The organism is Streptomyces sp. NPDC001315 (assembly GCF_042896175.1).
Lineage (GTDB): Bacteria > Actinomycetota > Actinomycetes > Streptomycetales > Streptomycetaceae > Streptomyces.
In genome coordinates this window covers 285,144-341,771 of the sequence record NZ_JBIAWZ010000008.1, presented here as the reverse complement: position 1 = coordinate 341,771, position 56,628 = coordinate 285,144, and the positions used below count along the sequence as shown (strand labels likewise).

Genomic DNA, 56,628 nt, shown 5'->3' with positions numbered 1-56,628 from the left:
CTCGCGTACGAGATCTGCGAGCAGCTCGGCTGGCAGCTGCCCGACCAGCTGGTCGTCCCGATCGCCTCCGGCTCCCAGCTCACGAAGATCGACAAGGGCCTGCAGGAGCTGATCAAGCTCGGGCTGGTCGAGGACAAGCCGTACAAGATCTTCGGTGCGCAGGCGGAAGGCTGCTCGCCGGTGTCCGTGGCGTACAAGGCAGGCCACGACGTCGTACGTCCCCAGAAGCCGGACACCATCGCCAAGTCCCTCGCGATCGGCAACCCGGCCGACGGGCCGTACGTCCTGGACATCGCGCGCCGCACGGGCGGTGCGGTGGAGGATGTGACGGACGAGCAGATCGTGGACGCGATCAAGCTGTTGGCGCGGACCGAGGGCATCTTCGCCGAGACGGCCGGCGGGGTGACCGTGGGCGTGACGAAGAAGCTCATCGAGGCCGGCCTGCTCGACCCGACCAAGACGACCGTCGTACTGAACACCGGCGACGGACTGAAGACCCTGGACGCGGTGGCCGGCACCGGCCTGACCGCGACGATCCGCCCGAACCTGGACTCCTTCCGAGAGGCTGGCCTCGCATCATGAGCGTCAACGTCCGCATCCCCACCATCCTGCGCACCTACACCGGCGGCAAGGCCGAGGTGAGCGCCGAGGGCGCGACCCTCGCCGAGGTCATCTCCGACCTGGAGAAGAACCACACCGGCATCGCGGCCCGCGTCCTCGACGACCAGGGCAAGCTGCGCCGGTTCGTCAACGTGTACGTCAACGACGACGACGTCCGCTTCGAGCAGGGCCTGGAGACGGTGACCCCGGACGGCGCCGGTGTCTCCATCATTCCGGCGGTCGCCGGAGGCTGATCATTACCATTGGTAACCGCGGTTACCGGGAGTTCGTCGAATTGCCCCCTCCGTGAGAGAAGCGGAGGGGGCAATTCAGTGTGGTTGAGCGCGGTACAGTTGGGGAACCCGCTCCCGATTCCAGGGTTCGCGGCCCTCGCAACCTGCCGCACGGCCGATGAGAAGTAGCCAAAGTGCGCAGGCCTTTTGCGCCTTTCGCTCCTTATGCCTGGCCCAACTTGCCCTGAAACCAGGCGAATTGTGGGTAGATTCCGGACCCGTCGTGCCCGGATTTCTCGTCCGATTGACCTGTTGCAGACGGCAGTTGGACAGATACATTCAGCCGCGGTCGACGCGTTCCGGCGCACGCCCCCGGCTGCCATTGGGGGGTGAGGTCTGACCCGGGTCCGCGAAGTGTGGATCCGTGCAAGGGCCAGTAATAGGGGAGTTAGGCATGGCTCAGGGCACCGTCAAGTGGTTCAACGCGGAGAAGGGGTACGGCTTCATCGCGGTCGACGGTGGTGCGGACGTGTTCGTCCACTACAGCGCGATCCAGATGGACGGGTACCGCACCCTGGAAGAGGGCCAGCGGGTCGATTTCGAGATCTCGCAGGGTCAGAAGGGGCCGCAGGCGGACATGGTCCGCCTGGCGACCGGCTGAAGCACGCGCCGACTAACAGCAGCGACGTTCTTCTGTTCTTCTTCGAAGGGCTCGTACCTCACCGGGTACGAGCCCTTCGGCCTGCCCGGCCGCCGCCGCGCGGGCCCGTGGATCCCCGGCGGGCGTTCGCGCCCGCCCGTCACCCGACCGCCACCCCGCAACGAGCCCGCTGCGCGGGCGCACCTTGCACTCGGACGGGGCGAGTGCTAATCATTGGCGTTAGCACTCTGAAGGTGAGAGTGATAACGAAGGACCGGGTCGGTGAGGCCCGCAGGCCAGGTGGTGCAAGGAACCACGGGGCAGGCAGGCCGTCCGTCGCGGGCGCCAGCGCGGTCCGGAGCAATCCACCCCAGTCCGGGAGGACCACTTCACATGGCCAAGATCATCGCGTTCGACGAGGAGGCACGGCGCGGTCTCGAGCGCGGGATGAACCAGCTCGCCGACGCCGTCAAGGTCACCCTTGGCCCCAAGGGCCGCAACGTCGTCCTCGAGAAGAAGTGGGGCGCCCCCACGATCACCAACGATGGTGTGTCCATCGCCAAGGAGATCGAGCTCGAGGACCCGTACGAGAAGATCGGCGCCGAGCTGGTCAAGGAAGTCGCCAAGAAGACGGACGACGTCGCTGGTGACGGTACGACCACCGCGACCGTTCTCGCCCAGGCGCTCGTCCGCGAGGGTCTGCGCAACGTAGCCGCCGGCGCCAACCCGATGGCCCTCAAGCGCGGTATCGAGAAGGCCGTCGAGGCCGTCTCCGGTGCCCTGCTCGAGCAGGCCAAGGATGTCGAGACCAAGGAGCAGATCGCCTCCACGGCCTCCATCTCCGCCGCCGACACCCAGATCGGCGAGCTCATCGCCGAGGCGATGGACAAGGTCGGCAAGGAAGGCGTCATCACCGTCGAGGAGTCCCAGACCTTCGGTCTGGAGCTGGAGCTCACCGAGGGTATGCGCTTCGACAAGGGCTACATCTCGGCGTACTTCGCCACCGACATGGAGCGTATGGAGGCGTCGCTCGACGACCCGTACATCCTGATCGCCAACTCCAAGATCGGCTCCGTCAAGGACCTGCTGCCGCTCCTCGAGAAGGTCATGCAGTCGGGCAAGCCGCTGCTGATCATCGCCGAGGACGTCGAGGGCGAGGCCCTGTCGACCCTGGTCGTCAACAAGATCCGTGGCACCTTCAAGTCCGTCGCCGTCAAGGCCCCGGGCTTCGGTGACCGCCGCAAGGCCATGCTCGGCGACATCGCCATCCTCACGGGCGGCGAGGTCATCTCCGAGGAGGTCGGCCTCAAGCTGGAGAACGCGACCCTGGACCTCCTGGGCCGCGCCCGCAAGGTCGTCATCACCAAGGACGAGACCACGATCGTGGACGGCGCCGGCTCCGCCGACCAGGTCCAGGGCCGGGTCAACCAGATCCGCGCCGAGATCGAGAACTCGGACTCGGACTACGACCGCGAGAAGCTCCAGGAGCGCCTGGCGAAGCTGGCCGGCGGCGTGGCCGTCATCAAGGCCGGTGCCGCCACCGAGGTCGAGCTCAAGGAGCGCAAGCACCGCATCGAGGACGCCGTTCGCAACGCGAAGGCGGCCGTCGAGGAGGGCATCGTCGCCGGTGGTGGCGTGGCCCTGCTCCAGGCCTCCGCGGTGTTCGAGAAGCTCGAGCTCTCGGGTGACGAGGCGACCGGCGCCAACGCCGTGAAGCTCGCGCTCGAGGCCCCGCTGAAGCAGATCGCCGTCAACGGTGGTCTCGAGGGCGGCGTCGTGGTCGAGAAGGTCCGCAACCTGACCGTGGGCTGGGGTCTGAACGCGGCCACCGGCGACTACGTCGACATGATCGCCGAGGGCATCATCGACCCGGCGAAGGTGACCCGCTCTGCCCTGCAGAACGCCGCCTCCATCGCCGCGCTGTTCCTCACCACCGAGGCCGTCATCGCCGACAAGCCGGAGAAGGCCGCGGCCCCGGCCGGCGGCGGCATGCCGGGCGGTGACATGGACTTCTGATCGACCTCCGGTTGATCGCCTGTCCTGCGAACCGAGGGCGGTACTTCCTGTTCCGACAGGGGGTGCCGCCCTCGGGCGTTTCAGCCGGTGGCCTATTCCGCTTCCGCTGGTGACGCTTCCGGGGTGGCACAAACTGCCACCTCTGCACATGCTGCCCCGTGTCCTGGATCACAGCGGCAGGACCGGGGTTCCCGGAATGCGCTGACGGGGGTGGAGGTTGACGCTGTTGCGCATATTCGATGCATGCGCACATACCAACCGGTCAGCAGAAGCAGCGTCAGTAGGAGCCCCCCACGTGAGCGTCAACACGCCCCCCGCCTCCCGCGCGGCCGAGATCCTCTCCCGCCCCATCGCCCTGAACGGGCTCACGGTTCCGAACCGGATCGTGATGGCGCCGATGACCCGTCAGTTCTCGCCGGGCGGCATCCCGGGTGAGGACGTCGTGTCGTACTACTCCCGCCGGGCCGCCGCCGGTGTCGGTCTGATCGTCACCGAGGGGACGTACGTCGGGCACGACTCGGCCGGGCAGAGTGACAGCGTCCCGCGGTTCCACGGCGAGGAGCAGCTGGCCGGGTGGGCGAAGGTCGCCGAGGGCGTGCATGCGGCCGGCGGCACGATCGTCCCGCAGCTGTGGCACATCGGCATGGTGCGGGAGCAGGGACAGCCGCCGTTCGCCGAGGCCCCGGCCGTCGGCCCGTCCGGTCTGCGGGTCGGCGCCGACGAGCCCACCGGCAAGGCCATGGACCAGCGTGACCTGGACGACGTGATCGGCGCCTTCGTCGAGGCCGCGGCCGCCGCCGAGCGCATCGGCTTCGACGGGGTCGAGCTGCACGGCGCCCACGGCTATCTGCTCGACCAGTTCCTGTGGGCGGGGACGAATCGTCGTACGGACGCGTACGGCGGTGACCCGGTGGCCCGCACCAAGTTCGCGGCGGAGATCATCGCGGCCGTCCGCGAGACCGTGTCCGCCGACTTCCCGATCGTCTTCCGCTACTCGCAGTGGAAGCAGGAGGCCTACCGCGCCCGGCTCGCCGAGACCCCGGAGGAGCTGGAGGCCGTCCTGACCCCGCTGGCCGCCGCCGGCGTCGACGTCTTCCACGCCTCCACCCGCCGCTACTGGCTCCCTGAGTTCGAGGGCTCCGACCTCAACCTGGCCGGCTGGACCAAGAAGCTCACCGGCAAGCCGGTCATCACCGTCGGTTCGGTCGGCCTCGACGGCGACTTCATCAAGGGCTTCATGGGGGAGGGGTCGCCGGTCAAGGGGATCGACGATCTCCTCGAATCCCTGGAGCGGGACGAGTACGACATGGTCGCCGTCGGGCGCGCCCTGCTCCAGGACCCGGAGTGGGCGGCCAAGGTGCTCGCCGGTCGCTTCGACGAGCTGAAGCCGTACGACGCGGCGGCGCTCAAGACCCTCAGCTGAGGCGCCAGCCGGAATCACCGGCCCGCGGTCACACCCTGGCCGCGGGCCGTTCGTATTGAAACTGGCCTGACCTGGGGCTTCCTCTTTTCCCTTGCTTAAGTCAATCAATTCACTTATCGTTGCTTGAGGCAAGCACATCAGTTCAACCCGTACATCCACGGAGGCCCTCTCATGTCCGACGCTCCTGTCCGGCCCGCAGCGGCCGGAGGAACCGCCCCGCCGAGGTCGAACGCAGTGGTGGCGGTCCTGGCCTTCGCCGGAATCGTCGTCTCGCTGATGCAGACCCTGGTCATCCCGATCGTCCCGGAACTGCCGAAGTACCTGCACGCCTCCGCGTCCAACACCGCCTGGGCGGTCACCGCCACGCTGCTGGCCGGTGCCGTCGTCACGCCCGTCGCCGGCCGTCTCGGTGACATGTTCGGCAAGCGCAAGCTGCTGCTGGTCAGCATCGTGCTGCTGATCAGCGGTTCGGTGGTGTGCGCGCTCAGCGACTCCCTGGTCCCGATGATCGTCGGCCGCGCGCTGCAGGGCCTGGCCGCCGCCACCGTCCCGCTGGGCATCAGCATCATGCGCGACGAGCTGCCCGCGGAGAAGCTCGCCGGCTCCACCGCCCTGATGAGCGCCTCGCTCGGCGTCGGCGGCGCCCTCGGCCTGCCCGCCGCCGCCTTCATCGCCGACAACTTCGACTGGCACATCCTGTTCTGGACCTCCGCCACCCTCGGCGTCGTCGCCTTCGCGCTGGTCCTGAAGCTGGTGCCCGAGTCCAAGGTGCGTACCGGCGGCCGCTTCGACTTCGTCGGCTCGATCGGCATGGCGGTCGGCCTGGTCTCCCTGCTGCTCGCCGTCTCCAAGGGTGCCGACTGGGGCTGGGGCAGCGGCACCACGCTCGGCCTGTTCGCCGTCGCGGTCGTGGTGCTTCTCGCGTGGGGCTTCTTCGAACTGCGCACCTCGACGCCGCTGGTCGACCTGCGTACCACCGCCCGCCGCCAGGTCCTCTTCACCAACCTCGCCTCGGTCGCCTTCGGCTTCTCGATGTTCGCGATGTCGCTGGTCCTGCCGCAGCTGCTTCAGCTGCCCACGCAGACCGGCTACGGCCTGGGCAGGTCGATGCTGACCGTCGGCCTGGTCATGGCCCCGCAGGGCCTGGTCATGATGGCCTTCGCCCCGGTGTCCGCGGCCATCACCAAGGCCAAGGGCCCGAAGGTCACCCTGATGATCGGCGCCGTGATCGTCGCCGCCGGCTACGGCCTGAACATCGTGCTGATGTCCGAGGTCTGGCACCTGGTCCTGGTCTCCTGCATCATCGGCGCCGGTGTCGGTTTCGCCTACGGTGCGATGCCCGCGCTGATCATGGGCGCGGTGGACCCGTCCGAGACGGCCGCGGCCAACAGCCTCAACACGCTGATGCGGTCCATCGGTACGTCGGTCGCCAGCGCCGTCGCCGGTGTGGTCCTGGCGCAGATGACCATGAACCTCGGCGGCTACGCCCTGCCGTCCGAGAACGCCTTCAAGGTCGTCATGGCCATCGGTGCCGGCGCCGCCGTCCTGGCGTTCGTCCTCGCCGCCTTCCTCCCGGGCCGGAGCCGGGCCGCCGCCCAGGCCGCCCCCGCGGCCGGCGAGCCGGGCACGCGGTCCGGGGCCGACGAGGTTTCCGGAGCCAAGGCGTAGGACAGTCCGACCGAGGAGCCCGAGACGGCCGTCGCCCCGCACCGCGGGGTGGCGGCCGTCCGGCAGCTGCCGCCGGCCTCCGACCGGATCACAGGTTCCCGAGCGGTTCGATGTCGACCTTCACCGGCGTACCCCATACGCGCAGCACCTCGTAGTCGGTGAACTCGTGCACCAGCCGGTACGCCATCGCGGGCCGGGACCCGCGCCGCTGGGCGGCGATGAACAGCTCGGCCTCCCGGCGGTCCCGGCGCGGGGTGCCGCACAGCTGCCACTCCTGCCCGTTCCACAGCTCCGGCAGCCAGCGCTGCTGGGGCTGCGGCCGGTCGGCGCGTACGCCGTAGCGGGAGGGGGCGGTGGCGGTGGGCTGCGGGTCCGGGGCGGGACCGTTGAACTCGGAGCGGCGGGCGGTCCGGCGCCGCGTCTCGCACAGCAGGCACAGGTCGGGGGCGGAGGAGTCGACCGGCCCGTTCGGGTGCTCGGCGCACCGGGTGGTGGGCGCGGCCGTGCTGACGCTCTCCTCCGTCAGGTCCAGGGCACGCCGCAGATCCGCCCTGACCTCGTGCAGCCGGGCGTCGGGCGTGTCGGCGGTGAGGGCCTCGCCGTGCTCGCCGAGGAGGCGGAGGGCACGGCCGAGGGCGGTGAGCTGGGCGTGGTTCATGGGGGACCTGCTCCTTCGGGGCTTGGACCGACCGGCAGCTGTCCAGCGTAGGGCGCCGCGCGACCTCGCAAGGCGCTGCGAGGAGGCCGTGGGGCTCTGGCGGGGCCGCCGACCAGGGGGAGGATCGCGGCGGCGGTGGAGGCGGGATCAGTGCGCACCCGCCGAGCGTGCGGCTCAGGCCCCGGCCGCCGCCAGCGCGGCACGCAGATGACCGTCGGACTCCTCCAGAAGGCGGGCGGCCGTCGGCCCGTCCACCCCGGCCAGGATGCTCAGGATCGCGTGCTTCACCTCGCCGTCGGTGGCCGCCAGCGCCTCCTCGATCTCCTTGGCGCCCGCGCCGGTGGCGAGGGCGACGATACGGCGGGAGCGGGCGCGCAGCTTCTCGTTCGAGGCGCGTACGTCGACCATCAGGTTCCCGTACGTCTTGCCCAGCCGGATCATCGTGATCGTCGAGACCATGTTGAGCACCAGCTTCTGCGCCGTGCCCGCCTTCAGCCGGGTGGAACCGGTGAGCAGCTCGGGCCCGACGACGATCTCGATGCCGTGCTCGGCCGCGGCGGCCAGCGCGCTGTCCGCGTTGCAGGCCAGCCCGATGGTCAGCGCGCCGCGCGCCCGGGCGTGCTCCACCGCGCCGATCGCGTACGGGGTGCGCCCGGAGGCCGAGACGCCGACCACCGTGTCGTCGACGGTCAGGGCGAGGGCGTCCAGGTCGGCCCGCGCCAGCTCCTTGGAGTCCTCCGCGCCCTCGACCGAGGTGACCATGGCCTCAGGGCCGCCCGCGATCAGGCCGACGACCTGCCCGGGCCGGGTGTTGAAGGTGGGCGGGCACTCGGAGGCGTCCAGCACCCCGAGCCGCCCCGCCGTCCCCGCCCCGGCGTAGACCAGCCGGCCGCCCCGCGCCATCCGCTCGGCCACGGAGTCGATCGCGGCGGCGATCTCCGGCAGGCGCTCCGCGACCGCGGCGGGCACGGAGGTGTCCTCGCCGTTCATGAGCCGGGCGATGTCGAGGGTGGGGAGCCGGTCGATGTCGGCGAGTTCGGGGCGGAAGGCCTCGGTGGTGAGGGTCTCCAACTCGGTGAGGAGACCGCGGTCGTGGTGGTCGTGCGTGGGGGTCATGGCTGCGGCTCTTTCGGTGTCCTGCGGTCGACGATCAGTCCTACGGTCTACCGGTGCCGGTGCGCCAACGCCTCGTAGGACGCGGCCAGCGCCGGCCCGGCCGTGTCGTACGTCCGCTGCGCCACCCCCACGAACAGGCAGTCCACCACGAGCAGTTGACTGGTCCGGGAGGACATCGCGGCCGGCCGCAGCTCGCTCTCCCGGGACGTGGACGTCGTCAGCACATGATCGGCGTACTGGGTGACCGCGCTGTTCGGGCGCCCCGTGATCGCCACCGTCGTCGCCCCGCGCTCGAACGCGACCCGCAACGGCTCTATGACGTCCCCCGTGGACCCGGAGTGCGTGATGGCGATCGCCAAGTCCCCCGCGCGCAGCTGCACGGCGTTGGTGACGGCGAGGTGCGGGTCGCTGTGCCCGTGGGCTATCAGCCCTATGCGCAGCAGCTTCTGGGTGAGGTCCTGGGCGACCAGGCCGGACGCCCCGATGCCGTACACGTCGATACGGCGGGCGGCGGCCGCCGCGGTGACCGCCGCGCCGAGCTGGACGGTGTCGAGCCCGGCCGCGGTGTCGGCGAGGGTCTGCTGCTCGTCGTAGGCGAGTTTCGTCACGACGTCGGCGATCGGGTCGTCCACCGCGATGTCGGTGGTGATCGCCGGCGCCCGCCCCGACTGCTGCTGCGCGGCAAGCCCGGCGAGGGCGAGGCGCAGGTCGCGGTAGCCGGGGTAGCCGAGCAGGCGGGCGGTGCGGACGACAGTCGCCTCGCTGGTGCCGGTGAGTTCGGCGAGGCCGGTGACCGTGAGGGCCGCGCAGCCGGCCGGGTCGCCCGCGACGGCCTCGGCGACGCGCTGCATGGAGCGGGTCATCGACGGGGCGAGCGTGCGGACCTTGGCCGCGAGGGCGGCTGGCGCCGGCGGGGTGCCGCCTGGGGTTCCGAAAATTTCCTTCACATCCTGGGTCACTCATGAAAGATATTTTCGGCTCGGTGTCGGGGTCAAGAGTGCGCACAATGGGTGCATGGACCCCATCAGCCCCCTGGAACAGGCGCTGCACGCTGCGCGCGCCCTCGTGCTCGCCGATCTGGTCGCGGGCCAGGTGGCGGAGGCGGACGTCGTCTCGCTGGTCGAGGAGTCCGTGGCGCAGCGGCGCTGGTGGGTGGAGCAGTGGCCGGACGGCGTGAACTACCTGGCCGGGCTGGTCGCACAGGACGTACAGGACGCGCTGTTGGAGCGCTACGGCCGCTGGCCGCTGTGCCCGGTCTGCGGCTCCGGCGACCCGCACGCTCTCGACGTCGAGCCGGAACTGGGACCCGACCCGCACTGGGTGTGCCACCAGGCGGGCGTGAAGGTCGCGCCGGTGGGGACGTTGGGCTCGGCCACGGGCGGGACGCCGTCGTCGTGACGGTGTACATCGACCCGCCGACCTGGCCGGGGCACGGACGGATGTGGTCGCACCTCGTGAGCGACGTCTCGTACGAGGAACTGCACCTGTTCGCCCATGCGTTGGGGGTGCCCCCGCGGGCCTTCGAGCGCGATCACTACGACATCCCGTCGCACCGGTACCCGGACGCGGTCCGCGCCGGAGCCGTGGAGGTCGGCAGCCGCGAGGTGGTGCGGCTGCTGCACGCGTCGGGGCTGCGCAGGCGGAAGAGCCGCGCTCAGCCCCGCAGTTCGTAGGCGAACTCCTTGCCGTCCGCGCTGACCCGGGTGAACCCGGCCCTGGACACCACGGCCTGCGACCGGACGTTGTCCCGTTCGACGGTCGCGAACAGGGACCGTACCTCGTCGCGGGCCAGCGCCCATTCCGACAGTGCGCCCAGCGCCTCGGTCGCGTACCCCTGGCCGCGGGCGGCCTCGACGAGGTCGTAGCCGATCTCCACCCGGCCGTCGTCGTCGGGGGCGCCGTGGAAACCCATGCCGCCGACCGCGCGGCCGTCCTCGGTGCGGACGAGGGCGAACACGCCCCACTCGGGCCGGTGCACTCCGGCCTCGTACGCCTTCACCAGCATCCCGGCGGCCTCCCGCGTGCCCTCGAACGGGCCGCCGTCGATCCACGCGAACCCGCCGTCGCCGCCCAGCCGCAGATCGCGGGCGGCGGCGGGGCTGATGCCCTGGAGGGTGAGGCGTCCGGCGGGGATGACGAGGTTGTTGTTCCAGCGCCAGCCGGTGACGGGGGCGCGGCCGGGCAGGTCGCCGCGGCCGGTGGCCCACAGGAGGGTGGACCACGGGGTCGGGCCCGGCTGGACGTGCGGGAAGATCCGGGTGAGGACGCCGTCGGCCAGCTCCGCGGACGGCTCGTAGGCGAGCCCGAGGCCCTCGGTGATGTCGTGGGTGTGCAGCAGCACCTCGGCGATGCCCATCGCGGCGAAGCCCTCGCGGTTCGCGCTGCGGAACGGGTACGGGTGGAAGGCGCGGACCTCGCGCGGGGCGGTGCGGACGGCTGCGGCGAGCAGCGCGCCGGTCGTCTCGATGACCTCGAGGATGCCGGGGTTGTCGGCCGGGTCGAGGCCGTCGTCGGTGCCGTCGAGAGTGATCTCGAAGGGCACGTACGCCTGCTGCGCCCGTCCCGCCAACTGCCCCGCGTACGCGATGAGATCGCTCGCGATGTGCGCGGCCGTCTCCCGGCAGTTCCACTCCAGCCGGCCGGCCTTCACCCCGGCCCAGTCCGCGTCCACCGCCGGCCGCAGTGCCGCGACACAGCCCGCGACGGCCTCTTCCACCTGGTCCCCACCCATTTCACGCATGCGCGGCAGCCTAAGGGGGCGGATGTTCTCAGGTCGACAGCATTTCCAGCTCGGAGCGGAGGTTGTAGCGGGCCGTCGCCTCCCACTCGGCGGCTCCGTGCGGGGTGCGGAACAGTCTGGGCAGGTCGAGGAGTTGGCGCAGGATCGCCGAACGTCCCTCGCGGAACGCCTCGTCGGGGACGAAGTGGTACTCCTGGCGGACGGCGGCCGTGTACGTGGCGTACGCGGAGGGCGGCCCGGCGAGGACCGCGAGGTCGGCGTCGCACAGGACCTGGCCGTTGCGGTCGTCGTCGGCCGGGTCGTGGCCGACGGTGAGGCGGACCAGACGGGCCACCTCGGCCGTCCGCTCCTCGGAGACCCCGGCCTCGGGGAGCGCGCGTTCGGCGAGGTGCGCGGAGCGCTCCTCGTTCGTCGACCGCTCCGGCAGGTAGACCGCGTCGTGGAACCACGCCGCCAGCCGCACCGCGAGGGGGTCGTCCGCGTACTTCTCCAGTACGTCGACGTGGTCCAGGACCGCGGCCAGGTGCGTGACCGTGTGGTAGCGGCGCTGCGGCTCCGACCAGCGGCGCAACAGGTCGTCGGCGTAGCGGTGCGGGTCGGGCCCGAGGGTGCCCTCCCGCGCGGCGAGCAGGGTGTCGTGCCAGCGGGAACGCAGGGCGTCGAGATCGACGTGATCGGCCATGCCCTCATTCTGCCGCCGGCGGCGCGCTCGCTCCTGGCGTGGGGCCCACGCCCCCGGCCCCGGAGGCGTACCCTGAGATTGGACTAGACCTGTAGTCGCTCCAGGGGAACCAGGGAAACCAAGGGAAGGGGTCCTATGAGCACGCGTGCAGTCCTGGAGGTGATCGCCCTCGACGCCGGGGACGCGGTCGCCGCCCAGGCCGGAGGCGCGGACCGCCTCGAGGTGGTCACCGACATCGCCGCCGACGGGCTCACCCCGCCGACCGGGACCTTCACCGCGATCCGGGCCGCCGTCGACATCGACCTGCGCGTGATGCTGCGGCTCACGGACGGGTTCGCGGCCGGGGAGGTCGAGCGGCTGGTGCGCGCCGCCCGCGAGCTGCGGGCGGCCGGTGCCACCGAGTTCGTGCTCGGCTTCCTCGACGGGCACGGCGGCGTCGACCTGGCCGCGGTCGAGCGGATCGTCGCCGAACTGGAGGGCGCCCCCTGGACCTTCCACCGGGCCATCGACCGCGCCGCCGACCGGAACGCCCTGCGCAAGCAGCTCGACGGCCTGCCCGGGCTGGACACCTACCTCACCGCGGGCTCCGCGACCGGCGTCGACGACGGCCTCCCCACGCTGCTCGCCGAGGCGGCGCGACGCGGGGAGCCCGGCTACGAGCAGCGGCTCCTGGTAGGCGGTGGACTACGGCTCGATCATGTTCCGTCGCTGCTGGCCGCCGGCCTCGACGGCTTCCACATCGGCGGAGCGGCACGGCCGGACGGCTGGACGGGACCGGTGTCGACCGCCGCGGTCGCGGAGTGGCGGCGGGCGATCGACGGGGAATGAGCCCCGGCGTTCGACGGGGAGCGCCGCCGGCGTTGGGCGCGGGGTCCTCTGGCGGTTGACGGGGAGTGCCGCCGGTGTTCGGCCCGGAGTCTCCCGCCGTTCGACGGGGAGCGCCACCTGCGTTGGGCGCGGAGTCCCCCGGCGGTCGACGGGGGTCCCCCCTTACCGGGCCAGTTGCGGCGGCAGTGGAGCCGAGTGCGTCACGATCAGGCCCGACACCGCTCGGGTCAGCGCAACGTAAAGGCGGCGCAGGCCGGTGCGCTCGTCCGGTTCGCCGTCCACCACGGCCTGCGGCTCGTCCAGGACGACGTAGTCGTACTCCAGGCCCTTGGCGAGCGAGGCCGGGACCAGCGTCAGGCGGGTCTCCCGGGTCGTCTCCTCGCCGGGGGCCAGGTGGGCGATGCCGGCCGCCGCGAGCGCCTCGGTGAGCGCCGGGATACGGGCGTCGGCCGCGATCAGGCCGGTCGAGCCCTCGTTGCGCAGCAACTCCTCGCAGGCGGCGACCACTTCGGCGGTGCCGGCGGTCGGGCGGAGGTCGAAGAAGCCCGGGTTCTCACGCACCGACGCCACCGGGGTCAGGCCCGGCGCGATGTGGGGCAGCAGCCGGGAGGCGTACGTGATGACGTCCGTCGGTACGCGGAAACCGGCCGTCAGCTCCTCGATCACCCCGTCGGACTTCCCCAGGTGGGCCAGCGCCTCGTCCCAGCTCCGCGTCGCCCAGGGCGTGGTGCCCTGCGCCAGGTCGCCGAGCACGGTCGCGGAACCGGTGGTGCAGCGGCGGCCGACGGCCCGGTACTGCATGGGCGAGAGGTCCTGCGCCTCGTCCAGCACCACATGCCCGAGGGAGTGGGTGCGCTGGACCAGGTCGGTGGTCTCGTCGATCAGCACGGTGTCGGCCGGCGACCACTTGGCCGCCCTGACGCTCCGTACGGGCTTCGCCCACAGGATCGTCTTCTGCTCCTCCTCGGTGAGGATCCCCTCCGCGTGCACGGCGAGGAAGTCCGCGTCCGTCAGCAGGCGCAGCACGAGCTTCGCCGGGTCGACGGGCGGCCAGATCTCCTTCACGGCCGCCTTCACCGCGCTGTTGCGGGCCACCGCGTCCTGCACCCGGTCGTCCGGCGCCTCGCCCGACCGCTCCATCTGCACCAGCACGGCATGCGCGACACGCTGCGGCAGGGCCTCCCGGGCGGCGCCGTAGCGCATGTCGCGGTCCAGCAACTCACGGACGATGTCCTCCAGTTCGTACGCGGGGACGCGCCAGCGCCGGGACCCGCGCACGACCACGACGGGCTCGGTGGGCAGGGTGACGTGGGCGTACACGGCCCGCTTGAGCACCGCCGCCATCCGGGCGTCGCCCTTGACGACCGCGGCCGCCGCGTCGTCCGCGCCCCGGACCTCCACATGGGCCACCAGGTCGTCGACCGTGGCCTGCCGGACCGTCAGCTCGCCCAGGGCGGGCAGCACCTGCTCGATGTAGTGCAGGAAGGACCGGTTCGGCCCGATGACCAGGGTGCCGGTGCGGGCGAGCCGCTCGCGGTGGGCGTACAGGAGGTAGGCGACGCGGTGCAGGCCGACGGCCGTCTTCCCGGTCCCGGGACCCCCCTGCACACAGACCGTTCCGCCCAGCCCGCTTCGTACGATCTCGTCCTGCTCCGGCTGGATGGTGGCCACGATGTCCCGCATCGGGCCGACGCGCGGCCGCTCGATCTCCTGCTGGAGCAGCTTGCTGGTGCGCGCCGCCTCGGCCGGGTCGGAGAGGTGCTCGTCCTCGTACGCCGTGAGGTCGCCGCCCGTGTACCCGAAGCGGCGGCGCAGCCCGACGTCCATCGGGTCCTTCTTCGACGCCCGGTAGAACGGCTGCGAGACCGGCGCACGCCAGTCGATCACCATCGGGTCGCCGTCGCCGTCGTGCACATGCCGGCGCCCGATGTAGAAGCGCTCGCCCTCCGCTCCCTCCGCCTGGTCGGCGCCGGGGGCGTGCAGGTAGTCGAGGCGGCCGAAGAACAGCGGGGTGTCGCTGAGGTCGGCCAGCGCCTTGATGCGCTCGTCGATCTGGCGGGCGAGGACCTCGGCGTTCACCCAGTTCGCGGTGACGTTGCTGATGTCGAGCGCCTCGACGTCCTCGCGCATCGCGCGCAGCGCCGCACGGGACGAGGTGAGGTGGGAGCGCTCGCGGGAGAGGGGGTCGTCGGCGGGCGGAGTGGACAAGGGGGTGCCTCCGGGGAACCTGCTGCGGGGTCGGCTGCTGGTGCGGCGCGGTGTGCGGGCGGCCGCGGGGGTGCCGCCCGGTTTCCGTCCGGTCGGCTGCACTCCGTGAGGGAGGCGGGCAAGAGCGGAGATTGTAGGTGAGCGGGGGCGGCGGAGGCCAACGGATTTCTTTCGGCGGGTCATCGGCCGGTCATCGGCTGTCCATGGGCTGTCCTCCTCCCCCTAGGGGACGCCCCCCTGCCGTAGGGGGAGCGGGTCGGTCCGTGGGTGGACACGAGGGCGGCACGGATTCGGCCTCTGGACCTATGCCACTTTTGCGCCGGGAAAGCCACCATGGAGACATGAGCGCAGCAACCATCCACCCACACCAGTTCCGCCCCTCCGGCGCCACCCCGCTCACCGGAAGCCACCCCCACCGCCTCGGCGACGCCCTGCGCGCCCTGAAGGTGTTCGCGCGTGCAGCCTTCGACGTGATCATCCTGGGGGAGTACGGCGAGGAGGCGGGCGTCCGCCGCAAGTAACCCCCTAGGGTCACTCCGTGACCCGCCGATCACTCTCCGCGACAGCGCCCTTTCTCCTCCTGGCGGTCTCCCTCACCGCCTTCGCGGCCCTGTGTGTCGCGCGGCGCGCGCCGATGGCCGACGCGCTGGTCTACCGGGCCGAGGGCGAGGCCGTCCTCCACGGCGGCGACCTCTACGGCTTCACCGTCACCCAGTGGCACCTCCCGGCCACCTACCCGCCCTTCGCGGCCCTGCTGTTCACCCCGGCGGCCTGGCTCCCCGTCCCCGCCCTGAAGGCGGCGTTCCTCGCGGGCAACGCGCTGCTGCTGGCCTGCCTGGTCCGCCTCTCCGCCCGCCTCGCGGGCCGCCCGCTCCGGCTGCCGGCGCTGTGCACCGCCACGGCCCTGGCCCTCTGGCTGGAGCCGGTCTTCCAGACCCTGCTGTTCGGCCAGATCAACCTCGCCGTCACCTGCCTGGTGCTGTGGGATCTCACCCGCCCGCCGGGCACGCGGGGCAAGGGCATCGCCCTCGGGATCGCGGCCGGGATCAAACTCACCCCGGCGCTCTTCGTCGCGTACCTGCTGCTGCGCGGCAGACACCGGGAGGCGGCGACCGCGACGACCGCCTTCGCCGGCACCCTCCTGCTCGGCGCCCTCGCCCTGCCCGCCGCCAGTGCCGACTTCTGGACCCGCCGCCTCTACGAGACCGACCGCGTCGGCAAGGCGTGGATCGTCGACAACCAGTCCCTGAAGGGCCTGGCCGCCCGTGCCCTCGGCGATCCGGCACCCGGCGCCGCCTGGGCGCTCCCGGCGCTCGCCGTCGCCGCCGTCGGCCTCTGGCTCGCCGTGCGCGCCGCCGAGGAGCCGCACGGTGTCCTGCTGACCGCGTTCACCGCTCTGCTCGTGTCGCCGGTCAGCTGGTCCCACCACTGGGTGTGGTGCGTCCCGCTGATCGCCGTACTGCTGGCGGAGGGCCGCTTCCGTACGGCGGCCCTGACCGCCCTGCTGTGCACCGCCCGCACGATGTGGCTGCTGCCGCACGAGGGCGACCTCGACCTCCGGCTGCCCTGGTGGCAGCAGCCGTTGGCGGCGCCGTACCCGCTGCTGGGCTGCACGCTGCTGGTGGGCTCGGCGCTCTTCGGGCGACGGCAGCCGACCGCGGGACACCGCGTACCGCGTGCCGCTCAGCCCTCCGCCAGCAGCTCGTCCGCGTCCACGATCCGGTAGGCGTACCCCTGCTCCGCCAGGAACCGCTGCCGGTGCGCCGCGAAGTCCTGGTCGATCGTGTCGCGGGCGACGACCGAGTAGAAGTGGGCCTTGTGGCCGTCGGCCTTCGGCCGCAGGACGCGTCCCAGGCGCTGCGCCTCCTCCTGCCTCGACCCGAACGTCCCCGACACCTGGACGGCGACCGTCGCCTCCGGCAGGTCGATCGAGAAGTTGGCCACCTTCGACACCACCAGCACGCTGATCTCGCCCTCCCGGAAGGCGTCGAACAGCTTCTCGCGCTGGGCGTTCGACGTCTCGCCCTTGATCACGGGCGCGTTCAGGTGCTCGCCCAGTTCGTCGAGCTGGTCGATGTACTGGCCGATGACGAGGATCTGCTGCCCCGCGAAGCGCCGCACGATCGCCTCCGTCACCTTCCGCTTCGTCGCGGTCGTCGCGCAGAAGCGGTACTTCTCCTCCGTCTCGGCGGTCGCGTACGCCAGCCGCTCGGAGTCGGTGAGGTTCACCCGGACCTCGACACAGTCCGCGGGCGCGATGTAGCCCTGCGCCTCGATCTCCTTCCACGGCGCGTCGAACCGCTTGGGCCCGATGAGCGAGAAGACGTCCGACTCGCGGCCGTCCTCCCGGACGAGGGTCGCGGTGAGGCCCAGCCGCCGCCGGGCCTGGAGGTCGGCGGTGAACTTGAAGACGGGCGCGGGCAGCAGGTGCACCTCGTCGTAGACGATCAGCCCCCAGTCCCGCGAGTCGAACAGCTCCAGGTGCTGGTAGACGCCCTTCCGCCGGGTGGTGAGCACCTGGTACGTGGCGATGGTGACGGGCCGGATCTCCTTCTTCGTCCCGCTGTACTCGCCGATCTCGTCCTCGGTCAGCGAGGTCCGCTTCACCAGCTCGTGCTTCCACTGCCGGGCGGAGACGGTGTTGGTGACCAGAATGAGGGTGGTCGACTTGGCCTGGGCCATCGATCCGGCCCCGACCAGCGTCTTCCCGGCCCCGCAGGGCAGCACCACGACGCCGCTCCCGCCGTGCCAGAAGTTCTCCACGGCCTGCTTCTGGTACGGCCGCAGCGCCCATCCGTCCTCGGCCAGCTCGATCGGGTGCGCCTCGCCGTCGACGTACCCGGCGAGGTCCTCGGCCGGCCAGCCCAGCTTCAGCAGCGTCTGCTTGATCTGCCCGCGCTCGGACGGGTGCACGACGACGGTGTCGGGGTCGATGCGGTTGCCGACGAGGGGCGCTATCCGCTTGGAGCGGAGGACCTCCTCCAGCACGGGCCGGTCGGTGGTCGTCAGGACGAGCCCGTGCGCCGGGTGCTTGGAGAGTGTCAGCCTGCCGTACCGGTCCATCGTCTCCGCGATGTCGACGAGCAGCGCGTGCGGCACGGGGTAGCGGCTGTACTGCACGAGCGCGTCCACGACCTGCTCGGCGTCATGACCGGCCGCCCGCGCGTTCCACAGGCCGAGCGGTGTCACCCGGTAGGTGTGGATGTGCTCCGGAGCTCGTTCCAGCTCGGCGAACGGAGCGATGGCCCGGCGGCAGTCGTCGGCCTGCTCGTGGTCGACTTCGAGGAGCAGGGTCTTGTCGGACTGGACGATCAGCGGACCGTTCACTCGGGGCTGCCTTTCTGTATGGCGAGGCATGGCCAAACGTCCAGTGTGCCCTACTGGCGGTTGGAGTGGCCGGTCAGATCGCTGCGGTGGACCCGCGGACACGGCCCCCGGTCCTGACCTGAAGGATAGGTCGGCGCACGGCACGGAACCAGGGGCGAGCAGCTCACGGGCTGGTCACCCCTGCTCGTCCGCCAGCTCCGCCACCCCCGTGATCCGGTGCAGCGGAAAGGTGCGCACCTCGTCCGCCGTGTGGTCGTACGCCGTGACGAAGCCGCCCTCGACCCGGACCGGCGCGATCACGCGCTGGCTGGCCGCACCCTCGGCGTTGACGTAGCCGATCCACACGGCCTCGCCGGTGAGGACGGCGGCCTGCATGGTGGCGAGGGTCTCGGCGGAGCTGGTGCGGGGGAGTTCGCCACCGGTGGGCGGAGCGTCGGTGGACGTGGGTTTCCGGGGGGCCGTGGAGGCCAGGTCGCCCGCCCGGATCGCGCGGATCGCCGCCAGGAGCAGCGTGGCGTCGGGCACCGGCGGGCCGTCGGGGACCGGCTCGGGGGCCGTACGGGGCGGGGTGCGGTGGGCGTGCGCGCGGGCGATCAGCACATCGCCCTCGGCGGATTCGGCGGCCGGCGCGTATCCCATCGCCCGCAGGCCCTCCAGCAGCGTCGCCGGGTCGGCCTGGGTGGCCAGCACGGTCGGCGCGAGGCGGCGCAGGCGCAGGGCGGCGGCGCGCTTGTCGGCGACGATCTCGTTCAGCAGGGCGTCGTCGTCGCAGCGGACGTACGCCGAGGCCGCGCCGACCCGCAGATGACCGTGCCGACGGGCCACGTCGTCGATCAGGTAGGCGAGCGGCTGCGGGACCGGCGTACGGGAGTGGGTGGCGAGGAAGGCGTGCAGGTCGGTCGCGGTCCGGCCGGCGTCCAGCGCGCGTCGCACCGAGCCGGGCGTGAACCGGTACACCGTCGCCCCGCCCTTCGACTCGACGTCCGCGAGCACGTCCAGCATGTCGGCCAGCGGGCGTTGCAGGGGGCCGGGCGCCACCGCCGTGAGGTCGGCCTGGAGCAGGACGTGGTCCAGGGGCTCGGGAAGCAGCGGGGCGAGCAGCCGGGCCGCGGCCGCGGAGGCGACGGCCTGCTCGGGGGCGGAGAGGGGTTCGAGGGGGGCGGGCCGATGGTGGGGGAAGGGAAGCTTGTCGCCGGGGCCCGGGGAGCCGTCGTGGCCGGCGGCCTTCGGCTCCGCGGCTCCCAGCAGCGCCCGCCCGTGCGCCGACAGTGCGCCCCGGCCGGTCACGCCCAGCATCTCCGCCTCCGACAGCGTCCACTGAGCCAGCCGGGACCGCAGGTCGTCCTCCCCGCTCTCGGCTTCGCCCGAGCTCGAGCGGGCGGTGCCCGCACCGCCGCGGCCGCGCAGCGGGCGTTCCCAGCGCAGCCGGGCGAGGACCGACTCGGCGGACGGCGCGGCGCCCTCCGGGAGTCCCGCCAGCAGCGTCAGCACACGGTGCCGCACCTCGGGCGCGGCGGAACGGTCGAGCCCCGGCCCCAGCGCCGACAGCGCCCGCTCCTTCGCGTCCCGCCCGCCGACCACGCCGGAGGTCCGCGTCGCCGACAGCCACGCCTCGGCGAGCAGCACCCAGCGCTCCGCGGGGGGCCGCTCCAGCCACTCGTCGTAGGCCGGGGTGGCCGCGTACCGCTCGTCGGCCTCGCCGTCGGACGCCAGCAGCCCGGCCGCGTAGGCCAGTTCGACCCAGAACGCGGCCACGGGCTCGGACACGTCCAGGGCGACGGCGGTCCGCTTCAGGTCCCGCACGCTCAGCCCGCCCGCCCGCAGCACCGCGGGCCCGCCCTCGTCCCAGTCCTTCAGCAGCTCCTCCACGGTCGCCAGCGCCGTGTACGCCTGCCCGGCCGCGGTCGCGTCCACCACCGCCGGAGCGTGCGGGGCGGCCACCTCGACGGCGGGCGGCACGGGCTCCGGCGCGCGGTGCGCCCGCCCGGCGCGCAGATGCAGGGCGACCTCGCGGGGGAGCACGACCGTCCCCGGCGCCGTCGGCAGCAGCAGCCCACGGTCCAGCAGCCACCGCAGTCGCGCCGCCGGGTCGGCCGTGACCTGCCCGTACGGCGGCCCCCACACCAGGCGGTCCAGTACGTCGAGGGAGTCGGCCGGGGCCTGTCCGAGCAGCTCGTCCATCCGGGCGCGGTCCGCGAACAGGGCGCTGAGCGCGGCGGCCGCCGACACGGCGTCGTGCGTCGACGCCAGCCCGGCGGCGGCGACGATCTCCTGGATCCGGCCCGGCGACATGCCCGCCGTCACCTCCTGGACCGTCGGGCCCAGGCCGGTCGGGGACGGATGCTGCGGCGAGGGCACGAGCAGCTCACGGGCGGTGCGCACCAGGCGCAGCCGGTCGTCGGCGCCCCACACGAGCGCGCGCTCGCGCAGCACGGCCAGGGCACCGGGGAGAGCCGCGGCGACGGCCGGGTCACGGTCGGCGCCGGCCATCAGGCCGAGCAGTTCGCCGTACGACGCCGGGTCGCCCGCGACGGCCAGAGCCTCCGCCGTCTGCAGCGCGAACCGGTCCAGCCGCTCCAGCGCGCGCACCACGGAGGCACGGGTCCCCGCACGGGTCGCGAGCTGCGTGAGATCGGTGGGCACAGGGGTGATGAGGTCGGGGCGGCTGCGCAGGAGAGCGGCCAGGGAGGTGTCATCCCGTGCGCGGAGCGCTTCCGCGAGGGAGCGGGGGGCCGGGTGGTCCTCGGTGCTCATCTGACCCACGGTAGCGGGTCGCCTCCGGCAGTTGAGCCGGGTGCGGGCAGGTTGTGGCCGACGCCCCCGGCCGGGAGATGCCCGGCCCGCGCCGGGAGCGGTAACGTCTCTCACCACGGGGTCAGCCAACACACCCGCCCCGGAGGGGACTTCGTGGGGATCGAGAGCGACCAGGTCGTCTACGAGTATCTGAGCCGCGTCGGAGACGTGGCGCACCAGCGGCAGTTGCCGTCGTCCGCGCGGATGCGGCTCGTGTCGGAGCTGCGCAACGAGATCGACCGGCGGCGCGCCAGGACCCCCGTCGACAGCCCCGCCGCCGTCCGCCGCATCCTGGACCGCCTCGGCAGCCCCGACGACGTCGTCGCGGCCGCCGCCGACGGCAGCGGGGGCGCCCCGCAGGCACCGTCCGCGTCCGTGCCCGCACAGCGGGACCGGGAGGCTCCGGAGGGCGACGGACGGCCGAAAGGCCTGCGCCGGGTCGTACCGCGCCCCCGGCCGGCGCGCCCCGCCGGGACGGACGGACCGCACCCCTCGGACGGTCCGTCGCCGCCGCACCGCGCGGCCGCCCACGAGCTGGGCGACAGCGCGACGCAGCCCGACTGGATGGGGGTGCCCCCGGTCGAGCGAAGCCGAGACTGGGGGAGGACGGACAGCAGCCCCTTCGGGGTCGGCGACGAGGTGCCGGGATTCGTCGGGGGCGTGGAGATCCCGGAGCTGCTCAAGCCACCGCGCCGGCAGGAGCCGGAGAAGCGGACGGCACCGGTGGAACAGGCCGAGGAGATCGCGGAGGAGGTCCCGGAGGAACCGGTGCGCACCCGCCGCCGTTTTCCGTTCCTCAACACCGGCACCGGTGCCGGCGGCTGGAGCAATCCCCTCCTCCTGCTCGCCGCCTGCTGTCTCGTCGCCGGCGCGGTGCTCGGCAACTGGTTCGCGCTGCTGCTCGGCTGGCTGATCGCCTACGCCTCGCGCCGACTGACCCGGACGGAGACGAAGCTGGCGGTCATGGGCCTGCCCGGGCTGGCGGTCGTGGCCGGCGTCGTCTGGCTGTGGGGCAGGACCGACGGCCGCTGGGGCACCCCCATCGCCGACGGTCACATGAACGACGCCATCGCCCAGACCTGGCCGTGGGTGGTGCGGGGCGCGGCGGTGGCGTCGGCCCTGTTCCTGGTGTGGCGCTCACAGCGCCGGCGGTAGGACGGGCACGGCCCGGGCACTCGCCTGTCACACAGCCTGGGCACAATGGCGGGCATGCCCTCCACGACTGCTCCCGCGCTGACCGTCGGTTTCGACCTCGACATGACCCTGATCGACTCCCGGCCCGGCATCCACGCCTGCTACACGGCGCTCGCCGAGCGGACGGGGACGTACATCGACGCCGACCTGGCGGTCACGCGGCTCGGGCCGCCGCTGGCGGAGGAGCTGATCAACTGGTTCCCGGCGGAGGAGGTCCCGGCCGTCGCGGACCTGTACCGGGGGATGTATCCGGCCATCGCCGTCACCGCGACGCCCGCGCTGCCCGGCGCCCGCGAGGCGGTCGAGGCCGTGCGGGCGGCGGGCGGGCGGGCGATCGTCGTCACGGCGAAGTACGAGGCCAACGCCAGGCTGCACCTGGAGCACCTGGGTATCGACGCCGACGCGGTGATCGGCGGCCTGTGGGCGGAGCAGAAGGCGGAGGCGTTGCGTGAGCACGGCGCGGGCGTCTACGTGGGCGACCACGTCGGAGACGTACGCGGCGCGCGCACGGCCGGCACGCTGTCGGTCGCGGTCGTCACCGGGCCGTGCAGCACGGAGGAACTGCGCGAGGCCGGGGCGGACGTCGTCCTGCCGGACCTCACCCACTTCCCGCAGTGGCTTTCGGCCTATCGCCCGGCGGCGGCCCGCGCCTGACGGCGCCCGGCCGCGACCGACTGCAGCACCCCCGCGCCGGCGATCAGGAAACCGACGCCCATCAGCATGCTCAATCCGTATATGAACGTCGGGAAAGGCGTCGTCCCGAGCAGCAGCGGGGCCACCGTGACCAGAGTGGCCACGGCGCCGACGAAGAAGACGATGGCACCGGCACGGATCAGACGGTCGCCGGGCGCGGCGGAATTCGTTTGGGTTTTGTCACGCACCCGACCAGGGTAGTTCCCACCGCGAAGGAACAACCGGGCGACGTCTTGTCACCGGCCTCAAGACCATTAGCCTTGGTACCGGCGGGTCCCGACGACCCGCCCCAGTGCTATCAAGAGCCGTTTTCAGAAGCAGTTTTCCGACGAGTACGAGGACGAGGACAGACGTGCCTACCGGCAAGGTCAAGTGGTTCAACAGCGAGAAGGGCTTCGGCTTTCTCTCCCGCGACGACGGCGGTGACGTCTTCGTCCATTCCTCGGTCCTCCCCGCCGGAGTCGAGACACTCAAGCCGGGCCAGCGAGTGGAGTTCGGAGTCGTCGCCGGACAGCGCGGCGACCAGGCCCTTTCGGTCGTCCTTCTGGACCCGACCCCGTCCGTCGCCGCCGCCCAGCGCAAGAAGCCGGACGAACTGGCCTCCATCGTCCAGGACCTGACGACCCTCCTGGAGAACGTCACGCAGACCCTGGAGCGGGGCCGCTACCCCGACAAGACCTCCGGCAAGCAGGTCGCGGGCCTGCTCCGCGCGGTCGCCGACCAGTTGGACGTCTGACTCCCTAGGGAAATTCGAGCGCGTCCGGGCCGAGGGGCGGTACCAGTCCCTCGGCCGCCGCACGTGTCAGCAGTCCCCTGACCGCCGCGTAGCCGTCCTCGCCGAGATCTGCGGTGAACTCGTTGACGTACAGCCCGATGTGCTGGTCGGCGACGGCCGGGTCCATTTCCTGGGCGTGTGCCATGACGTACGGGCGGGAAACCTCGGGCTCGTCCCAGGCCGCGTGCACGGACGTACGAATGGAATCGGCGAGCAGCGTCAGCGCCTCCGCACCCAGTGAACGCTTTGCGATGATCGCGCCCAGCGGAATCGGCAGCCCGGTGGTGTTCTCCCAGTGTTCGCCCATGTCCGCGAGCTTGTGCAGCCCGTAGTTCTGGTAGGTGAATCGCGCTTCGTGGATCACGAGCCCCGCGTCGACCTTCCCGTCCCGCACCGCGGGCATGATCTCGTGGAAAGGCATCACGACGATCTCCCCGACCCCGCCGGGAACGGTGTCCGCGGCCCACAGCCGGAACAGCAGATATGCCGTCGATTTCTCGCTGGGCACGGCGACGGTACGGCCGGTCAGTCCCCCACTGCCCAAAGCGTGGGAGGTGCCCCCAGCGCCCGCCTCCCGCGTGAGCACCAGCGGCCCGCAGCCCCGCCCCAGCGCGCCGCCGCAGGGCAGCAGCGCGTACTCGTCGAGGACGTACGGCAGCACGGCGTACGACACCTTCAGCACGTCGGACTCGCCGCGCTCGGCCATGCCGTTGGTGATGTCGATGTCCGCGAAGGTCACGTCGAGGGCGGGGGCGCCGGGGACGCGGCCGTGGGCGAGGGCGTCGAAGACGAAGGTGTCGTTCGGGCAGGGGGAGTACGAGATCTGCAACGTCTGCGGGGACTGCACGGGCTCACCGGTCATGTGGGTTCCAACTTTCCAGGACGGGCGTCAGCTTCCTGAAGCCCTCGGTGAGGGCCGCGAGGGCGTCGCCGATGCGCCAGGCGGCACGGTCGCGCGGGCCGACAGGGTTGGAGACGGCGCGTATCTCCATTACGGGGGTGCCGTGCGCGGCGGCGGCCTCGGCGACCCCGAAGCCCTCCATGGCCTCGGCGAGGGCCCGGGGGTGACGGGCACGGAGCGCGGCGGCGCCGTAGGCGGTCCCGGTCACGGTCGAGACGGTCAGTACGGTCCCGGCGCGGGCGCCCAGCGCCGCCGTGAGGTCTCGTACGAGTGTTTCCGGCGGACGGTGGGTGACGGTCCCGAAGCCGAGCTCGGTGACCGGCAGGAACCCGTCGGCGGTCTCGGCGCCCAGGTCGGCCGCCGTGATCTCGTCGGCGACGACGAGCGAGCCGACCGGCGCGCCGGGCAGGAACCCGCCGCCGATACCGGCGGAGACGACAAGGCCGTAGGGGGCGCCTTCGAGGGCGGCGGCGGTGAGGGCGCTCGCGGTGGAGGCGGCGGCCAGGGCGGGACCGACACCGGCGGCCAGGAGGTCGACGACGGCTACCGCTGGGCCCGGATCAACAGGCCCCAGGGTCAGCTGACGCAGGTTCACCCCAGGAAGCCGCACCTCACGAACGGCCCCGGCAAACGCCTGTGCCACCGCGTCCCGCTCCGCAGGAACCGCGGTGGCCACAAGTACGCGCAGCCCAGCGGCAGCGATCAGGCGTCCTTCTTGAGCTTGAAGGACCACAGGCCCGTCACGTCCTTCTCGCCCTCCTTGATCGACACCAGCGTGGAGTTGCCGCTGGCGCCGTACTGGGCGTTGAAGAACACGCTGCCGGGGATCGTGCGGTAGGTCTTGGTGCTGGAGTCGGTCAGTGCCTGACCGTTCATCAGGATCGTCCAGCCGTTGTCCGCGATCTCCGGGTCGACACCGAAGCGCACGGTCTCGTCCGGGTCGACCTTGATGGACTTGATGTCGGTGTCCTTCAGGCACGCGGCCAGCGCCTGGGTGTCCAGCGCCTTGCCGTCGTTGTAGCAGGTGGCCTGGGAGTTGACCGAGTTGGTTCCGACGGTGATCGTCGAGATCGGCGTCGGCTTGTCGCAGGCGGACAGAACGAGCAGTCCGGCGGAAACGGCGCCGGCGGCTGCGACGGCGCGGCGGCGTCGCACAACGGATTGCAGCGTCTTCATGGGCGAAGGCTATCGGGCAGGTCCAGTGCTCTCCCCATGTGGGGTGCGGCGTGGCCGCGGGTTACGCCAGTCGCGGCCCGCCGTCACGCCGGTCACGGCCCGCCGTCACGCCAGTTTCGTGCGGCCCGCGCCGCCGTGCCGCGCCGAGGCCAGCAGTCCGCGTACGGTCGCCAGCCAGCCGACGGCCACGATGGCTGCGCCCACCGCGAGGCCCAGCGAGCCGTTGAGCGGCATCACGATCCCCACCGCGCCGCCGAACACCCAGGACACCTGGAGCAGCGTCTCGGAGCGCGCGAACGCCGACGTACGGACCAGTTCGGGCACGTCCCGCTGGATCAGCGCGTCCAGCGACAGCTTGGCCAGCGCCTGCGCGAACCCGGCGACCGCGGCCAGGCAGGCCACCAGGAACGCGCCGAAGAACACCGCGGCCGTGATCGCCGTACCCAACACGAACGCCACGACCGTGACGATGATGATCTCCGGCGCCCGTGACCTGAGCCAGGCCCCGACCGCCGTCCCGAGCGCGTTGCCCGCGCCCGCCGAGACGCCGACTATCCCCAGCGACACGGCCGCGCTCTCGCCGGTCAGCGGATGCTCGCGCAGCAGGAAGGCCAGGAAGAAGATCAGGAAGCCGGTCAGGCAGCGCAGCGAGGCGTTGGCGCCCAGGGCGTGGATGACGGCCGGCCCGACGGTCCGCAGGCCGGGGCGCTTGACCGGCCGCAGATGAGGCCCGTGCAGGTGTGCTTCGTCCGAGGCCAGCAGCGCGGTGTCCTCGCCCTTGGCCGAGTCGACCTTCGGCGGCAGGGAGAAGGACAGGACCGTCCCCGCGACGAAGATCACAAAGGCGCCGTAGAGGGGCCAGCGCGGGCCGAGCGCGTGCAGCCCCGCCCCGATCGGCGCGGCGACACCGGTCGCGAGCAGCCCGCCGAGGGTGACCCGTGAGTTCGCCTTCACCAGGGAGAACCCCGGCGGCAGGAGCCGTGGCACGACCGCGCTTCTGACGACCCCGTACGCCTTCGACGCGACGAGCACGCCGAGCGCGGCCGGATACATCTCGATGCTGCCGGTGATGACCGCCCCGGACAGCACCAGTGCCAGCAGCGCGCGGGCGAGCATCGCGCCCGCCATCGCCGCGCGGCGGCCGTGCGGCACGCGGTCCAGGAGGGGGCCGATCACCGGCGCGAGGACCGTGAAGGGCGCCATCGTGATCGCGAGGTAGAGCGCGACGCGGCCACGCGCCTCGTCGGTCGGTACGGAGAAGAACACGGTGGAGGCGAGGGCGACCGTGATCATGACGTCGCCGGCGCCGTTCACGCCGTGCAGTTCGATCAGCTTGCCGAGACCGGACTCACCGGCGCCGTGCGCGTGCGTGGCCTTGCGGATGCCGCGGGCGGTTCCGGTGAACGGGAAGTGCAGGGCACGGCCGACCGCGCGGACGGACCCGCGAACCCGGCCCGAACCGCCACCTCGTCTGCTGCCCCTGACCCCACCGATTTTGGTGGTGCCCTGGGACGACCTCGCGGCTGCCACGACGTCATAGTGCCCCGATAAAGCTGTGCCTAGTGCGGTTACCGCGCGTATGGGCGTGCACTTTGTGGCTGAACGGCACGGTCGGGTGGCCGGGAAGCGACCGGCGAGCCGCGCGAAACATCACCGTGAGGCGGCGAAGAGTCCCGTCGGTGTAGGCCAACCGCACGCGAGCAGGTAGCGTGCGTAGCGCGTCGTGGCGAACGTTCTCGGCCGCGCGCCTCTCGGACATCCCGCAGAATGGATGACGTAGGTGCGCCCGAGCGCGTCGGGCGCGGACGTCGACGCGGCCCTCCGGTCCGCTCCGTTCGCCCTGCCGCCTTCAGGCCGGCGCACCCGAGAGACGGCGTAGGAGAGAAGCGATACCTGTGAGCGCAGCGACAACGCGAAGCCGCACCCCCGACCGCCTGTGCGCCGAGGCGATCGACCTCGCCCGCGGCGCCGCCGAGGAGGCTGCCGCGCCAGGCGTGGTCGGCGAGCACGTGGGGCTGGTGTCCGAGGGCGACCGTGTTGTCACGCACTTCTTCGGGTGCAAGGAACTCGGGTACCGGGGCTGGCGCTGGGCCGTGACCGTGGCCCGGGCGTCGCGCGCCAAGGTCGTCACCCTCGACGAGGTGGTCCTGCTGCCGGGGCCCGACGCGGTGCTGGCGCCGGAGTGGGTGCCGTGGAGCGAGCGGCTCCGCCCCGGGGACATGGGTCCCGGCGACCTCCTCCCGACCGAGGCCGACGATCTCCGTCTGGAGCCGGGCTACTCCGGCGAGGACGAGCCCCCGCCGAACGCGCCCGTCTCGCACGAGATGGCCGAGCTGGTGGAGGCGGAGGACGCGGAGGTCACGGCCGGGCCGCCGGCGAGCCTGCCCATCGCCCCCTCCCGCGGTTCCCTCGCGGCGGTGGCCGAGGAACTCGGTATGCGCCGGGCGCGGGTCCTGTCCCGGTACGGCCTGCACACCGGCGCCGACCGCTGGGAAGAGGCGTTCGGGCCGAAGACACCCATGGCCCAGGCGGCTCCCGCGGCCTGCGTGACCTGCGGCTTCCTGGTGGCGATCGGCGGCTCCCTCGGGCAGGCGTTCGGCGTCTGCGCCAACGAGTTCTCCCCGGCCGACGGCCGGGTCGTCTCCCTCGCCTACGGCTGTGGCGGCCACTCCGAGGCCGCGGTCATGCCGAAGCCGCCCCGCCCGGCCGAGCCGGTGATCGACGAGACGCGGGTGGACCCCTTCCCGCTGCGTCCGGCGCCGGACTCGGGGTCGGTGCCGGCGGTGACGGCGGACGAGGAGACGGCGGAGCTGGGGCACTCGTAAGGAGTGGGGGTAGGGACCGCTGACGTCCTGCCCTTCCCGTCCCCGGGGGGCTCCGCCCCTGGACCCCGCTCTCCGAACGCCGGAGGGGCTGCGTTTTCGCCGACCGGCGCGGCGGAGGGGGCTCGACCTCGCGGTACCTTCGACCTCACGGCGATGAGGAGAGTGGGAACGTGAGCAAGTTCGTGCGGCCGGCACCCGAGGGCGCGGACCCCTTCGGAACGGCCCGTCTGCGCCGCGGTGTACTCGACGCCTGGGCCACCAGCCCGGCCCGCTTCCGCGAGGACGCCAATGCCGAGGAGGACCTCGTCCTCGGCGGCTACCGCGACCGGCTCGTGGTCGAGCTCGCCCAGAACGCCGCCGACGCCGCGGCCCGCGCGGGCGTGCCCGGCCGCCTCCGCCTCACCCTCCGCGACGGCGTCCTCGCCGCCGCCAACACCGGCGCCCCCCTGGACGCGGCCGGCGTCGAGTCGCTGTCCACCCTGCGCGCCTCCGCGAAACGCGGCGCCCACGACACCGCTGTCGGCCGCTTCGGCGTCGGTTTCGCCGCCGTCCTCGCCGTCACCGACGAACCCGCGGTCCTCGCCCGCCACGGCGGCGTCCGCTGGTCCCTCGCCGAGGCTCGCGAGCTGGCCGCGGACACGGCCCGTCACAGCCCCGGTCTCGGCGACGAGATCCGCCGCCGGGACGGTCACGTCCCCCTCCTGCGCCTGCCGTTCCCCGCCGAGGGCACCGCCCCCGACCCGTACGACACGGTCGTCGTCCTCCCGCTGCGCGACGCGGCCGCCGCCGACCTCGCCGAACGCCTCCTCGACGCCGTCGACGACGCCCTCCTCCTCGCCCTGCCCGGCCTGGAGGAAGTCGTGGTGGAGATCGGCGAGGGCAGCCCCCGTACGCTGCTCCGCCGCACCGACGACGTCCACACCGTCGTGCAGGACTCCCGCGAGGGCACCACCCGCTGGCGCACCGTCGCCGCCCACGGCCCCCTCACCCCGGACCTGCTCGCCGACCGCCCCGTGGAGGAGCGCCTGCGCCCCCACTGGTCGCTCACCTGGGCCGTGCCCGTGGCCGGGGACGGCAGCCCCGCCTACCCCCGCACCAGCCCCTTCGTCCACGCCCCCACGCCCAGCGACGAGCCCCTCGGCGTCCCCGCCCTGCTCATCGCCTCCCTGCCGCTGGACACCACCCGCCGCCACGCCGCGCCCGGCCCGCTGACCGACTTCCTCGTGCAGCGCGCGGCCGACGCGTACACCGAACTCCTCGCCGGCTGGCGCCCGGTGAGCGAGGACATCATCGACCTCGTGCCCGGCCCGCTCGGCAAGGGCGAACTCGACGGCGCCCTGCGCCAGGCGATCCTCGAACGCCTGCCCCGCACGGCCTTCCTGCCGCCCGCGTTCGAACCGGACGACACCCCCGACTCCGAGCTTCCGGAGGTCCTCCGCCCGCGCGACGCCGAAGTCGTCGAGGGCGCCGGCGGCGACACCGTCCGGGTCCTCGCCGAGGTGCTCCCCACCCTCCTGCCCGCCGGCCTGGAACGCCGCGTCGAGCTGCGCACGCTGGGCGTCGCCCGGGTCCCGCTCGCCGACGCGATCGACCGGCTGGCCGGCCTGGAGAAGGAGCCCGACTGGTGGCGGCGGCTGTACGACAGCCTCGCCGGGGTCGACCCCGACCGGCTCTCCGGCCTGCCCGTGCCGCTCGCGGACGGGCGTACGGCCGTCGGCCCCCGGCAGGTGCTGCTGCCCACCCCGGACGGCGCCCGTATCGACCCCGAGGTGCTGGCACGACTCGGCCTCAAGGTCGCCCACCCTGACGCCGCCCACCCCCTCCTGGAGAAGCTCGGCGCGCTGCCCGCCACGCCCCGCGCCGTCCTCACCACCCCCCAGGTCCGCGCCGCCGTCGCCGCCTCCCTCGACGACGAGGGCGGAGCGTGGGAGGAGGACACCCTGGATGCCGAGGAACTGGCCGACACGGTCCTCGGGCTCGTACGGGACGCGGGTCTCGAACCCGGCGACGAACCCTGGCTCGGCGCCCTCGCCCTCTCCGACGAGGACGGCGAACTCGCCCCCGCCGGTGAGCTGGTCCTGCCCGGCAGCCCCTTCGCGCAGGTGATGCGCGAGGACGAACTGGCCTTCGTCGACGCCGAACTGGCCGAGAAGTGGGGCGAACAGCCGCTGGCCGCCTGCGGCGTGCTCGCCGGCTTCGCCCTCGTCCGCGCCGAGGACATCGTCCTCGACCCGGACGAACTGGAGCCCCGCGAAGGGGACTTCGCCGAACCCGACGACGCCGGTCTGCTGGACGCCGTGGACGTGTGGTGCGAGGACATCCTCGACCGGTTCCCGGACACCCCCGTGCCGCCCGTCGCCACCGAACTCGTCGCCGTACGCGACCTCGACCTCGTCGACGACGACCGCTGGCCGCAGGCCCTCGCCCTGCTCGCCCAGCCGCCGCTGCGCGACGCGCTCATCCAGCCCCTGCGGATCCTGCTGCCCGACGGCACCCACGAGGTCGTACGGTCGTACACGGCCTGGTGGCTGCGCGGGCACCCGGTGATCGACGGCCGCCGCCCGGCCGGCCTGCTCGCCGCCGGCGGGGACCCGCTCCTGCGCGGCCTGTACGACGAGGCCGACGCGACCGGATTCGACGACGAGCAGGTGCTGCGGGCGCTCGGCGTACGCACCTCCGTGGCCGCGCTGCTCGACGAGCCCGGCGGCGCCGCCGAACTGCTCGACCGGCTCGCCGACCCGGAGCGTTCCGTCACCGCGGCCCAACTGCACGGCCTCTACAGCGCGTTGGCCGATCTGGACCCCGGCCAGGTGACCCTGCCGGACGAGGTGCGGGCGGTCGTCGACGGGCGGATGGAGGTGGTGGACGCGGCTGACGCCGTGGTTGTCGACTCGCCGGACCTGCTGCCCTTCACCGGGGGCGTCCCCCTGCTGCCGGTCCGCCCGGCGCGGGCCGCTCAGCTGGCCGAGCTGTTCCAGGTGCGGCGGCTGAGCGAGTCCGTCACCGGTGGGGTGGACTCCGAGGGCACCGAACACGACGTGCCGGATTCGGTGCGGGTGCTGCTCGGGCCGCGGACCCCCGAGGTGTACGTCGAGCACGAGGAGCTCGTCGTCGACGGCGTGGAGATCGACTGGCGGCTCACCGCCGACGGTGTCCTGCACGCCTCGACCCTGGAGGGCGTCGCCGCCGGACTCGCCTGGGCGGCCGGTCAGTGGCCGCGCCGCTTCGAGGTCGCGGCGCTGCTCGAAGACGCTTCGCGGACCGAGGAGTTGGCGCGCGACCGCTGGTTCGACTGAGCTCGTCGGTCTCGTCGGTCTCGTCGGTTCCGTTGGTTCCGTCGAGATCGCCGATCGCCGATCGTAGATCCATCGATCTCGCCGATTCGCACGAAAGTTTCACCGGTCGTACAACCAATCACCTGTGTCACGCATCTGATCACGTGAGTCAAAAAGACTCCACGATCGATCGGGTCCCGTCGTCCTCACGAGCCAAACTCGACGACGGGTGTCGGGGCCCATCTCCTAACGGGGGAGCGCATGCGCATCCGAGCCACCGTGGCCGCCGTCACCGGCGCCCTCGCCCTGTCCGCTCTCGCCGTGCCGGCCGCGCAGGCGGGCACCGCGAGCGACGCGAGCCTGTCCAAGCCGTCCGCCGCCGAGCGCTTCGGCCTCTCGTCGGCGAAGTCGGGACTCCGTGCGACGGTCGCCGCGGACGACGAAGAGCTGCCGAAGGTCTCCAAGCTCACGGTCAACTCCGGCAAGAACATCGTCGTCGGCACGACGTACGCCAAGACCTTCACCGTGTCGGTGACCGCGAGCCACTCCACCGGCATCGCGGACGCCTACATCGACCTGTGGCACGGCACGAACGTCGACTCCGGCCTCGACGGTCTGCTGCTGCCGAACCAGGACGCGGCGACCTGCACCGCGGCCAACGCCACCACGTCGACCTGCAAGCTCACCATCACGGCCGCGCCCGGCTCCGACCTGTACAAGAACGCGCTGGCCGGCACCTGGCACGTGGCGGTGGGTGTGCTCGCCGGTGACGCCACCAGCGTCTACTGGAACGACTACCAGGCGACCCAGCGGGTCCAGCGCAACTCGACGCTGACCGTCAATGCCGCCCCGGAGCCGGTGAAGAAGGGCAAGACCATCACGGTCACGGGCAAGCTGGCCCGCGCCAACTGGGAGACCTTCAAGTACGCGGGTTACACCGTCCAGCCGGTGAAGCTGCAGTTCCGTAAGAAGGGCTCCAACACCTACACCACGCTCAAGACCATCAAGACCAACTCGACGGGCAACCTGAGCACCACGGTCAAGGCCTCCGTCGACGGCTACTTCCGCTACAGCTTCGCCGGTACCTCGACGACCCCGGCGATCACCACCGCCGGCGACTTCGTCGACGTGAGGTAAGCCGGCGGCAGCCAGCAGTACCGCTACGCGGGAAAGCGGCGGTCGACCCACTTCCACAGCAGTTCCAGGGTGACCGCCGCCACCGCCGCGATGCCCACCGCGACCCACGGCATCTCCATCCCCACCAGCTTCAGCGCGAAGAAGTGCTGGAGCCACGGCACGGCCAGCACCAGCAGGAACGCCGCGCCCATCGAGGCGACCAGGGCGATCCGCCACCAGGTGTAGGGGCGGGCGATGATCGCCAGCACCCACATCGAGATCAGGAACAGGGTCAGGGTGGCCGCGCTCGTCTCGGCGCCCAGCGCGCCTGTGCCGGTGTAGTGGTGCCGGGCGATCAGGTAGGTCGCGAAGGTCGCCGCTCCTGCCACGACCCCGCCCGGGATCGAGTACCGCATGACCCGGCGGACGAAGTGGGGTCTGGCGCGTTCCTTGTTGGGGGCGAGGGCGAGGAAGAAGGCCGGGACGCCGATGGTCAGGGTGGACAGCAGGGTCAGGTGCCGGGGCAGGAAGGGGTACTCGACCCGCCAGCACACCACCAGCACGGCCAGCAGGACCGAGTAGACGGTCTTCACCAGGAAGAGCGTGGCCACGCGGGTGATGTTGCCGATGACCCGCCGCCCCTCCGCGACCACGGAGGGCAGCGTGGCGAAGCTGTTGTTCAGCAGCACGATCTGGGCGACGGCCCGGGTGGCCTCGGAACCGGATCCCATGGCCACGCCGATGTCGGCGTCCTTCAGGGCGAGCACGTCGTTGACGCCGTCGCCGGTCATCGCGACCGTGTGGCCGCGGTGCTGGAGGGCGCCCACCATGTCCCGCTTCTGCTGCGGGGTGACCCGTCCGAACACCGTGCCCTCGTCGAGGGCCCGCGCCATGTCCTCCTTGCCGGTGGGCAGCCGGCGTGCGTCGAGGGTGGTGCCGGTGAGCCCGAGCTTGCCCGCGACCGCCCCGACGGACACCGCGTTGTCGCCCGAGACGACCTTGGCGTGGACGTCCTGCTCGGCGAAGTAGCGCAGCGTGTCGGCCGCGTCCGGGCGCAGCCGCTGCTCCAGTACGACGAGGGCGGCGGGCCTGGCGCCCTTGGCCACGTCGGGACCGTCGAGGTCGCGCTCGGTCCGGGCGAGCAGCAGCACCCGCAGCCCCTCCTCGTTGAGCCGCTCGGTCTCGGCGAGGGCGGGGTCGCCGTCGGTCAGCAGGACGTCGGGCGCCCCCAGCAGCCACGTGCTGGACTCCCCGTTCCCCTCGCTGAAGGAGGCGCCGCTGTACTTGCGGGCCGAGGAGAAGGGCAGGGACTCGGTGCAGCGCCACTCCTCGGCGTCGGGATAGGCGTCGATGACGGCCTGGAGAGAGGCGTTGGGCCGCGGGTCGGACTCCCCGAGCGCCCCCAGCACTTTTCGTACGTATGTCTCGTCGTGGCCGTCGAGGGGCCGGAGCTCGGTGACGTCCATGCCGCCCTCGGTGAGGGTGCCGGTCTTGTCGAGGCAGACGGTGTCCACGCGGGCGAGGCCCTCGATGGCGGGCAGCTCCTGGACGAGGCACTGTTTTCGGCCGAGCCGGATGACGCCGATGGCGAAGGCGACGGAGGTGAGGAGCACGAGCCCCTCCGGGACCATCGGGACGATGCCGCCGACGGTCCGCGCGACCGAGTCCTTGAACCCGTGCTGCTTGACGACGAGCTGGCTGACGACCAGGCCGATCGCGGTCGGGATCATCATCCACGTCACGTACTTGAGGATCGTGGAGATGCCGGAGCGCAGCTCGGAGTGGACGAGCGTGAAGCGGGAGGCCTCCTCGGCGAGCTGGGCGGCGTAGGCCTCGCGCCCCACCTTGGTGGCCTTGAAGGCCCCGCCGCCGGCCACGACGAAGCTGCCGGACATGACCTGGTCCCCCGGTCGTTTGACGACCGGGTCGGCCTCACCGGTGAGCAGCGACTCGTCGATCTCCAGCCCGTCGACCTCGGCGCAGACGCCGTCGACGACCACCTTGTCGCCCGGCCCGATCTCGATCAGATCGTCGAGCACGATCTCCGAGGTGCCGATCTCGACGGCCGTACCCTCCCGCCGTACGGTCGGCCGGGCCTCCCCGATGACGGCGAGCGAGTCCAGGGTCTTCTTCGCCCGCCACTCCTGGATGATGCCGATCCCGGTGTTGGCGATGATCACGTACCCGAACAGGCTGTCCTGGAACGGCGCGACGAACAGCATGATCAGCCAGAGCACGCCGATGATCGCGTTGAACCGGGTGAAGACGTTCGCGCGGGCGATCTCGCCGAGGGAGCGGCTGCTGCGCACCGGCACGTCGTTGACCTGCCCACGCGCTATGCGCTCCGCGACCTGGGCCGCGCTCAGCCCGGTCGCCGGGGGCGCCGGGATGGGCATGGGATGCACGGGATCGAGCTCGGCGCCCGCGTCGATGTGCGTCATACATCGACGGTACGTGCGGATTTGGGGGTTCACCCGCCGAGTGGGCGGAAGATCCGACCAGAGGACGACGGGGCCTCGGCGGAGTGATGCGGTGGTTGTAGGCGGGGAGTGCGCCCGTATCACTCGGCCGCTGTCGCCGCTTCCGCCGCCGCCCTCTTGATCGCCGCGTCCCGCTTCCGTACGTACCAGATGCCGATCAGGCCCAGCCCTCCGCCGGCCAGGCAGGTCCACACCCACCACGCATGGCCGTGGTCGTCGAACCAGCCGTAGAACGGCACCTGCACGAGGAACAGAACGAACCAGACGATCGTGCCGCCGGTGATGGTGGCGACCACGGGGCCCTCCAGGGGCTCGGGCGCCTCGTGCTTGGGGGTCCACTTGGCCATGTGCACAGCTTACGAGGCGCTCCGGCAGCGCCCGCCCATGCCCGCGAATCCCTTGTATACCAGCGGTCTACGCGCGGAGATGGCCAATTCGGGTTCATATGTTCATACTGAAACGGTCCGAGTCTGGCTACTTCCATTCGTACGAAACACCAACAGCAACATGGGGGAAACCTGTTGGTGACCTGGAAGCGGCGAGACTCGATCATGTTCCCCACTCCTTTCACCCCCTGAGGTCCCGCATGTCCACCTCGGCTCCCGCCAAGGTTCCCGCGCCCGAGCAGCCGGGCGCCGCGCCCGCGTACGGCGCCCTCGACCGCTACTTCAAGATCTCCGAGCGCGGCAGCACGCTGGCCCGTGAGATCCGGGGCGGTTTCGCCACCTTCTTCGCGATGGCCTACATCATCGTGCTGAACCCGATCATCCTGGGCAGCGCGAAGGACATGTACGGGCACCAGCTCGACAACGGCCAGCTGGTCACGGCGACGGCGCTCACGGCCGCGTTCACCACGCTCCTCATGGGCGTCATCGGCAACGTGCCCATCGCGCTCGCCGCCGGCCTCGGTGTGAACTCCGTCGTCGCGCTCCAGCTCGCCCCGCGGATGTCCTGGCCGGACGCCATGGGCATGGTCGTGCTGGCCGGCTTCGTCGTGATGCTGCTCGTCGCCACGGGTCTGCGCGAGCGCGTCATGAACGCCGTCCCCTATGGCCTGCGCAAGGCCATCGCCATCGGTATCGGCCTGTTCATCATGCTGATCGGCCTGGTCGACTCCGGTTTCATCACCCGCATCCCGGACATCGCGCAGACCACCGTCCCGCTCCAGCTGGGCGCCGACGGTCACCTCAACGGCTGGCCCGTGCTGGTCTTCATCCTGGGCGCCCTGCTGACGCTGGCCCTCATCATGCGCAAGGTCTCCGGCGCGATCCTGATCTCGATCGTCGCGATGACCGTTCTCGCCGTGATCATCGACGCGGTCGCGAAGGTGCCGAGCTGGGGTCTGACCACGCCCAAGTGGCCCGGCAACCCCGTCGCCACCCCCGACTTCGGCCTGCTCGGCAAGGTCAGCCTGTTCGGCGGCTTCGACAAGGTCGGCGTCCTGACCGGCATCCTCTTCGTCTTCACGGTCCTGCTGTCGACCTTCTTCGACGCCATGGGCACGATCATGGGCGTCAGCGACGAGGCCAAGCTGACCGACGCGCAGGGCCAGATGCCCGGCATCAACAAGGTCCTCTTCGTCGACGGCATCGCCGTCGCCGCCGGCGGCGCCAGCTCCTCCTCGGCCACCACCTGCTTCGTGGAGTCCACGGCCGGCGTCGGCGAGGGCGCGCGCACCGGCTTCGCGAACGTGATCACCGGCGCGCTGTTCGCCGTGGCCCTGTTCCTGACCCCGGTCGCCACGATGGTCCCGTCCCAGGCGGCCACCCCGGCCCTGCTCGCGGTGGGCTTCCTGATCCTGGCCGGCTCGGTCAAGGAGATCGACTGGGCCGACTTCACCATCGCCATCCCGGCCTTCATCACGATGGTGATGATGCCGTTCACCTACTCGATCACCAACGGCATCGGCATGGGCTTCATCACCTTCGTGGTGCTGCGCCTGGCGGCCGGGCGGAGTCGTGAGGTCCCGGCCGCGATGTACGCGGTCGCGGCGGTGTTCGCCTTCTACTACCTGATGCCGGCGCTGGGTCTGACCTGACCGGTGGGTCACGTGACCCCGTGGAACTTCGTGGTCACGTGACCCCGTAGAACTTCTCCGTCTCCTCGACGGCGGTCTGGAACCGCTCGTCGAAGTCATCTCGAATGAGCGTCCGGACGACATAGTCCTGGACGCTCATTCCTCTTTTCGCCGCGTGGTGGCGGAGCCTTTCGAGCAGCTCCCCGTCCATCCGCAGGCTGAGCACGCTGGTCCCCATGCCCACGAGCGTCGCGGCACACTCCGGTGCGGCGCGTCACGTTCCGCACGTGGATCACCCATACGAGTGATATTCCGATCGAGTGGCCAGGGTCACGCGGCGTCGCCGCGTGTCTCCGCTGGTCTTTAGCGAGAGTAATGAGTTATGCTAAAGAACATGCCGGACCTTAACCATGGCGACGACGCTGCCGCCGTGAACTCCCTGCGATCCGCCGTCATGCGGCTGTCCCGTCGGCTCAAGCACCAGCGAGTCGACGAGTCGCTCAGCCCGACCGAGATGTCGGTGCTGGGCACCCTGTCCCAGTGCGGGAGTGCGACCCCGGGCGAACTCGCCCGCAAGGAGCACGTCCAGCCGCCGTCGATGACCCGCATCGTCGCGCTGCTCGAGGCCAAGGGACTGGTCCGGCTGGAGCCGCACCCCGAGGACCGGCGCCAGAAGGTCGTCACCCAGACCGAACAGGCCACGGAGATGCTCGCGGAGAGCCGCCGCAAGCGGAACGCCTTCCTGGCCACCCTCGTCGAGGGCCTGGACGAGGACGAGTGGGCGAAACTGCGCGCAGCCGCCCCCGTGCTGGAGAAGCTCGCACATCTGTAAAGCACAGCCGCAAGGAGGCGAACCCTTTTGAGTACGGGATCCGGAGCACCTTCCGCCCCCGCACCGACCGCCCACGACACCTCCCCCGGGAGGACCCGCAAGTCCTCGATGTTCAGCTCCTTGAAGATCAGGAACTACCGTCTGTTCTTCGTCGGTCAGGTCGTCTCCAACACCGGCACCTGGATGCAGCGCATCGCACAGGACTGGCTGGTCCTCAGCCTCACCGGCTCCTCCACGGCCGTCGGCTTCACGACGGCCCTGCAGTTCCTGCCGATGCTGCTCTTCGGCCTCTACGGCGGCGTCCTCGTCGACCGCCTCCCCAAGCGCGGCACGCTGCTCGTCACGCAGTCCGCGATGGCCCTCACCGGCCTCGCCCTCGCCTTCCTCACCCTCTCCGGCCACGTCCAGGTCTGGCACGTCTACCTCGCCGCCTTCGCCGTCGGCCTCGCCACGGTCATCGACAACCCGGCCCGCCAGTCCTTCGTCAACGAGATGGTCGGCCGCGACCAGCTGCAGAACGCGGTCAGCCTGAACTCCGCGAACTTCCAGTCCGCCCGGCTGGTCGGCCCCGCCGTCGCGGGCCTCATGATCACCGGCGTGGGCACGGGCTGGGCGTTCCTCGCCAACGGCCTGTCCTTCGTCGCGCCCCTCACGAGCCTGCTGCTGATGCGCGCCCGCGAACTGCACGTCGTCGAGCGTGCCCCGCGCGGCAAGGGCCAGCTGCGTGAGGGCCTGCGCTACGTCGCCGGGCGCCCCGAGCTGATCTGGACGATCGTCCTGGTCGGGTTCATCGGCACCTTCGGCTTCAACTTCCCCGTCTACCTGTCGGCCTTCGCCGACGACGTGTTCCACGCGGGGGCGGGCTCGTACAGCCTCTTCAACACGCTGATGGCGGTCGGCTCCCTGGTCGGCGCACTGCTCGCCGCCCGCCGGGGCACCGCCCGGATGCGTGTGCTGGTCGCGGCGGCGGTGGTCTTCGGCGCGCTCGAGACCGTCGCGGCCGTCGCCCCCTCCCTGTGGTTGTTCGCCCTGCTCATGGCCCCGATCGGGATGTTCGGCATGACGGTCAACGTCACCGCCAACACCAGCGTCCAGATGGCCACCGACCCGGCCATGCGGGGCCGGGTGATGGCCCTGTACATGATGGTGTTCATGGGCGGCTCGCCGGTGGGCGCGCCGATCGCCGGCTGGATCACGGACACGTACGGCGTCCGCGCGGGCCTCGCGGCGGGCGGCGCCGTCTCGGCCGCCGCGGCCGTCACCATCGGCCTGATCGTGGCCCGCATCGGCGGCCTGCGCCTGTCGGTCGGCTGGAACCATGGCCATCCCCGGGTGGGTTTCGTCCCGCGGGAGCGCCACGAGGAGCTGGCCACGGCGGTGTGAGCCGCCCCGGGGAAGCCGGCAGGGCGGTGTGAACACCCCCCGGGGAGCGCCCCGTATCCAGGGCTCACATGTACGTCCCTCGCGCGGGCCGCTCGCCGGGTGATCCGTTCCCTGGAAGGGTGACGCTCATGAGACTCTTCGCCGCCGTGCTGCCCCCGGAGGGCGTCATCCGTGAGCTGGCCGCCGAAGTCGCCGCGTTGCAGAAGCTGCCCGGCGCCGAGGGGCTGCGCTGGACGGGCCGCCCCGGCTGGCACTTCACGCTCGCGTTCTACGGCGAGGTCGACGACGACCTCGTACCGGATCTGTCGGCCCGCCTGGAGCGCGCGGCCCACCGGATGTCCCCCTTCCCGCTGGCCCTGCGCGGCGGCGGGCAGTTCGGGCACGGACGGGCGCTGTGGACGGGCGCGGAGGGTGACCTGGAGTCGCTGCGGCTGCTGGCCGACCGCAGTGACGCGGCGGCGCGAAAGGCGGGCGTGCGGATGGGCGAGCACCGCCGCTACAAGGCCCATCTGACGGTGGCCCGCAGCCGGGAGGCGGTGGCGGTGCCGGTACGCCCGTACGTCGAGGCCCTCGCCCCCTTCACCAGCAGCACCTGGACGGTGACGGACCTGTACCTGGTACGCAGCAACCTGCCGCGGTCGGGCGTGCCGGGCGAGCAGCCCCGGTACGAGGCGGTCGGCCGCTGGCCGCTGGGAGCTGCCCGGCGGACCGGGTCGGAGGGAAGCGACGCGGAATGCGGCGGGGCCTGATCGGCGTGGGTGGGGCGAGGCTGTCTGTCGGCGAATCCGGAGCGGCCGGTTCGCAGGTCCGCGCAGTGTGACACTTTTCGGGGATGTGTCACGCTCGCCGACGGCACACCCCGGGTCCCGGGCCTCGGTCCGGGCCCTCGGCGGGGCCGGTTACGCTCGTACGCGTGGACCCGAAAACCCGGAACCGGATCATGGCCGGTGCGCTTGTGCTGATGTTCGTCGTCGTCGCCCTGGCGGCCGCGCTCGGCAGGTGAGCGCGGCGCGGCCGCGAGGACAGGCCCTGGCACAGGCACGGAGAGACGCCCCGGGCGGCGACGACCACCCGGTGGCTACCAGGCGAAGGCCTCCGGCGACGGCCCCGGACCCGGGAAGATCTCGTCGAGACCGGCCAGCAGCTCCTCGCTCAGCTCCAGCTCGACGGCACGCAGCGCCGACGCGAGCTGCTCGGCGGTGCGCGGGCCGACGATCGGGCCGGTCACGCCGGGCCGGGTGAGCAGCCAGGCCAGTGCGGCCTCGCCGGGCTCGACGCCGTGCTTGTCGAGCAGATCCTCGTACGCCTGGATCTGCGCGCGCTGGGCTGTGTTGGCGAGCGCGTCGGCCGCGCGACCGGAGGCACGGCGGCCGCCCTCGACCTCCTTCTTGATCACCCCGCCCAGCAGCCCGCCGTGCAGCGGCGACCAGGGGATGACCCCGAGGCCGTAGTCCTGCGCGGCCGGGATGACCTCCATCTCGGCACGGCGCTCGGCGAGGTTGTAGAGGCACTGCTCGCTGACCAGCCCGATGGTGCCATGGCGCTTCGCTGCGATCTCGTTGGCCTGGGCGATCTTGTAGCCGGGGAAGTTGGAGGACCCGACGTAAAGGATCTTGCCCTGCTGCACCAGCACGTCGATCGCCTGCCAGATCTCCTCGAAGGGAGTGTGGCGGTCGATGTGGTGGAACTGGTAGACGTCGATGTAGTCGGTCTGCAGCCGCTTCAGGCTGGCCTCGACGCCGCGCCGGATGTTGAGCGCGGAGAGCTTGTCGTGGTTGGGCCAGGCGTCGCCGTCGGCGGCCATGTTCCCGTACACCTTGGTGGCGAGGACGACCTTGTCGCGCCGCTCACCGCCCTTGGCGAACCAGTTCCCGATGATCTCCTCGGTACGGCCCTTGTTCTCGCCCCAGCCATACACGTTGGCCGTGTCGAAGAAGTTGATCCCCGCGTCCAGCGCCGCGTCCATGATCGCGTGGCTGTCCGCCTCGTTCGTCTGCGGTCCGAAGTTCATCGTGCCGAGGACCAGTCGGCTGACCTTGAGGCCCGTGCGTCCGAGCTGCGTGTACTTCATGAGTATCTAGCCAACGGCTTGGAGTGCGCTCGAAGCAAGGGCGGCTGAGTCAGAACGCGGGCTTGACACGTCGCTCAGGTCGCGGGGGCGGCGTACAGGACGGCGAACAGAGCTTGGGCGCGGGGGCCCTCCGGTGTCCGCCAGGCGCCGGCGACGTGGCCCGTCGCCTCCTGGGGAGGGAGCGGAGGGACGTCCGGGGAGTGGGGGCGCAGGACCCGGTGGATGTGGAGGACCGCGCCGTCGGGGGTGGGCAGCTCGGTACCGGCCTGGGTGTCGGTGGGCGTGGGGGCGAAGGGCGTGGAGGGAAAGCCGTCGCCGGTGCAGGAGCGGACGACCTCGTGGTCGGGAGTGTCCGTGATGCTCTGGGCCATGGCCTGGGCGCGGCCCTCGATCAGGGCCAGGAGCTCGGCGTACAGCACCGGGTCGTGACAGCCGTCGTAGGCCCAGCGCGGTCCCAGCACGCCGTGCTCCATGGTGCCGACGAGGGCGTGTTCCGCGCCGGCGAGCGGGGCGCCGCGGTAGGTGAGGGGGACCAGATAGGCGGTGGGGGCGGGGCCGGCCGTGTCGACGGCCACCATGAACTCGATCCCGACCTCACCCTCCGGGTCGTCCAGCCGGAACCCGCCGGCCTTGGTCAACTCCGGTGCGCCGTCGCCGACGTACCACGGGCGGGTGGGCAGCCAGGTGGTGAGCAGTTCCAGCTTCGAGGGCTTGAGGGTGGTGTGGTGGATGATCGCCATGCGACGGGATTCTGCCAGCCGCGGGGCGACCCGGCGCGGTCCGCGCGAACCTTCTCGCCGTCAGTCCGTCGGGATGGAGTCCGTCTTCATGTCCGCGCGCATCGCTTCCATCGTCGCGCCGAGGGCGCCGGCCGCTGCCATGTGGAGGGCGCCCGGTCGTCGGCGTCGTTCAGTCGCGGGGGAACATGTCGGTGGCGAGCGTGAAGTCGAGGGGGGTGGCGGTCATGTCGACCACACCGCCGTAGGTGATGGAGAGGTCGCAGACGTAGTCGCCGTCCTTGGGCTGCGTGAACAGGCGGCACTTGCCGACGTAGGGGTCGGCGATGACGTAGACCGGGACCCCGGCCAGGGCGTAGGCGGTCTTCTTGGGCCCGTAGTCGTTCTTGGCCGTGTCCTTGGAGATGACCTCGGCGACGAATTCGACGTCCTCGTAGGCCCACCTGCCCTCGTCGTCCTTCTCGGCGCCGTCGCGCAGCTTGGCCACGTCCGGGCAGTAGCCGTTAAGGCAGCCGGGGAAGTCCATGCGGACGTCCGACAGCACCTTCGAACGCCTGCCGAACCGGTCCCTGAGCGCTTCGATGATCAGGAGAATGGTCTCCCAGTGCACGCCCCGCTGCGGCGACATGTAGATGGCCCCCTCGACGATCTCGACCTTGTAGCCCTCGGGGACGGGCATCTTCTCGAGCCGCTGGAACATCTCGTCGAGCCGGCGCGTGTTGTCGCTCTCGGCCATCGCGATCCTGTCTTCAAGGACGGTCATCGTGGCGCTCCTCCCCGGCTGCCTCACGGACGAGAGCAGCCGCGTAGTACAACGATACGCACGGTGACCAGGACACGCGGGCCCGGCGTCACCAGGGTTCAGCCCCGGTCGTACTCCCCACCCAGCCCCCACCCTTGGTACATCGCCTCCGCGAACGCCTCTGCGATCCGGTGCTCGCCGCTCGCATTCGGGTGCGTGCCGTCATACGTGTCGAGGTTGATGTCGTACGACGGCGGGGGCGAGGCCAGCAGGAAGGGCGAGCGGGGCTCGTCGAGGTCGGCGACGGCCTTGGCCAGGAGTTCGTTGAAGGCGGTGACCTCGGCGGCGAAGTCGGGGTCCTCCAGTGCGCGGGAGTTCGGGATCACCGGCAGTGCGACCATCCGCACGCGCGGGTTGGCCGCCCGTGCCTCGGCCACGAAGGCCCGTACGTTCTCCGCCGTCTGCTCCGCGTTCGTGTAGAAGCCCAGGTCGATCAGGCCGAGGGAGACGAGAAGGACATCGGCGCGACAGGTACGCACCGCCTCCCCGATCAGCGGCGCCATGTGCAGCCAGCCCTCGCCCCAGCCGGCCAGGTGGGCGCGCGGGAAGTCGGGGTCGGCGTACTCGTACGAGGTGGGCGCGTCCGTCGCCTTGTCGTACAGCGTCTCGCGCGGGCCGACGACGGCGAACGGGCGGCCGTACGACGTGCGCAGGTGCTGCCACATCCGGTAACGCCATGTGTGTTCGCCGGCGCTTCCGATCGTCTGGGAGTCGCCGACGGGCATGAACCTGAGCATCCGCTCATGATGGAGGATCAACGGACGATCGGCGGAACGGGCGGGGTGTGAGGCCTGCCACGCGCGCGTGCCGCACAGTCCGGGATGGCAGTCTTGGGGGCATGCGTCGACCGTTCGCCCTCCTCGCCGGGGCCCTGCTCGTGGGTGCGTTCACCGTGCCCGCCTCCGCCGCCGACGGTGACCAGGGGTTCACCATCCAGGACCCGCGCATCACCGAGTCCAGCGGGCTCGCGGCCTCCCACCTGCACCCCGGCATCTACTGGACGCACAACGACAGCGACGACGGGCCGTACATCTACGCCGTCGACAGCGGCACCGGGAAGACCGTCGCCCGCATCACCCTCAGCGGCATCGGCTCGCCCCGCGACGTCGAGGCCATCTCCATCGGCCCCGACAACCAGATCTACATCGGCGACATCGGCGACAACCTCGGCGGCAAGTGGCCCTATGTGTGGATCTATCAGCTGTCCGAGCCGAAGAAGCTGGTCGACCAGACGATCAGGGCCACGCAGTACGTGGTGAAGTACGCGGACGGCGCCCGCAACGCCGAGTCGCTCGCCGTCGACCCGAAGACCGGCCGCGCGTACATCATCGACAAGAACGAGGACGGCGGGCATCTGTACGAGGGCCCGGCCACCCTCTCCGCCTCCGGCACCAACATCTTCAAGCCCGTCGCCACCGTCGACCTCTGGGCCACCGACGCCGCCTTCTCCCCGGACGGCGAGCAGCTCGCCGTACGCGGCTACTTCGGGGGGATCGTCTACGACTGGAACGACGGGAAGATCAAGCGGCTGGGCCGTCTCGACGTGCCGTTGCAGCAGCAGGGGGAGTCCGTCAGCTACTCCGCCGACGGCACCAAGCTGATGTACGGCAGTGAAGGGGCCGACAGTTCCGTGAAGGCGGAGGACGCGCCCGAGGGGGGATCGGGCGGGAGCGGATCCGGCTCCAAGTCGCCCTCTGGTAGCGGCGGTTCAGGGGATTCGACGGCGAGCGGCGGGTCCGGCGACAGCGGCTTCAAGGTCGGCGCCGTCGCCGTCGCCGTCATCTGTGCCGCGCTGTTCGGCGTGCGACGGCTGGTGCGGCGGGACTGAGATGACGTCGAGGTGACGTCGAGTGTCTTGACGGGTTCATGAGAACTGGCTTCGATGGGGATGCGGTGTCGTGGGAGCGCTCCCACATGTTCCGGGCCCGCACTCCCGAGAGGAAGCAGCGACATGTTCCGCAGCTTGCGAAGAGCGCTGTGTGCTGCCGCCGCGGCGCTCCTGGTACCGCTGGCGGGTGCCCAGACCGCCCATGCGGCCGACCCCGGAGCCGGCTACTGGCACACCAGCGGCCGGCAGATCCTGGACGCGGCCGGGCAGCCCGTCCGGATCGCCGGCATCAACTGGTTCGGCTTCGAGACCAGCAACCACGTCGTTCACGGCCTCTGGTCGCGCGACTACAAGAGCATGATCGACCAGATGAAGTCGCTGGGGTACAACACCATCCGGCTCCCGTACAGCGACGACATCTTCAAGAGCGCGACCGTCCCGAACAGCATCGACTTCTCCAGCGGCAAGAACGCGGACCTCCAAGGGCTCAGCTCGCTGGGCGTCATGGACAAGATCGTGTCGTACGCCGGCCAGGACGGCCTGAAGGTCATCCTCGACCGGCACCGGCCGGACTCGGCCGGGCAGTCGGCCCTCTGGTACACGTCGGCCGTCCCGGAGTCGACCTGGATCGCCAACCTGAAGTCCCTGGCGGCTCGCTACGACGGCCAGGACACCGTCATCGGCATCGACCTGCACAACGAGCCGCACGACCCGGCCTGTTGGGGCTGCGGCGACACGGCGACGGACTGGCGGCTGGCGGCGCAGCGGGCGGGGAACGCCGTGCTGTCGGTCAACCCCGACCTGCTGATCTTCGTCGAGGGCGTGCAGACGTACAACGGCGTGTCCGGCTGGTGGGGCGGCAACCTGATGGGTGTCGCCCAGTACCCCGTCCAGCTCGACGTGGCCAACCGGGTCGTGTACTCCGCCCACGACTACGCGACCAGCGTGGCCCAGCAGAGCTGGTTCAGCGATCCGTCGTTCCCCGACAACATGCCGGGCGTCTGGGACAAGTACTGGGGCTACATCTTCAAGCAGAACATCGCCCCGGTGTGGGTGGGCGAGTTCGGTACGACGCTCCAGTCGACGGTGGACCAGAAGTGGCTGGCCGCGCTGGTGAGCTACCTGCGGCCGACGTCGACGTACGGGGCTGATTCCTTCCAGTGGACGTTCTGGTCGTGGAACCCCAACTCCGGGGACACCGGCGGAATCCTGAAGGACGACTGGGCGACCGTGGACACGGTGAAGGACGGGTACCTGGCGAGCGTCAAGGCGGCGGGATTCCCCTCGACCGGGACCGGCGGTGACGACGGCGGTGGCGACGACGGAGGCGGGAGCACGGCCGCGTGCAGCGCCGTGTACACCGTCAGCAGCGACTGGGGGAGCGGGTTCAACGCCGAGGTGAAGGTGACCAACACCGGGAGCGGCGCGATCAGTTCCTGGAAGGTGACCTGGACCTGGAGCGGCTCGCAGCAGATCACCAACATGTGGAACGCCTCGTACACCCGGAGCGGCTCGACCGTGACGGCGGTGAACGCCGCGCACAACGGCGCGGTCGCGGCGGGCGGTTCGGCGAGTTTCGGGTTCGGGGGTGCGCCGGGCGGCGGCGCGGTACCGAGCGTGAGCTGTACGGCGGCATGAGACGCGACGAGGGGCGCCCGGTTCGTCGCCGGGCGCCCCTCGTCGTCGTACGGGGACTGCTAGAGCTTCTCGATCACGTAGTCGATGCACTTCGTCAGCGCGTCGACGTCCGCCGGGTCGATCGCCGGGAACATCGCGACGCGGAGCTGGTTGCGGCCGAGCTTGCGGTAGGGCTCGGTGTCGACGATGCCGTTGGCGCGCAGGACCTTGGCGATGGCGGCGGCGTCGATGTCGTCCACGAAGTCGATCGTGCCGATGACCTGGGAGCGCTTGGCCGGGTCGGCGACGAAGGGGTTCGCGTACTTGATGTCCTCGGCCCAGCCGTACAGCGTGCGCGCGGAGGTGGCCGTGCGGCGGACCGACCAGTCCAGGCCGCCCTGGCCGTTGATCCACTCCAGCTGCTGGTTGAGCAGGAAGAGGGTGGCGAGAGCCGGGGTGTTGTACGTCTGGTTCTTGCGGGAGTTGTCGATCGCCGTCGGGAGGCTGAAGAACTCCGGGATGTGGCGGCCGGACGCGTGGATGCGCTCGGCGCGCTCGACGGCGGCCGGGGAGAACACGCCGATCCACAGGCCGCCGTCGGAGGCGAAGGACTTCTGCGGGGCGAAGTAGTAGACGTCGGTCTCGGCGATGTCGACCGGGAGGCCGCCGGCGCCGGAGGTGGCGTCGACCAGGACCAGCGCACCCTCGTCGGCGCCGGCCACGCGCTTGATGGGCATGGCGACGCCGGTCGAGGTCTCGTTGTGCGTGAAGGCGTACACGTCGACGCCCGCCTCGGCGACCGGTTCGGGGTGTGTGCCCGGGTCGGTGGAGATGACGTCCGGCTCGGCCAGCCAGGGGGCCAGCTTGGCGGCCTTGGCGAACTTGGAGCTGAACTCACCGAAGGTGAGGTGCTGCGACTTGTTCTCGATCAGGCCGTGGGTCGCGATGTCCCAGAACGCGGTGGAGCCGCCGTTGCCGAGGACGACCTCGTAGCCCTCGGGGAGCTGGAACAGCTCGGAGATGCCCTCGCGGACCTGGCCGACCAGGTTCTTGACCGGGGCCTGGCGGTGGGAGGTGCCGAGCAGGGACGTACCGGTGGCGGCCAGGGCGTCCAGCGCCTCCACCCGCACCTTGGAGGGACCCGCGCCGAATCGACCGTCCGCGGGCTTGATGTCAGCAGGAATCTGGATCTCAGCCACGAGCCGGAGGGTATCCCCTCGGCGAAACCGGACGGAAACGTGTCCGTTCGATGAGACGACTTCTCCGGCTTTTGGACCTGTGGGGATCTACGAAACCGTACCCGTCGCCGTCACTGTCAGTGGCCGAGTGCATTCTGGACGTATGACGGTTCGCGCTGCTCAGGAAGCTCATGCGGCTCGCGAAGCTCTCGAGGCGGAGCTGCGCGGGGTCGTCCGGGGTGAGGTCGGGTTCGATGTCACCTCCCGGGCGCTGGTGACGATGGACGCGTCCAACTACCGGCGTGTCCCGCTCGGGGTCGTGGCTCCGCGGGACGCCGACGACGTGGCGGCGGTGCTGGCGGTGTGCCGGTCGCGCGGGGTGCCGGTGGTGGCGCGGGGCGGGGGGACGTCGATCGCGGGGCAGGCGACGGGGACGGGGGTGGTGCTGGACTTCACCCGGCACATGAACCGGCTCGTCTCGCTGGACCCGGACGCGCGTACGGCCGTCGTGCAGCCGGGGCTCGTCCTCGACCGTCTTCAGGAGGCTGCCGCGCCGCACGGGCTGCGCTTCGGCCCCGACCCGTCCACCCACAGCAGGTGCACGCTCGGCGGGATGATCGGCAACAACTCCTGCGGCTCGCACTCGGTGGCCTGGGGGACGACGGCGGACAGCGTGCGCGAGCTGGACGTGGTCACCGCGCGCGGGCAGCGGTTGCGACTGGGGCAGGGGTGGGCGGGGGCACCGGAGGGCCTGCGCGGGCTGGTGGAGGGCGAGTTGGCGCGGCTGCGCACCGGCTTCCCCGAGCTGCCCCGCCGTATCTCCGGGTACGCCCTGGACGCGCTGCTGCCCGAGAAGGGCGCCGATGTCGCCCGCTCCTTCTGCGGTTCGGAGGGCACGCTGGGCGTGCTGACGGAGGCGGTCGTACGGCTCGTCGAGGCACCACGCGCGCGTGCCCTCGCCGTGCTGGGGTACGCCGACGAGAGCGCCGCCGCCGAGGCCGCCGCGGGGCTGCTGCCGCTCCGGCCGCTGACGGTGGAGGGAATGGCGGCCGACCTGGTGCCGACCGCGGCCGACCTGCCCCGGGGCGGTGCCTGGCTGTTCGTGGAGACGGGCGGGGAGACGGCGGCGCAGGCACGCGCGCGTGCGGAGGCGGTCGTGCGGGCGGCCGACGTCCTCGACTCGCTGGTGGTCACCGACCCGGCGGGACAGCGCGCGCTGTGGCGCGTCCGGGAGGACGCGAGCGGTACGGCGACCCGGATGCCGGACGGCTCCGAGGCCTGGCCCGGCTGGGAGGACTGCGCGGTGCCGCCCGCCCGGCTCGGCGCGTATCTGCGGGACTTCCGGGGACTGCTGTCCGCCCACGGCCTGCGCGGCACGCCGTACGGGCACTTCGGGGACGGCTGCATCCACGTCCGCATCGACTTCGACCTGCTGACGGAGCAGGGCGTGGTCCGCTTCCGCCGCTTCTCCGAGGAGCTCGCCGAGCTGGTCGTGGCGCACGGCGGCTCGCTGTCGGGCGAGCACGGCGACGGGCAGGCACGCGCGGAGCTGCTGCCGAAGATGTACGGCGCGGAGATGGTGGCGCTCTTCGAGCGGGCCAAGGCGGTGTGGGACCCGGACGACCTGCTCAACCCGGGGATGCTGGTCCGGCCCGAGCCCCTGGACGCGAACCTCCGCTTCGCCGTCCTCCCCCGCACGCCGGTGGACGTGGCCTTCGGCTACCCGGCAGACGGCGGCGACTTCTCGGCGGCGGTGCGCCGCTGCGTCGGGGTCGCGAAATGCCGTACGACGGAGGCGTCCGGCCCCGCCGTGATGTGCCCGTCCTTCCGGGCGACCGGCGAGGAGGCGCACTCCACGCGCGGACGCGCCCGCCTGCTGCACGAGATGCTGGCCGGCGAGCTGGTCGCGGACGGCTGGCGGTCACCGGAGGTCAGGGACGCGCTGGACCTGTGCCTGTCCTGCAAGGGGTGCCGCTCCGACTGCCCGGTCGAGGTCGACATGGCCACCTACAAGGCGGAGTTCCTGCACCACCACTACGCCGGGCGCCGCCGCCCCGCCGCCCACTACACCATGGGGTGGCTGCCGGTGTGGCTGCGCTGGGCGTCCCGTACGCGCGCGGTGGGGGTGGTGAACGCTCTCGCCTCCGTACGGCCGCTGGCGTGGACGGCGAAGCGGCTGGGCGGGATCGCGCCGGAGCGGGAGATCCCGCGGCTGGCGGGGGAGACGTTCAGCCGGTGGTGGGGTTCGAGGAAGGGGACGGTGCATTCGGGGAAGGGGACGGCGCTTTCGAGACAGGGGGCGGTGGAGGGTACCGGCGACCTGGTCGTCCTGTGGCCGGACACCTTCACCGAGTACCTCTCGCCGGCCGTGGGGCAGGCGGCCGTCCGGGTGCTGGAGGCGGCCGGGCTGCGGGTGGTGCTGCCGCCGACGCTGCGGATGCGCGGGCGGCCGGTCGGGGACGGCCGGTCGAAGTCCGCGGCCGCCCTGCTGACCGCCCGCCGAGGCCGCGTCTGCTGCGGCCTGACGTACATCTCCACGGGCCAGCTCGACCGCGCCCGCACGGTGCTGCGCCGGACCCTCGACCTCATGGCTCCGGTCCTGGAGACCGCCGCCCCGGTCGTCGTCCTGGAACCGAGCTGTGCGGCGGCCCTCCGCACCGACCTGCCCGAGCTGCTGCACGACGACCCGCGCGCGGCTCGCCTCGCCGCCCGCGTCCTGACCTTCGCGGAGGCTCTCGAACGCCACGCCCCCGACTGGACTCCGCCCCGAGTGGACCGCCCGGCCGTCGGCCAGACCCACTGCCACCAGCACGCGGTCCTGGGCGACGCCCCGGACCGCCGCCTGCGCACCGCGGCCGGACTGACCGGCGACCTCAGCGGCGGCTGCTGCGGCCTCGCCGGGAACTTCGGTTTCGAGAGAGGGCACTACGAGGTGTCGACGGCCTGCGCGGAGGATCAGCTTCTGCCGGCGGTGCGCGATGCGGGGCCCGGGGCGGTGGTCCTGGCGGACGGGTTCTCCTGCCGGACGCAGCTGGAGCAGCTGGCGGGGGTGCGGGGCAAGCATCTGGCGGAGGTGTTGGCAGAGGGGCTGGAGGAAAGGCCGGCCGACCGCGTGGCGCGGGACGCGGGGGGCGAGCCCTCCTAGGCTGGCGGATCAGCAACGAGTGCGGCCGCATCAGTCGCGAATGCGGCCGTATCGGCCACTGAGGCCGCCGCCGTATCAGTCACGAAAGCCGCACAAGGGAGCCCCGCGCATGACCTTCCGCGTCCAGCCCATCACCCGCTCCGAGCACTTGGCGTTCGTCGCGGCACGCCCGTCCGTCAGCCACATGCAGCTCCCCTCCTGGGGCGACGTGAAGCCCGACTGGCGGGCGGAGAGCCTGGGCTGGTTCGACGAGGAGGGGCGGCTCGTCGGGGCGGGACTCGTGCTGCTGCGGCCGCTGCCGAAGCTGAGGCGGTACCTCGCGTATCTGCCGGAGGGACCGGTGATCGACTGGTACGCGCCCGACCTGGAGCGCCGCCTGGAGGCGATGCTCGTCCATCTGAAGGCGCGGGGCGCGTTCTCGGTCAAGATGGGCCCGCCCGTAGTCGTACGCCGCTGGAACGCGGACGCGGTCAAGGCGGCGATCGCGGATCCCGGCGCGCGGCGGCTGCGGGACGCGGAGCCGACGTCGGACGAACCGCGCGCCCTCGACGTCGCGGACCGACTGCGCCGCATGGGCTGGCGGCAGACCGAACCCGGCGGTGAGGACGGCTTCGCCGCCGGACAACCCCGGTACGTCTTCCAGGTGCCGTTCGCCGGGCGGTCGCTGGACGACATCCACGGCGGCCTCAACCAGCAGTGGCGGCGCAACATCAAGAAGGCGGAGAAGGCCGGCGTGAAGGTCGTACGCGGCGGCCCCGAGGACCTGCCGGCGTTCTACGGGCTGTACACCGAGACCGCCGAGCGCGACCGCTTCATCCCGCGCCCGCTGTCCTACTTCCAGCGGATGTGGACCGCGCTCACCGCCGAGGACCCCGACCGCATGCGGCTCTACCTCGCCCATCACGACGGCGACGTCCTCGCCGCGGCCACCATGCTCACCGTGGGTGACCACGTCTGGTACTCCTACGGCGCCTCCACCGGTCGCAGACGCGAGGTCCAGCCCAACAACGCCATGCAGTGGCGCATGATGGCCGACGCCCACCGACTCGGCGCCACCGTCTACGACCTGCGGGGGATCACCGACACGCTGGAGGACTCCAACCACCTGCTCGGCCTGCTCCGCTTCAAGGTGGGCACCGGCGGGCAGGCCGTCGAGTACCTCGGCGAGTGGGACTTCCCGCTCAACAAGCTCCTGCACAGGGCGCTGAACGTCTATATGGCCCGTCGGTAGCCGCCCGACCTCCGGGACAGTCGCATACCGGGTTCACACGCCTGACTGAGTCCATTACCCTGGACTTGGTAGTACATCATGATGAACGAATCCCGCACCAAGCCCCTGGACCGCCCGTGACTCCGACCCCGACCTCGACGTCGACCCCGTCCCTGACCGGGGTCGCCTCCCCTGGGCACCGCCGGGGTTCCCTCGGTCCCATCGGCCTGGTGTTCGCCGGCGGGGTCTCGGTGCAGTTCGGCGGAGCCCTGGCGGTGACCCTGATGCCGCGGGCCGGCGCGCTCGGCGTGGTGAGCCTGCGGCTGCTGGTGGCGGCGGCGGTCCTGCTGCTGGTCTGCCGGCCGCGACTGCGCGGGCACTCCCGCGCCGACTGGGGCACGGTCGTCGTCTTCGGCATCACGATGGCCGCGATGAACGGCCTCTTCTACCAAGCGGTCGACCGCATTCCGCTGGGCCCCGCCGTCACCCTCGAGGTCCTCGGCCCCCTGGCCCTCTCCGTCCTCGCGTCCCGGCGCGCACTCAACGTCGTCTGGGCCGCTCTGGCCCTCACCGGCGTCTTCCTCCTCGGCGGCGGAGGCTTCGGCGACCTCGACCCCGCGGGCGTCGCCTTCGCCCTGAGCGCGGGCGCGATGTGGGCGGCGTACATCGTCTTCAGCGCCCGTACGGGCCGCCGCTTCCCGCAGGCCGACGGGCTCGCCCTCGCGATGGCGGTCGGGGCGGTGCTGTTCCTGCCGCTGGGGATCGCCGAGTCGGGCACGAAGCTCCTCGACCCGGTGACGTTCGCCCTCGGCGCCGGGGTGGCCCTCCTCTCCTCCGTCCTCCCGTACACGCTCGAACTCCTCGCCCTGCGCCGCCTGCCCGCCTCCACCTTCGCGATCCTGATGAGCCTTGAACCGGCGATCGCGGCAACAGCCGGCTTCCTCATCCTGGACCAGGCGCTTTCCGCCCTGCAGGCGGCGGCCATCGCCCTGGTCGTCGCGGCGAGCATGGGGGCGGTGCGGACGCAGGTGGGGCGGGGAAAGGTGAAGGGGCTGGACCCCGTTTCCTGAGCATTGTCGCGACGGGGCGAGGAGCGAGGGGACTGGAGTCGGGCTCGTGCCCTGACCCCCGGCACCGGCGCGCGGCCGGTCGGTCGGACGAGGACACGAAGGAAACGGCGGCCGTGGCCGGTGGCTTCTTCGTCTGCATGATCACGCCGCGCTCGGAACTCGTGAGCATCTGACAGATCACGCCCGAGCCCCTCGCCTGAGCGGACCGGCGGCGTCACGCATAGGCGGTCTCGACTCACACCATCCCCTGCCTGCTTCGGCATCGGTGAACGGCCGCCAAATTCATGCAAGCATGCTTGATTGTTTATGGTCGTGCTGCCATGCTCCTCACCACACCGCGCCGCACACCGCCGTGCCCGAGGGGAGCGCCATCGTGTCCGACCCCACGCCCGTGATCGACGACCTGCGCGAGGAGAGCGAGGAACTCGACCGGCTCGTGGGCGGGTTGAGCCCGCGGCAGTGGTCGCTCCCGACCCCCGCCCCCGGCTGGACCATCGCCCACCAGATCGCGCACCTCGCCTGGACCGACCGCTCGGCCCTGCTGTCCGTCACGGACGAGGACGGCTTCGGCGAGCTCGTCGAGAAGGCGCTCGCCGCGCCGGAGTCGTTCGTCGACGAGGGTGCGCAGGAGGGGGCTCGACTCCCGCCCGCCGAGTTGCTGTCGCAGTGGCGGGCAGGACGGGCCGCCCTGGACAAGGCGCTGCGCGCCGCCGCGGCCGACGCCCGTTTCCCCTGGTACGGCCCGCCCATGTCGGCCGCCTCCATGGCTACCGCCCGTCTGATGGAGACCTGGGCCCACAGCCAGGACGTGGCGGACACCCTCGGTGTGGTGCGCCCACCCACGGACCGGCTCAGGCATGTGGTGTGGCTCGGGGTGCGGACCCGGGACTTCGCCTTCGGCGTCCACGGAGTCACCCCGCCCGCCGACGCCTTCCGCGTCGAACTCGTCTCACCCGCCGGCGACCTGTGGGCGTACGGCCCCGAGGACGCCCCGCAGCGCGTCACCGGCCCCGCCCTCGACTTCTGCCTCCTGGTCACCCAGCGTGCCCACCGCTGCGACCTGGCGCTGCACAGCGAAGGCCCCGACGCCGACCGCTGGCTCGACATCGCCCAGGCCTTCGCCGGCCCGCCCGGCGCCGGGCGCCCACCGAAGGGGGAGGACGTCGCCCGGTGACGACCCTGCGCATCGGCAACGCCTCAGGCTTCTACGGCGACCGCTTCGACGCCCTGCGCGAGATGCTCACCGGCGGCGAACTCGACGTACTGACCGGCGACTACCTCGCCGAGCTGACCATGCTCATCCTGGGCCGCGACCGCCTCAAGGACCCGGCCGCCGGATACGCCCGCACCTTCCTGCGGCAGCTGGAGGAGTGCCTCGGCCTCGCCCACGAGCGAGGCGTACGCATCGTGACCAACGCCGGCGGGCTGAACCCGGCCGGACTCGCCGACGCCGTACGGCGGTTGGCCGACCGGATCGGCATCCCCGCGCGCGTCGCCCACGTCGAGGGCGACGACCTCAGGGCCCGCTGTCCCGACAGCCTCGCCGCCCACGCCTACCTCGGCGGCTTCGGCATCGCCGCCTGCCTGCGGGAGGGCGCGGACATCGTGGTCACCGGGCGGGTGACGGACGCGGCACTGGTCACCGGGCCCGCCGCCGCCCACTTCGGCTGGGCGGCGGACGACCACGACCGGCTGGCCGGTGCCGTCGTCGCCGGGCACATCCTGGAGTGCGGGACACAGGCGACCGGCGGCAACTACGCCTTCTTCAGCCAGGGCGACGGTGACGTCCGCCGACCCGGTTTCCCCCTCGCCGAACTCCACGCCGACGGCAGCTGCGTCATCACCAAGCACCCCGGCACCGGCGGTTTCGTCGACGTCGGCACGGTCACCGCCCAGCTGCTCTACGAGACCGGGGGCGCCCGGTACGCGGGACCCGACGTCACCGCCCGGCTGGACACCGTACGGCTCACCCAGAACGGGCCCGACCGGGTGCGCGTCGAGGGCGTCCGCGGGGAGGCCCCGCCGCCGACCCTCAAGGTCGGCCTCAACCGCCTCGGCGGCTTCCGCAACGAGGTCGTCTTCGTCCTCACCGGCCTCGACGTCGAGGCCAAGGCCGCGCTCGTGCGGGAGCAGATGACGGACGCGTTCGCCGAACACCCGCCCGCAGAGGTGCGTTGGGACCTCGTCCGCACCGACCGGACCGACGCCGACAGCGAGGAGACCGCCAGCGCGCTGCTGCGGCTCGTCGTGCACGACCCGGACCAGGCGGTCGTGGGACGGGCGCTGAGCGGGGCGGCGGTGGAGCTCGCGCTCGCCAGTTACCCGGGATTTCATGTGCTGGCGCCACCTGGAAAGGGCGCTCCCTATGGGGTCTTCGAGGCCGACCACGTCCCCCAGGACACCGTCGAGCACAGGGCGGTCCTCCATGACGGGCGCCGGATCCATGTGCCCGCCGCCCACGACACCCTCGTACTCCACGACGTGCCGGAGCCGCCCCCGCCCGAGCCGGTACCGCCGACGGCACCGACCCGACGCGCCCCTCTCGGTCTTGTCGCCGGTGCCCGCAGCGGAGACAAGGGCGGAGACGCCAATGTCGGGGTGTGGGTCCGTACGGACGACGCCTGGCGGTGGCTGGTGCACACCCTCACCGTCGAGCGGCTGCGCGAGCTCCTGCCGGAGACCGCCGAACTGACCGTCGTCCGGCACGTCCTGCCCAACCTGCGGGCCCTCAACTTCGTCGTCGAGGGGATCCTCGGCGCCGGCGTCGCCGCCCAGCACCGCTTCGACCCGCAGGCCAAGGCCCTCGGGGAGTGGCTGCGCTCCCGTCACCTGGACATACCGGAGGCTCTGCTGTGACGGTCCTGTCGTCCGCGCTGGACGTCAACAGCCCGGATCACCGGGCCCACCGCGAGGCCATGCTCGCCAAGCTCGCCGACCTCGACGCCGAGCACGCGAAGGCGCTGGCCGGGGGCGGCCCGAAGTACGTCGAGCGGCACCGCGGGCGCGGCAAGCTGCTCGCCCGGGAGCGCATCGAGCTGCTCCTCGACCCCGACACGCCGTTCCTGGAGCTGTCGCCGCTGGCCGCCTGGGGCAGCGCCTCCCCCGAGTACGCCGTGGGTGCCTCGCTCGTCACCGGCATCGGTGTCGTCGAGGGCGTGGAGTGCCTGATCACCGCCAACGACCCCACCGTGCGCGGCGGCGCCAGCAACCCGTGGAGCCTGAAGAAGGCCCTGCGTGCGAACGACATCGCGCTCGCCAACCGGCTGCCCTGCATCAGCCTCGTGGAGTCGGGCGGAGCCGATCTGCCGTCCCAGAAGGAGATCTTCATTCCCGGGGGCGCGATCTTCCGGGATCTGACGCGGCTGTCGGCC

The 56,628-nt window shown here is 71.8% G+C and carries 50 protein-coding genes (2 of these 50 running past the window's edge); 29 read left to right on the top strand and 21 right to left on the bottom strand.

The features are described from left to right. The 6 genes from thrC to ACFY16_RS24120 form a co-directional block, all read left to right on the top strand. Positions 1-582, top strand: partial view of a threonine synthase gene (gene thrC / locus ACFY16_RS24145; protein WP_390649232.1) — the final stretch only. The gene continues 705 nt to the left of window position 1, outside the view; the window shows 582 of its 1,287 coding nt (coding positions 706-1,287); its start codon lies beyond the left edge, outside the window; its stop codon occupies positions 580-582. Continuing rightward, positions 579-854, top strand: coding sequence for a MoaD/ThiS family protein (locus tag ACFY16_RS24140; RefSeq protein WP_390649231.1), 276 nt, complete (start codon positions 579-581; stop codon positions 852-854). The genes thrC and ACFY16_RS24140 overlap by 4 nt, the downstream gene beginning before the upstream one ends. Before the next feature lie 433 nt (positions 855-1,287). After that, positions 1,288-1,494 (top strand): cold-shock protein, encoded by a 207-nt coding sequence (locus ACFY16_RS24135; protein ID WP_007493268.1) that lies wholly within the window; start codon positions 1,288-1,290, stop codon positions 1,492-1,494. A 372-nt stretch (positions 1,495-1,866) separates the two neighbouring features. Beyond that, complete coding sequence (gene groL, locus ACFY16_RS24130; RefSeq protein WP_351145113.1) at positions 1,867-3,489, top strand: chaperonin GroEL; 1,623 nt, start codon at positions 1,867-1,869, stop codon at positions 3,487-3,489. Between the two features lie 295 nt (positions 3,490-3,784). After that, a complete protein-coding gene (locus ACFY16_RS24125) occupies positions 3,785-4,912 on the top strand; it encodes an NADH:flavin oxidoreductase (RefSeq protein WP_390649230.1) in 1,128 nt (375 codons plus the stop codon). A 171-nt stretch (positions 4,913-5,083) separates the two neighbouring features. Beyond that, positions 5,084-6,580 carry an MFS transporter gene (locus tag ACFY16_RS24120; protein ID WP_390649229.1) on the top strand — a complete coding sequence of 499 codons (1,497 nt, stop codon included), beginning with the start codon at positions 5,084-5,086 and terminating at the stop codon, positions 6,578-6,580. Between the two features lie 88 nt (positions 6,581-6,668). On the opposite strand, the gene ACFY16_RS24115 is transcribed toward ACFY16_RS24120, so the two are convergent. The 3 genes from ACFY16_RS24115 to ACFY16_RS24105 form a co-directional block, all read right to left on the bottom strand. Then, positions 6,669-7,238: a hypothetical protein gene (locus ACFY16_RS24115; RefSeq protein ID WP_390649228.1), complete on the bottom strand. Its 570-nt coding sequence runs from the start codon at positions 7,236-7,238 to the stop codon at positions 6,669-6,671. A 174-nt stretch (positions 7,239-7,412) separates the two neighbouring features. Beyond that, on the bottom strand, positions 7,413-8,354 hold the full coding sequence (gene murQ, locus ACFY16_RS24110) for an N-acetylmuramic acid 6-phosphate etherase (protein WP_390649227.1): 942 nt from the start codon (positions 8,352-8,354) through the stop codon (positions 7,413-7,415). 47 nt (positions 8,355-8,401) lie between these two features. Next, on the bottom strand, positions 8,402-9,313 hold the full coding sequence (locus ACFY16_RS24105) for a MurR/RpiR family transcriptional regulator (RefSeq protein ID WP_390649226.1): 912 nt from the start codon (positions 9,311-9,313) through the stop codon (positions 8,402-8,404). Between the two features lie 55 nt (positions 9,314-9,368). On the opposite strand from ACFY16_RS24105, the gene ACFY16_RS24100 reads away from it, so the two are divergent. After that, positions 9,369-9,752 (top strand): hypothetical protein, encoded by a 384-nt coding sequence (locus tag ACFY16_RS24100; protein WP_390649225.1) that lies wholly within the window; start codon positions 9,369-9,371, stop codon positions 9,750-9,752. After that, positions 9,749-10,027: a DUF4031 domain-containing protein gene (locus tag ACFY16_RS24095; protein ID WP_390649224.1), complete on the top strand. Its 279-nt coding sequence runs from the start codon at positions 9,749-9,751 to the stop codon at positions 10,025-10,027. Before ACFY16_RS24100 ends, ACFY16_RS24095 begins: the two co-directional genes overlap by 4 nt. Here the strand turns inward: ACFY16_RS24095 and ACFY16_RS24090 are convergent. Together ACFY16_RS24090 and ACFY16_RS24085 are read right to left on the bottom strand one after the other, a co-directional pair. Then, positions 10,009-11,094, bottom strand: a complete 1,086-nt coding sequence (locus tag ACFY16_RS24090) for a GNAT family N-acetyltransferase (protein WP_390649223.1) — start codon at positions 11,092-11,094, stop codon at positions 10,009-10,011. The two genes, ACFY16_RS24095 and ACFY16_RS24090, sit on opposite strands and share 19 nt — an antisense overlap. Before the next feature lie 28 nt (positions 11,095-11,122). Next, a complete protein-coding gene (locus tag ACFY16_RS24085; RefSeq protein WP_390649222.1) occupies positions 11,123-11,776 on the bottom strand; it encodes a hypothetical protein in 654 nt (217 codons plus the stop codon). A 135-nt stretch (positions 11,777-11,911) separates the two neighbouring features. On the opposite strand from ACFY16_RS24085, the gene ACFY16_RS24080 reads away from it, so the two are divergent. Continuing rightward, positions 11,912-12,604, top strand: a complete 693-nt coding sequence (locus tag ACFY16_RS24080) for a copper homeostasis protein CutC (protein WP_390649221.1) — start codon at positions 11,912-11,914, stop codon at positions 12,602-12,604. A gap of 162 nt (positions 12,605-12,766) precedes the next feature. Here the strand turns inward: ACFY16_RS24080 and ACFY16_RS24075 are convergent, their stop codons facing one another. Then, positions 12,767-14,812: a HelD family protein gene (locus ACFY16_RS24075; protein ID WP_390649220.1), complete on the bottom strand. Its 2,046-nt coding sequence runs from the start codon at positions 14,810-14,812 to the stop codon at positions 12,767-12,769. 341 nt (positions 14,813-15,153) lie between these two features. On the opposite strand from ACFY16_RS24075, the gene ACFY16_RS24070 reads away from it, so the two are divergent. Together ACFY16_RS24070 and ACFY16_RS24065 are read left to right on the top strand one after the other, a co-directional pair. Further along, positions 15,154-15,333, top strand: a complete 180-nt coding sequence (locus tag ACFY16_RS24070; protein ID WP_390649219.1) for a hypothetical protein — start codon at positions 15,154-15,156, stop codon at positions 15,331-15,333. Positions 15,334-15,350: 17 nt separating this feature from the next. After that, positions 15,351-16,538, top strand: coding sequence for a glycosyltransferase 87 family protein (locus tag ACFY16_RS24065; RefSeq protein WP_390649218.1), 1,188 nt, complete (start codon positions 15,351-15,353; stop codon positions 16,536-16,538). Here ACFY16_RS24065 and ACFY16_RS24060 read toward each other — a convergent pair. Together ACFY16_RS24060 and ACFY16_RS24055 are read right to left on the bottom strand one after the other, a co-directional pair. After that, positions 16,496-18,139, bottom strand: coding sequence for a DNA repair helicase XPB (locus ACFY16_RS24060; protein WP_355509473.1), 1,644 nt, complete (start codon positions 18,137-18,139; stop codon positions 16,496-16,498). The two genes, ACFY16_RS24065 and ACFY16_RS24060, sit on opposite strands and share 43 nt — an antisense overlap. Before the next feature lie 174 nt (positions 18,140-18,313). Further along, a complete protein-coding gene (locus tag ACFY16_RS24055) occupies positions 18,314-20,893 on the bottom strand; it encodes a helicase-associated domain-containing protein (RefSeq protein WP_390649217.1) in 2,580 nt (859 codons plus the stop codon). Between the two features lie 153 nt (positions 20,894-21,046). On the opposite strand from ACFY16_RS24055, the gene ACFY16_RS24050 reads away from it, so the two are divergent. Both ACFY16_RS24050 and ACFY16_RS24045 read left to right on the top strand, forming a co-directional pair. Beyond that, positions 21,047-22,087 (top strand): hypothetical protein, encoded by a 1,041-nt coding sequence (locus ACFY16_RS24050; protein WP_390649216.1) that lies wholly within the window; start codon positions 21,047-21,049, stop codon positions 22,085-22,087. Positions 22,088-22,141: 54 nt separating this feature from the next. Beyond that, positions 22,142-22,780: an HAD family hydrolase gene (locus tag ACFY16_RS24045; RefSeq protein WP_390649215.1), complete on the top strand. Its 639-nt coding sequence runs from the start codon at positions 22,142-22,144 to the stop codon at positions 22,778-22,780. Here the strand turns inward: ACFY16_RS24045 and ACFY16_RS24040 are convergent. Next, positions 22,753-23,007, bottom strand: a complete 255-nt coding sequence (locus ACFY16_RS24040) for a hypothetical protein (protein ID WP_390649214.1) — start codon at positions 23,005-23,007, stop codon at positions 22,753-22,755. The genes ACFY16_RS24045 and ACFY16_RS24040 overlap by 28 nt on opposite strands. 164 nt (positions 23,008-23,171) lie before the next feature. Between ACFY16_RS24040 and ACFY16_RS24035 the strand changes: the two genes are divergently transcribed. Beyond that, positions 23,172-23,555: a cold-shock protein gene (locus ACFY16_RS24035; protein ID WP_390649213.1), complete on the top strand. Its 384-nt coding sequence runs from the start codon at positions 23,172-23,174 to the stop codon at positions 23,553-23,555. 4 nt (positions 23,556-23,559) lie between these two features. On the opposite strand, the gene ACFY16_RS24030 is transcribed toward ACFY16_RS24035, so the two are convergent. From ACFY16_RS24030 to ACFY16_RS24015, 4 genes are all read right to left on the bottom strand, one after another. Next, positions 23,560-24,456 carry a 1,4-dihydroxy-6-naphthoate synthase gene (locus tag ACFY16_RS24030; RefSeq protein ID WP_390649212.1) on the bottom strand — a complete coding sequence of 299 codons (897 nt, stop codon included), beginning with the start codon at positions 24,454-24,456 and terminating at the stop codon, positions 23,560-23,562. After that, positions 24,446-25,171, bottom strand: a complete 726-nt coding sequence (locus ACFY16_RS24025; protein ID WP_390649211.1) for a futalosine hydrolase — start codon at positions 25,169-25,171, stop codon at positions 24,446-24,448. Before ACFY16_RS24025 ends, ACFY16_RS24030 begins: the two co-directional genes overlap by 11 nt. A gap of 26 nt (positions 25,172-25,197) precedes the next feature. Continuing rightward, complete coding sequence (locus ACFY16_RS24020) at positions 25,198-25,671, bottom strand: DUF2771 domain-containing protein (protein WP_390649210.1); 474 nt, start codon at positions 25,669-25,671, stop codon at positions 25,198-25,200. Between the two features lie 105 nt (positions 25,672-25,776). Beyond that, entirely contained in the window at positions 25,777-27,201 is a 1,425-nt protein-coding gene (locus tag ACFY16_RS24015; protein WP_390649209.1) for an MFS transporter, read from the bottom strand. Between the two features lie 365 nt (positions 27,202-27,566). Between ACFY16_RS24015 and ACFY16_RS24010 the strand changes: the two genes are divergently transcribed. The 3 genes from ACFY16_RS24010 (at position 27,567) to ACFY16_RS24000 (ending at position 32,908) form a co-directional block, all read left to right on the top strand. Then, complete coding sequence (locus tag ACFY16_RS24010; RefSeq protein WP_390649208.1) at positions 27,567-28,496, top strand: DUF3027 domain-containing protein; 930 nt, start codon at positions 27,567-27,569, stop codon at positions 28,494-28,496. Between the two features lie 170 nt (positions 28,497-28,666). Then, a complete protein-coding gene (locus ACFY16_RS24005; RefSeq protein ID WP_390649207.1) occupies positions 28,667-31,792 on the top strand; it encodes a sacsin N-terminal ATP-binding-like domain-containing protein in 3,126 nt (1,041 codons plus the stop codon). 240 nt (positions 31,793-32,032) lie between these two features. Beyond that, the gene (locus tag ACFY16_RS24000; RefSeq protein ID WP_390649206.1) at positions 32,033-32,908 is read left to right on the top strand and encodes a DUF5707 domain-containing protein; all 876 of its coding nucleotides are present in this window, start codon (positions 32,033-32,035) and stop codon (positions 32,906-32,908) included. Between the two features lie 23 nt (positions 32,909-32,931). Here ACFY16_RS24000 and ACFY16_RS23995 read toward each other — a convergent pair whose 3' ends face one another. Then, positions 32,932-35,328 carry an HAD-IC family P-type ATPase gene (locus ACFY16_RS23995; protein ID WP_390649205.1) on the bottom strand — a complete coding sequence of 799 codons (2,397 nt, stop codon included), beginning with the start codon at positions 35,326-35,328 and terminating at the stop codon, positions 32,932-32,934. A gap of 119 nt (positions 35,329-35,447) precedes the next feature. Next, a complete protein-coding gene (locus ACFY16_RS23990) occupies positions 35,448-35,714 on the bottom strand; it encodes a DUF2530 domain-containing protein (RefSeq protein ID WP_390649204.1) in 267 nt (88 codons plus the stop codon). Positions 35,715-35,953: 239 nt separating this feature from the next. On the opposite strand from ACFY16_RS23990, the gene ACFY16_RS23985 reads away from it, so the two are divergent. After that, positions 35,954-37,405: an NCS2 family permease gene (locus tag ACFY16_RS23985; RefSeq protein WP_390649203.1), complete on the top strand. Its 1,452-nt coding sequence runs from the start codon at positions 35,954-35,956 to the stop codon at positions 37,403-37,405. A 34-nt stretch (positions 37,406-37,439) separates the two neighbouring features. Here the strand turns inward: ACFY16_RS23985 and ACFY16_RS23980 are convergent, their stop codons facing one another. After that, entirely contained in the window at positions 37,440-37,622 is a 183-nt protein-coding gene (locus ACFY16_RS23980) for a ribbon-helix-helix protein, CopG family (RefSeq protein ID WP_269660093.1), read from the bottom strand. A gap of 156 nt (positions 37,623-37,778) precedes the next feature. Between ACFY16_RS23980 and ACFY16_RS23975 the strand changes: the two genes are divergently transcribed. From ACFY16_RS23975 to thpR, 3 genes are all read left to right on the top strand, one after another. After that, positions 37,779-38,216, top strand: coding sequence for a MarR family transcriptional regulator (locus ACFY16_RS23975; protein WP_351145078.1), 438 nt, complete (start codon positions 37,779-37,781; stop codon positions 38,214-38,216). Positions 38,217-38,243: 27 nt separating this feature from the next. After that, the gene (locus ACFY16_RS23970) at positions 38,244-39,599 is read left to right on the top strand and encodes an MFS transporter (RefSeq protein ID WP_390649202.1); all 1,356 of its coding nucleotides are present in this window, start codon (positions 38,244-38,246) and stop codon (positions 39,597-39,599) included. 128 nt (positions 39,600-39,727) lie between these two features. After that, on the top strand, positions 39,728-40,348 hold the full coding sequence (gene thpR / locus ACFY16_RS23965; RefSeq protein WP_390649201.1) for an RNA 2',3'-cyclic phosphodiesterase: 621 nt from the start codon (positions 39,728-39,730) through the stop codon (positions 40,346-40,348). A 329-nt stretch (positions 40,349-40,677) separates the two neighbouring features. Here thpR and ACFY16_RS23960 read toward each other — a convergent pair whose 3' ends face one another. The 4 genes from ACFY16_RS23960 to ACFY16_RS23945 form a co-directional block, all read right to left on the bottom strand. Then, the gene (locus tag ACFY16_RS23960; RefSeq protein ID WP_390649200.1) at positions 40,678-41,670 is read right to left on the bottom strand and encodes an aldo/keto reductase; all 993 of its coding nucleotides are present in this window, start codon (positions 41,668-41,670) and stop codon (positions 40,678-40,680) included. 74 nt (positions 41,671-41,744) lie between these two features. Next, positions 41,745-42,410: a 1,4-alpha-glucan branching protein gene (locus tag ACFY16_RS23955; RefSeq protein WP_390649199.1), complete on the bottom strand. Its 666-nt coding sequence runs from the start codon at positions 42,408-42,410 to the stop codon at positions 41,745-41,747. Between the two features lie 169 nt (positions 42,411-42,579). Next, complete coding sequence (locus ACFY16_RS23950; RefSeq protein ID WP_390649198.1) at positions 42,580-43,170, bottom strand: Uma2 family endonuclease; 591 nt, start codon at positions 43,168-43,170, stop codon at positions 42,580-42,582. A 98-nt stretch (positions 43,171-43,268) separates the two neighbouring features. Continuing rightward, positions 43,269-43,946, bottom strand: a complete 678-nt coding sequence (locus tag ACFY16_RS23945; RefSeq protein ID WP_390649197.1) for an SGNH/GDSL hydrolase family protein — start codon at positions 43,944-43,946, stop codon at positions 43,269-43,271. Between the two features lie 101 nt (positions 43,947-44,047). On the opposite strand from ACFY16_RS23945, the gene ACFY16_RS23940 reads away from it, so the two are divergent. Together ACFY16_RS23940 and ACFY16_RS23935 are read left to right on the top strand one after the other, a co-directional pair. Beyond that, the gene (locus ACFY16_RS23940; RefSeq protein WP_390649196.1) at positions 44,048-45,037 is read left to right on the top strand and encodes a WD40 repeat domain-containing protein; all 990 of its coding nucleotides are present in this window, start codon (positions 44,048-44,050) and stop codon (positions 45,035-45,037) included. 123 nt (positions 45,038-45,160) lie between these two features. Beyond that, positions 45,161-46,675 carry a cellulase family glycosylhydrolase gene (locus tag ACFY16_RS23935; RefSeq protein WP_390649195.1) on the top strand — a complete coding sequence of 505 codons (1,515 nt, stop codon included), beginning with the start codon at positions 45,161-45,163 and terminating at the stop codon, positions 46,673-46,675. A gap of 59 nt (positions 46,676-46,734) precedes the next feature. On the opposite strand, the gene serC is transcribed toward ACFY16_RS23935, so the two are convergent. Next, the gene (gene serC, locus ACFY16_RS23930; RefSeq protein ID WP_390649194.1) at positions 46,735-47,853 is read right to left on the bottom strand and encodes a phosphoserine transaminase; all 1,119 of its coding nucleotides are present in this window, start codon (positions 47,851-47,853) and stop codon (positions 46,735-46,737) included. Positions 47,854-47,995: 142 nt separating this feature from the next. Between serC and ACFY16_RS23925 the strand changes: the two genes are divergently transcribed. The 6 genes from ACFY16_RS23925 to ACFY16_RS23900 form a co-directional block, all read left to right on the top strand. After that, positions 47,996-50,977, top strand: coding sequence for an FAD-binding and (Fe-S)-binding domain-containing protein (locus ACFY16_RS23925; protein ID WP_390649193.1), 2,982 nt, complete (start codon positions 47,996-47,998; stop codon positions 50,975-50,977). A gap of 109 nt (positions 50,978-51,086) precedes the next feature. After that, positions 51,087-52,208 carry a lipid II:glycine glycyltransferase FemX gene (locus ACFY16_RS23920; RefSeq protein WP_390649192.1) on the top strand — a complete coding sequence of 374 codons (1,122 nt, stop codon included), beginning with the start codon at positions 51,087-51,089 and terminating at the stop codon, positions 52,206-52,208. Positions 52,209-52,324: 116 nt separating this feature from the next. Beyond that, positions 52,325-53,257, top strand: a complete 933-nt coding sequence (locus ACFY16_RS23915) for a DMT family transporter (RefSeq protein ID WP_390649191.1) — start codon at positions 52,325-52,327, stop codon at positions 53,255-53,257. A 373-nt stretch (positions 53,258-53,630) separates the two neighbouring features. Next, positions 53,631-54,431: a TIGR03084 family metal-binding protein gene (locus tag ACFY16_RS23910; protein WP_390649190.1), complete on the top strand. Its 801-nt coding sequence runs from the start codon at positions 53,631-53,633 to the stop codon at positions 54,429-54,431. Next, complete coding sequence (locus ACFY16_RS23905) at positions 54,428-56,113, top strand: acyclic terpene utilization AtuA family protein (protein ID WP_390649189.1); 1,686 nt, start codon at positions 54,428-54,430, stop codon at positions 56,111-56,113. Before ACFY16_RS23910 ends, ACFY16_RS23905 begins: the two co-directional genes overlap by 4 nt. Then, positions 56,110-56,628 carry the 5' portion of an acyl-CoA carboxylase subunit beta gene (locus ACFY16_RS23900; RefSeq protein ID WP_390649188.1) on the top strand. It continues 1,089 nt past the right edge of the window, so 519 of the gene's 1,608 nt are visible here — the first part of the coding sequence; its start codon is at positions 56,110-56,112; its stop codon lies off the right edge, out of view. Before ACFY16_RS23905 ends, ACFY16_RS23900 begins: the two co-directional genes overlap by 4 nt.

Coding starts and splice junctions, on each gene's coding strand:
- ACFY16_RS24000 (WP_390649206.1), top strand. CDS start 32,033: ATGCGCATCCGAGCCACCGTGGCCGCCGTCACCGGCGCCCTCGCCCTG.
- ACFY16_RS23980 (WP_269660093.1), bottom strand. CDS start 37,622: ATGGGGACCAGCGTGCTCAGCCTGCGGATGGACGGGGAGCTGCTCGAA.
- thpR (WP_390649201.1), top strand. CDS start 39,728: ATGAGACTCTTCGCCGCCGTGCTGCCCCCGGAGGGCGTCATCCGTGAG.
- ACFY16_RS23945 (WP_390649197.1), bottom strand. CDS start 43,946: ATGCTCAGGTTCATGCCCGTCGGCGACTCCCAGACGATCGGAAGCGCC.
- ACFY16_RS24120 (WP_390649229.1), top strand. CDS start 5,084: ATGTCCGACGCTCCTGTCCGGCCCGCAGCGGCCGGAGGAACCGCCCCG.
- ACFY16_RS23940 (WP_390649196.1), top strand. CDS start 44,048: ATGCGTCGACCGTTCGCCCTCCTCGCCGGGGCCCTGCTCGTGGGTGCG.
- ACFY16_RS23975 (WP_351145078.1), top strand. CDS start 37,779: ATGCCGGACCTTAACCATGGCGACGACGCTGCCGCCGTGAACTCCCTG.
- ACFY16_RS24100 (WP_390649225.1), top strand. CDS start 9,369: ATGGACCCCATCAGCCCCCTGGAACAGGCGCTGCACGCTGCGCGCGCC.
- ACFY16_RS24085 (WP_390649222.1), bottom strand. CDS start 11,776: ATGGCCGATCACGTCGATCTCGACGCCCTGCGTTCCCGCTGGCACGAC.
- ACFY16_RS23935 (WP_390649195.1), top strand. CDS start 45,161: ATGTTCCGCAGCTTGCGAAGAGCGCTGTGTGCTGCCGCCGCGGCGCTC.
- ACFY16_RS23950 (WP_390649198.1), bottom strand. CDS start 43,170: ATGACCGTCCTTGAAGACAGGATCGCGATGGCCGAGAGCGACAACACG.
- ACFY16_RS23985 (WP_390649203.1), top strand. CDS start 35,954: ATGTCCACCTCGGCTCCCGCCAAGGTTCCCGCGCCCGAGCAGCCGGGC.
- ACFY16_RS24055 (WP_390649217.1), bottom strand. CDS start 20,893: ATGAGCACCGAGGACCACCCGGCCCCCCGCTCCCTCGCGGAAGCGCTC.
- ACFY16_RS23990 (WP_390649204.1), bottom strand. CDS start 35,714: ATGGCCAAGTGGACCCCCAAGCACGAGGCGCCCGAGCCCCTGGAGGGC.
- ACFY16_RS24045 (WP_390649215.1), top strand. CDS start 22,142: ATGCCCTCCACGACTGCTCCCGCGCTGACCGTCGGTTTCGACCTCGAC.
- ACFY16_RS23995 (WP_390649205.1), bottom strand. CDS start 35,328: ATGACGCACATCGACGCGGGCGCCGAGCTCGATCCCGTGCATCCCATG.
- ACFY16_RS23960 (WP_390649200.1), bottom strand. CDS start 41,670: ATGAAGTACACGCAGCTCGGACGCACGGGCCTCAAGGTCAGCCGACTG.
- ACFY16_RS24030 (WP_390649212.1), bottom strand. CDS start 24,456: ATGACCGGTGAGCCCGTGCAGTCCCCGCAGACGTTGCAGATCTCGTAC.
- ACFY16_RS24115 (WP_390649228.1), bottom strand. CDS start 7,238: ATGAACCACGCCCAGCTCACCGCCCTCGGCCGTGCCCTCCGCCTCCTC.
- ACFY16_RS24135 (WP_007493268.1), top strand. CDS start 1,288: ATGGCTCAGGGCACCGTCAAGTGGTTCAACGCGGAGAAGGGGTACGGC.
- ACFY16_RS24140 (WP_390649231.1), top strand. CDS start 579: ATGAGCGTCAACGTCCGCATCCCCACCATCCTGCGCACCTACACCGGC.
- ACFY16_RS23955 (WP_390649199.1), bottom strand. CDS start 42,410: ATGGCGATCATCCACCACACCACCCTCAAGCCCTCGAAGCTGGAACTG.
- ACFY16_RS23920 (WP_390649192.1), top strand. CDS start 51,087: ATGACCTTCCGCGTCCAGCCCATCACCCGCTCCGAGCACTTGGCGTTC.
- ACFY16_RS24070 (WP_390649219.1), top strand. CDS start 15,154: ATGAGCGCAGCAACCATCCACCCACACCAGTTCCGCCCCTCCGGCGCC.
- ACFY16_RS24090 (WP_390649223.1), bottom strand. CDS start 11,094: ATGCGTGAAATGGGTGGGGACCAGGTGGAAGAGGCCGTCGCGGGCTGT.
- murQ (WP_390649227.1), bottom strand. CDS start 8,354: ATGACCCCCACGCACGACCACCACGACCGCGGTCTCCTCACCGAGTTG.
- groL (WP_351145113.1), top strand. CDS start 1,867: ATGGCCAAGATCATCGCGTTCGACGAGGAGGCACGGCGCGGTCTCGAG.
- ACFY16_RS24020 (WP_390649210.1), bottom strand. CDS start 25,671: ATGAAGACGCTGCAATCCGTTGTGCGACGCCGCCGCGCCGTCGCAGCC.
- ACFY16_RS23925 (WP_390649193.1), top strand. CDS start 47,996: ATGACGGTTCGCGCTGCTCAGGAAGCTCATGCGGCTCGCGAAGCTCTC.
- ACFY16_RS24080 (WP_390649221.1), top strand. CDS start 11,912: ATGAGCACGCGTGCAGTCCTGGAGGTGATCGCCCTCGACGCCGGGGAC.